This is a genomic window from Streptomyces sp. NPDC058284, assembly GCF_042881135.1.
GTDB lineage: Bacteria > Actinomycetota > Actinomycetes > Streptomycetales > Streptomycetaceae > Streptomyces.
The window spans coordinates 1-56,431 of record NZ_JBHVYE010000040.1; the positions used below are offsets into that span (position 1 = coordinate 1).

Here is a 56,431-nt window from a genome sequence, read left to right on the forward strand (position 1 = left end):
CCCTTCCCTCAGGTGTCCGGGCCGCGGCCGTTCCTCAGGAGCCGTCGGCCACCGGGACGCCGAAGTCCGGGGTGCCGTCCGGCTTCCAGCCGAGGCGCTGGATGCGCGTGTGGCGGTTCGGGTCGTTCAGCGGGTCGCCGACGATGTCCCTGTACGGGCGGGCGTGGTAGACGAGGACGTCGGTGCGGCCGTCCTCGGCGACGGTGAAGGAGTTGTGCCCCGGCCCGTACTGCTTGGTGGTGTCGTTGCTGGTGAAGACGGGGTGCGGAGACTTCCTCCAGGACGCGGGGTCGAGGAGGTCGCTGCCCGCGGTGGCGGTCAGCAGGCCCATGCAGTAGTTGGCGTCGGTGGCGCTCGCCGAGTACGTCATGAAGACGCGCCCGTTGCGCTGGAGGAACGAGGGCCCCTCGTTCACCTTGAAGCCGACGCACTCCCAGTCGTACTCGGGAGTGGTCAGCCGGACCTGCGGCCCCGTCAGCGTCCAGGGGTTGGCCATCCGGGACAGGAAGACGGCGCTGTTGTGGTTCTCGGCGGGGTCCTTCTGCGCCCAGGCGAGATAGCGCGATCCCCGGTACGTGAAGGTGGTGGCGTCGAGCGAGAACGTGTCCCAGGCCGTGGTGATCTGACCCTTCTCCGTCCAGGTGCCCTTGAACGGGTCGCGGTGCGCGTTCTCCAGAACCCATATGCGGATCTTCCACACGTCGTCGGCGGGCGCCGAGGCGAAGTAGACGTACCACTTGCCGTCGATGTGGTGGATCTCCGGCGCCCAGATGTGCGCGGCCATGTCGCCGCCGGTGTGCCGCCGCCAGATCGCCGCCTCCTGGGCCGTGGCGATGCCCCGCAGGGTGCGGGAGCGGCGCAGGATGATCCGGTCGTACTCGGGGGCGGTGGCCGTGAAGTAGTAGTGGCCGTCGGTGTGGCGGTGGATGTGCGGGTCGGCGCGGTGGGGCACGAGGGGGTTGGGGTAGCGGGCGGGCGCGGCGGCGTGGGCGCTGCCCTGGGCCGCGGTGACTAGGCCCGCCGTGGCGGCGCCCGCGGCGAGGGAGCCCTTCAGCAGCGTTCTGCGGCTGGGGCGGTGGTTGCCGGCGTTCATGTGTGCTGCCTTTCGTGGGGGTCAGAGCCTCCCGGCTCCCGCTCCCCGCGTCACCGAGTCGACGACGGCCGAGGCGGGCTCGGCCGTGTAGGCGTACGGCGGGGTGGTGAAGGAGCCCTGCTGGGAGATCTCGGTGGCGGCGCCCCCGAGGTCGTTGCCGCGCAGGACCGCGTAGCCGTCGACGTCACTGCTGCGGCTGGTCGTCACGGCGACCTTCGTGGAGCGGAAGACGTTGTTCTCGACGAGCAGCTGCGCGCCCATGCGGGAGTGCGCGGCGGTGTCGGCGCCCTGGACGTAGTTGTCGTAGAAGTGTCCGGTGCCGAAGCGGAGGCTGGGGAGGCGTGAGTGGACGTTGCTGAAGTGGTTGTGGTGGTACGTGACTTTCAGGTGGCCCTTGTCCTCGGAGCCGTTGCTGTCGCTGTGGCCGACGAGGGAGCCCTTGAAGTGGTCCTTGAAGGTGTTCCACGACACCGTGACGTCGTCCGAGCCGTGGGTGATGTCGAGGAGCCCGTCGTAGTAGTCCTTGTCGTGGTCGCGGTCGGCGGACAACGAGTTGTGGTCGATCCACACCTTCGTGGACTTCTGGACCGTGATGCCGTCGGAGGGTGCGAGCGGCTTGCTGATGTTCAGGTTGCGTACGACGACGTTGGCGGCCTCCTTGATGCGCAGTCCGCCGCCGGTGAGCCCGGAGGCGGAACCGGCGCCGATGACCGTGGTGTTGGAGCCGACGTCGACCTGGCCGCTCAGCTTGAGCAGTCCGTCGACGCGGACCACCTTGGCCGCGTCGCCGCTGACGGCGGACTTGAGGGCGGCGAGCGTGGTGACGGTGACCGGAGCTGCAGCGCCGCCGCCCGTGGTGCCTGCGCCGAAGCCGACGGGGGCGGTGTCGGCGGCCGGGGCGTGTGCCGCGGTGGCGGGGTGCGGCACGGCCGCGCCCAGTGCGAGGGCGGCGACCGCCGCGGCGGACAGGGTCGCGGTGCGGCGGGCGTGGACGCGGGTGTTGATCACGGCGTTCTCCTTCGTAGCGGGACCTCTGCACGCTCCGGTCGCCGCCCGGCGCACCGGAGTTGCCGGTCAGCCGGTCCTGATCCGCAAGAACGTCACGGAGTGCGCGGGGAAGGTGTACGAGAAGGAGTCGTCGACCCCGGAGAAGACCGAGTCGACGGGCTTCACCGGTGTCTTGTCCTTCGTGTTCTCGACGGCGGGATCGGCGGCCAGGGTGGTCACCCGCGCCGTGGCCGCGACCTTCACTCCCGAACCGAGCCCGACCCGCGTACGGGCCTCTTGATCCTGGGCGTTGACCACCTTCACGATGAGGTCACCGGTGGCCTTGTCCCGCGTGACGACCTGCCGGAAGGGCTCGGCCGGGGCCCCGGAGGCCCTGGACGGTACGACCTCGTCGCCGGTGTTGCGCATGAAGAGCTTCTGCGTCTCGTAGTTGGCGGAGCCCCAGGACCGGGCGTTGTCGAACCAGATCATGTTCGGCTTCCACTGCACGTAGTCCTCGTTGGCGAGCAGCGGCGCGTACGAGGCGAGCTTCACGACGTCGGCGTTGCGCTCCAGGCCGGTCATGTACGCGGCTTCGGAGAGGGCGTTACCGAAGGTGTTGCCCTGCGAGGCGTACTCGCCGAGGAAGACCTTCGGGCCGTTGCGGTCGTAGGAGTCGTAGCGGTCGTTGTTCTCAAGGAACCACCGCGGGCTGTTGTAATAGTGCTCGTCGACCATGGCGACCTTCGCGTCGCGGTTGAGCTGCCAGGCCTTGTCGAACGTCGGACCGCTGTCGTCGGGGCCGGAGTTGGAGATGACCGTGATCTCCGGGTGCCTGGCCTCGATGGCGGCGCGGAACTGCTTGAAGCGGGCGAAGAACGCGTCGGGGAGGTTCTCCTCGTTGCCGACTTCGAGGTGGGTGAGGCGGAAGGGGCGGGGGTGCCCCATGGCCGCGCGCTTCTTGCCCCATTCGGAGGTCGCGGGGCCATTGGCGAACTCGATGAGGTCGAGCGTGTCCTGGATGTGCCGCTTCAGGAGGGCCGGGTCGTCGGTGGCCTTGTTCTGGCCGCAGCCGGTGACCAGGGCGGGCACGACGGGCAGCGGCATGGCGCCGACGTCCTCGGCGAACCGGAAGTACTCGTAGTAGCCGAGACCGTAGCTCTGGTTGTAGCCCCAGAAGTTTGCGTTGGTGGCACGCCGCTCGACCGGGCCGATGGTGTCCTTCCACTGGTAGGAGCGCTTGCGCTGCCAGCCGGACTTCTCGTCGTACGCCTCGTGGCTGCCCGTGTTGACCAGGCAGCCGCCGGGGAAGCGCAGGAAGCCGGGGTTCAGGTCGGCGATCTTCTGGGCGAGGTCCTTGCGCAGGCCGTTCTCGCGGCCCTTGAAGGTGTCCCGGGGAAAGAGGGAGATCATGTCGAGCGCGACGGGGGCTCCGGTGGTGACGGTGAGCCTGCCGGTGGTGGAGGTGCGGGTGGCGGTGAAGGCCGCCTCGTACTTGGCCCAGCCGCCGCGTACGGTGACGCGCCGGGCCCGGGCCAGTTCGCCACCGGCGTCCCGGATGCCGACGGTGAGCGGCGCACTCCGTGTCCCGTCGGCGCGGGCCCAGAGCGAGAAGTCGTACCGTTCGCCCTCGGAGACGGCGATGCCCTTGTTGTATCCGGAGTTGGTGACGGACGCACCGCCGCCCAGGGAGAGGTAGTTGCGGTTCGTCGCGTTCAGGCGGCCGTCGTCGCCGAGGACGCGCGCGGCACCCGTGGTCTGCCACGACGTCAGCGGCGTAGCGGACGCGTTGTCGTCGGCGCTGTACTCGAAGGACCTGTTCTGCACGAGTTCCGCGTAGAGCCCGCCGTCGGCCGCGCGGTTGATGTCCTCGTAGAAGACGCCGTACATCGAGTCGTCGATCTTCGCGCCGGTGCGGGCGGTGTCGACGTCGACCGTGTAGTCGACGGGGGCGTCCGCCGCCACGGGCCCCGCCGTCGAGCCGGGGCTCGCGGCGAGCGTCCCCGCGAGCAGGGAGCCAAGCGCCCCCAGGGTGAGCCCGAGCCTGCGCCGTCTGCGCGCCATGTCCACCATCCGTCTCCACCCGTCTCCGTCGTGTTCGGCATTTCGGACACTGATCAGGATTACGAACGCAACTTAGGCAGCGCGCGGTGCGGCGTCAACGCATCGAGCAGAAAACGGAGTTGGGTTCGTGATGCCGAACGAGCTCTCAGGCGAAGTCGCCGCGCCAGGACGTCCGCTCGTCCGACGTGGCCGCATGGACCGCGTACGTGTCGTCACCCGCGTCGCGCGTGCCCGCCGGGTGGTTGTACTGCCCCGCGAAGACGTACTCGCCCACCGGCACGGTCCGCCCGGGCCGCAGCGTCCAGCGGTAGACCAGGAAGCCGTCCCGTTCCGCCACCGCGACCTCGAAGTCCTCAGCGGGCAGCGAGCGCCAGTTCCCGGTGTCGGCCACGCCGCCGCTCCCGGCGACGCGCACTTCCACGCTGAGCGAGGTCAGCGGCTTCTTCGCCCTGACGGTGACGTCGCTCTGCGACCAGTACGTACTGGAGCCCGGGTCGATCGAGCCGTCGGCCCGCAGGAGGCGGGCGGCGGGGACGTCCGAAGGCGCGGACCCGGAGCCCTCCGGGCCCTTCGTGTGCGGTGGCGTCCGCGGTGTGCCGCTCGCGCGTCCGGCCGGGGGCGGTCCCGCGCCGGTGGGGTCCGGCAGCGGCGCCGTGGGCCGGGGCGTGGTGCTCGTCGCCACCGAGCGCGGCGCCGGTTCCCCGTCCCGCAGCGCGGTCGCCACCCCGTACCCCACCACCGCGAAGACCCCGGCCACGGCGGCCGTCGCGCCCATCACGCGGAACCAGGACGCACCTGTCTCCCGCCTGGCCCCGGCTCGCCGCTCGGGCCGCTCCCCCGCCGCCATGCCGCGCTCGATGCGGGCCCGCATGCGCTCCCGGTCGGGCCGGTGGGCCTGGGCGGCGCGGCGCAGCTTCCGGCGCACCTCGCTGTCGTCGTCCCTCATGTGCTTCCCCCCGTGTCCGCCGTGACCGCCCGCACCCGTTCGACGGCGGGGCGCGGGCCGAGGCGTCGTTGCAGCTCAGCCACTCCCTTCGACGTCTGGCTCTTCACCGTACCCACCGAGACCCCGAGCGTGAGCGCGGTGTCCTTCTCCGAGAGGTCGAAGGCGTGCCGCAGGACCACGCAGGCCCGCTTGCGGAAGGGCAGCGCGCGCAGCGCTTCCCGCACGTCGACGACCGCCGGTATGTCGGGGTCCGCGACGTCCTCGTCGCGGCCCGACCAGAAGAGGGTGATGCGGCGCCTTTCGCGCACGGCGCTGCGGATGCGGCTGCGCGCCATGTTCGCGACGACTCCCCTGGCGTACGCGGCCGGATGGTCGGCGGCGCGCACCCGCTCCCAGCGGTGCCAGAGGGCGAGGAGCGCGTCGGCCGCCAGATCGTCGGCGCCGTCCGCCTCGCCGGTCAACAGGTGTGCGAGGCGCGCGAGTTCGGCGTAGTGCCGCTCGAAGAAGGCATGGAACTCGGCGGCGGCGGCGTCGCCGGCGGCCGGCGCCGGGGGCGTCCTCTCGGTGGACCTCATGCCGTGCTCTCGTCCTCTCCGGCAGAAGTGAGGAGCGCCCCCGGGCCGCCCGTACGCCGGGTCGACGCGCTGCGACCCGGCGTCGGGCAGGCGGGGGACGCTCCGCCACACGGTTACACCGCGGGGTGCGCGTTCTTCAGGAGCTCCTGGAACTGCGCCGAGAACCACTGTCCGGAGAGCGGCGCGCCGGGCAGTGCCCCCGACTTGTTGTAGTTGTTGCGCGCGTTCCCTCCGTACGCCGGATCGCACATCCGGTCGAAGCCCTTGCCCTCGTTGTTCGGGATCTCCTTGCTGGAGCCGTCGGACTCACCCGGCGGCTTCATCCACACGTAGGCGTCGATGCCGGGTTCCGGGGCGGCCTTCGGGCGTTCCCCGAGGCCCGCACCCGACTGGTTGCACCAGTTGCCGACGTGGATGCGCCGGTCGTAACGGCCGCCTTCGACATAGGAGTTCACGTCGGTCGTGGGGCCGGGCCGGGTGGGGCGTGCGGTGCCGCCCCAGCCGTTGCGGGAGGTGTCGATCAACATGCCGATGTCGGAGCGGAAGCCGGTGGATACCAGCTGATCGCGGAAGGCCTTGGCGAAGGAGAGCTCGTCGGTGTAGCGGTTCCAGTCGACCCACTTGGACTCACGGACCGACCGGCCCCCGACCGTGTCACCGATGGCGAAGTTCTCCTCCTTCAGGGCGCTGTAGTTGGCGGTGTTGGTGATGAAGCCGTGCACGTTGTCGACCGTGCTGCCCTCGGCGGTCGCCGCCTGGCGGAAGACCTGCGCGGATGCGGCGAAGTTGTCGTCCCAGCCGATCCAGCCGTGGTGGCCCGCGTCCACGTAGTTGTAGACGTTCGGGACGGCGCCCAGCTGCTTGAGGGCATATCCGACGCCGTTGATGTAGTTGCCGTTGGCCTTCATCACGTCGCACTCGGGGGTCGCGGTCGGCCGGCCCGAGGTGTTGGTGACGAGGTTGGGCAGCGAGTCGATCTCGACGGTGGTGACGATGCGGAGACTCGCGTACTTGGCGTCACCGAGGATCTTCGCGATCGGGTCGATGTACTCCTTCTTGTAGCGGTCGATCTCCGTCGGGCCGAGTTCGCCGTTGGAGGCGAGCGCGGCGCAGTCGCGGCCCGGCAGGTTGTAGATGACCAACTGGATGACACCCGCGCCCTGTTGGAGGGCGGCGTCGAGGTGGTCGCGTAAGCCCATGCCGTTGCCGACGCCCTCGATGGCGGCGATCCGGTCGAGCCAGACGCCGGTGGGCTGGTTCGCGACGGCGGCCCCGCCCCGTTCGGCCGCGGCCTTCGCCGACCACTCGGGGTTCACGTACGCCTTGGCTCCCGCGTACGGGTTGTCGACCCGGGCGGCAGCGGCCCGTGGGCCGGCCGCCCCCGTGTCCAGCGCGAGTGCGGTGCCGCCGCTGACGGCGAGCAGCGTGGTGAGGGCGAGCGTCAGGGTGCGTGATCTGTGCTGGGTGCGGCTCATGGGGTGTCCGGTGCCTCTCTGGTCGGGGGGTGGATCAGGTGTGGAGGGCGCGCAGATGGTCGCGCAGCCCCGCGCCGAAGGGGGTGGGGGTGCCGTCGTACGAGCTGATCAGGGCGGGGCCCGATGAGCAGTCCCAGGTGTTCCAGGTCCAGCCGAGGTAGGAGAGTCCGCGGTCGTCGAACCACTTCATGACGCGGTCGATGAACCCGTGGCCGCAGGTGTTCTCGCCGATCTCGCCCGCGACGAGCGGGACCTCGGCGGCGACGGGCGCGAGGGTGCGGGCCCAACATGACTCGTCGACACAGCTGTTGAAGTTGTACACGTGCCAGGCCGCGGCGAGATTGCCCGCCGGGTCGTGCGGCGCGTGCGCGGACCAGCCGCTCAGGTCGTTGGCGTACGCGATGCCCGCCGCGAGGACGAGGTTCTTCGCGCCGGTCGCGCGCACCGCGTCGAGCAGGTCCTGCATCCCGGCGACCTCGTACCCGATGCCGGGGCAGTCCCCGCCGTCGCGCCAGCAGGTCCAAGCCTCGGCGGTGGTGGGGGTCGCGCGGTCCGGATAGGGCTCGTTGAAGAGGTCGAGGACGACTTCGGGGTCGTTCTTGTAGGTGTGCGCGACCGAGGTCCAGAACGCGGGGGTGTACGCGGCGTTCGGCATCGGTTTCTGGCAGCTCGCGTGGACGTCGTGGCAGCCCGCGGAGTTGCCGGTGTACCGCCCCTGCGTCCAGTGCAGTTCGACGATCGGTGTCATGCCGTGGGCCCGCACGCGCTGGACGAACCCGTCGACGGCGGCCCGGTAGTTCGCGCCGCCGTAGCGCGGGTCGATGTTGCCCGTGCCGAGCCAGCACTCCTCGTTGAGCGGGATGCGTACGGTGTTGGCCCGCCAGTCCGCGATGGCCTGGACGGCGGCGTCGTCGACAGGGCCGTCGAAGATGCCCCGCCCCTGGACGCAGGCGAACTCGGCGCCGGAGCGGTTGACGCCGAGGAGGCGGTGGGCGGCGCCGTCCGCGCCGACGAGGCGGTCGCCCTCGGCGTGCAGGACGGGTGGGGGCGCGGGAGCGGTGGCCGGGCGGGCGGACGCGGGCGCGGTGAGGCCGAAGGCGAGGACCAGAGCGGTCGCGAGGGCGGCGGCCAGGGCTGCCGGGCGAGGGGAGAGACGTGGCGGATGACGCGACATGGGCGGCTCCTCGGCGGTCTGTCGGTCTGCTGGTCTGTCTGCCAAGGGGTCACCGCGGGGCACGAGAAAGGTTGCCGGGATTCCGGGAAATTTCCGCGCCTCCCCGTCAGACGCGTCGGTACGCCACCGTCGGCAGGTACCCGGCCGACCCGAGCCCTGCCCTCCGGCCCTGATCAGCCGAGCCTGCCCGCCCCCGCACGGTGGCCCACCACGTACGGCACCCGGCGCGCCGGGTCGACGTGCGGGCGCAGGTACGGGGTCCAGCCCGCGCCGGACCGGAGCCTGTCCTCGGGGAACTCCACGTTGTGGACGGCGATCAGGTCGACGCGCCTGCCGTTCACCTCGTTGTGGCCGGCCGTGACGGGAGCCTCCTTCCACTTCTTCAGGATCTTCGCCGCGCCGACCGGGCGGGGCAGTGTGAAGGCGTTGTGCTGGGCCACGAGTTGTGACTCCTGGCCGATGCCGAAGGAGTACTGGTAGCCCTGCGGCGGGGCCACGAAGTGGTTGTCGTAGGCGTCGACCTTGCCGAAGCGGACCCGTGGGGCGCGCTCGACGACGTCCCGGAAGAGGTTGTGGTGCAGGGTGACGCGGAGTCTGCCGCGGTCGGTGGCGGCCGCGCCGTCGCTGTTGCCGATCATGAGGGTCTTGTCGTGGTCGGCGAAGACGTTCCAGGAGACGGTGACGAGGTCGGCGCCGCGCACGACGTCGAGTTCGCCGTCGTGCCGCTGGTACAGCTCCCCGTAGTAGGAGGGGAGCGTGCTGTCGGGATGGGCGCCGTCGGTGAACGTGTTGTGGTCGAGCCACACATGCGTGGAGCCGTACACCACCGCGCTGTCGTACTCGGAGTTCCAGGCGCCCCGCGCGCCGTCCGTCGGGTCCCACTGCGGGAAGCAGTCCAGCGGGCTCTCCAGGGTGAGGTTTCGCAGGACGACGTTGTCGGCGCCCTTGATCTGGAGACTGCCACCGGTGATCCCGGCGTGCTTGCCGACGCCCACGACGGTGGTGTCCGAGGGGATGTACGCCTGGATCGCCGCACCCTGCCGGACTGCCGACGCGGCCCGCAGATCCTCCTGCGTACCGCTGACCGGCCGGTCCCTGCCCCACACGGCGGGGTCGTAGGCGGCGAGGTAGTCGTCGAAGTCGTAGCCCCCGGCCGCGAACGCGGCGCAGTCCGCCCCGCCGGAGGCGTCGAGCACGCCCTCGACCCGGATGATCCGTGGTCCTTCGCCGCCCGCGGAGAGCGCCGCCCTGAACTCCGCCCAGGTCGTGGCGGTGAAGGTGTGCGCGGCGTCCGCGCCCGCGCCGCCCCTGGTACCGCCGTCGAGGGACGCCCAGCCGTCGTGCGCGGGCAGGACGTCAGGGGCGGACGCCGGGAGCGCCGCCGCCACCGGGGCGGTGAGGGCGAGGGCCGTGCAGGCCGCGGCGAGTGCGAGGGGGACGCGCATGATCGGGCTCCTTGTGGCCGGGTGGGCGGTGCGTTCGTGGCGCGGGGTCTTCGTCCGGGGACCCGAAGCCGTCACCGGTTTCGCTGCTGCCACTCCGCCTGCGCCTTGTCGAGCTGCTCGGCGAGGTCGTCGAGGAAGTCCTTCGCGGACATCTTGCCGAGCAGCACCTTCTGGAAGTCCGGCTCGTTCTCCGCCTTGCTGATGGTGTTCCAGTCGGGCAGGTAGTAGGGCAGCTGGACGATCTTCGTGGAGCCGTCGCTCAGGGCGGCCGCCGCCAGCGCGGTGGTCTCGGCCTTCTTCACCCAGGGGTCCTTCGCGGCCTCGATGTTGGCGGGGATGGCGCCCGCCGACTCGTTCCACTTGCTGTTGGCGGCGTGCGAGGCCGCGAACTCGATGAACTTCCAGGCGGCCTTCTTCTTCTTGCTCGACTTGAAGAGGCCGAGGCCGTCGACGGGGTTGGAGACCTGGACGCGGACCCCGTCGCCGGTCGTCGGGTTGGGCAGGCCGCGGAACTTGTCCTTGCCGAGGGCCTTCACGTGGTCCGCGTAGGAGCCGAGGTTGTGGCTGAGCATCCCGATCCGCCCGTTGTCCCACTGGGCGTTCATCTTGGTGAAGTCGTTGTTGAGGTCGGCCGACGGTGTGGCCTTCTTGTAGAGGGCGGCGTACTTCTTCAACGCGGCCACGTTCTTCGGGTGGTTGACGGTGGTCTCGTCGCCGTCCCAGAACGAGCCGATGCCCGACTGTCCGTACATCGCGTCGAGTGCCTGCGCGATGGAGCCCTCGCCGCCGCGGATCGTGTAGCCGAAGCGGTTGGCGTCCCGGTCGGTGAGCTTCGCGGCCGCCGCGTAGAACCTGGTCCAGGTGGTGGGCGCGTCGAGGCCGACCGCCGCGAACAGGTCGGTGCGGTAGTACAGGACGCCGTTGCTGGCGGAGGTCGGCACCGTGTACAGCTGGGTGCCGCCGCCCGCCGAGCGCACGCTGTCCACCATGCCCGGGTTGAGTCTGCCGCTCAGCGCGCTGCCTTCGAGGCGCTTGTCCAGCGGCTCCAGGGCGTCCTGGGCGGCGATCCCGGCGAGCATGGCGGCGCCGACACCCCCGACGTCGGGCAGGCCGCCGCCCTGGATGGCGGTGTCGTACTTGGACTGGACGCTCTCCGCGGGCACGCCGACGTACTTGACGTCGATGTCGGGGTTGGCCTTCTCGAAGTCCTGGATGATCTCCTGCCAGACGTCGTGCCGGACGGCGGTGTTGTTGTCCCAGAAGGTGATCTCGCCCTTGCCGGAGCCCTCGCTCCCCTTGTCACCCGCCGCGCCACTGCCGTCGTCGCCGCAGGCGGTTGCGGCCAGGGCGAGGACGGCGGCGAGCGCGAGCGCGGCGCCGGCGCGGGGTCGTGGGCGGGTCTGCGTGCGGGGGCGTATGCGTGCGTTGATGGTCATCTTCGGCTCTCTTCTGCAGGAGTCGGTCGCTGGTGCTCGCAGGCGTTTTCAGAAGCGCTCAAGTACTGTCACGTGCTCTTCAGTGGGTGATGCGGAAGTGCGTGAACAGGGCCGTTCCTGCGCGGCCCGTACCGACGGGCGCGGCGGCGAACAGGCCGAACAGCGCGCCGACCCAGTTCCAGGGCGTCGCGGCGAAGACGGGGCCCGAGGCGCGGAATCCGTCGCCGGTGTCGGCGTGGAAGCGGCAGCGGGCGCCCTCGGTGACCTCCACGCGCAGCAGGGCCGTGCCGTCCGGCGCGGGGCGCGGGTACTCGGCGTCGCGTTCCGGGCCGTCAGGCTCGGCGAACCGGTGCACCAGGGCGGCCTTGCCGTCGGCGCCCCGCTCCAGGCCGATCCAGGCGTACGCGTCGCCGAGCACCGCGAACCCGGCGCGGGCGCCCGGCACCGGGGCGGCCAGGTCGATGCGGACCTCCGCCGTGCACGGCCGCAGCGGAAGGCGCTGGGTGAGGACGTGCGGCAGGGTGCGCAGGTCGTCCGCTGTCGCGGTGCGCATGCACGCCAGTTGGAGGCCGTCCCCGGAGTGCGCGGTGGCAAGGCCGTCCCTGGGGTTGGCCGCCCACTGCCACTGCCTCCCGTACCGGCCGCCGGGGAAGTCGTCGTCGGTGGCGGGCGCGGCGGCGGGCTGCCGCGGCAGGTCCGGCTTCGGGTGTACGTCGACGGGGGCGCCGTCGTCGCCGAGCACGGGCCATCCTTCGCCGTCCCAGCGCATCGGCTGGAGGTGGACGACCCGCCCGTACGGGCCGCGATGCTGGAAGTGCAGGAACCAGTCCTCGCCGCGCGCGGTGCGCACCCAGCCGCCCTGGTGCGGTCCGTTCACGTCGGTGCCGCCCTGCTGGAGCACGATCCGCTCTTCGTAGGGGCCGTCGAAGCCGCGCGAGCGGAAGGCGCCCTGCCAGCCGGTCTCCACTCCCCCGGCCGGGGCGAGGATCCAGAACCAGCCGTCGTGGCGGTAGAGCTTGGGGCCTTCGAGGGTGAACCAGCCGGGGAGCCGGTCGCCGTCGATCAACACGCTCCCCCCGTCGAGGAGTTCACGCCCGTCGGCGCTCATCCGATGCCCCGTGATCAGGTTCTTCACGCCGGACCGCGACTTGGCCCAGGCGTGCACGAGGTGGGCCGTGCCGGTCTCCTCGTCCCAGAGGGGGCAGGGGTCGATGAAGCCCTTGCCGGGCTTGAGGAGGTGGGGCCGGGTCCATGGGCCGCGTATCCCGCGGGCGTTGACCTGGAAGATTCCGTGGTCGGGGTCGCCCCAGAAGATCCAGAACCGCCCGCCGTGGTGCCGTAGAGAGGGCGCCCACACCCCGCCCTCGTGCCGGGGCACGGTGAACGCCCCGGCGGGTTCGAGCCGTTCCACGGCGTGGCCGATCAGCGTCCAGTTGACCAGGTCGCGCGAGTGCAGCAGCGGCAGGCCGGGGGCGCGGCCGAAGCTGGACGCGGTGAGGTAGAAGTCGTCGCCGACGCGCAGCACGTCGGGGTCGGACCAGTCGGCGGCGAGGACGGGGTTGCGGTAGGTGCCGTCACCGAGGTCACCCGTGGGCCGGGTGGAGCGGGCGTGCCCGGACAACGGCCCGCCGCTCACGCCGTCACCGCCTTGCGCACCAGCACCGCCGCCTCGTCGCGGTCCGGGCTGCCGTCGGCGACGACGGTCACCACCCGGCGTACGACGGTGTCGCCCGGCGCGATCGGCAGGCGGGCGTCGGCGGCGAGGCAGGAGCCGACGCCGGGGTAGTCGGCGGCGCGCACGAACCACGGGTCGCGCCGGGTCGCCGCGGTGGCCCCGGCGAAGACCAGGGTCCAGCCGTCGCCGGCCAGCGCCAGCCAGTCCGCGCGGGCGGCGTGCCCGGCCGTCTCTCCCTCGGTGTCGGCGGTGAACACGCGCGGGGGCGCGGACGCCTTCGGGGCGCGCCAGAAGAAGCCGCCGTACCCGGCGCCGGGGCGGCCGTTGGTGGCGGGGCTGCCGAGCGACACCTCCTCGCCGGTGGCGTTGGTGAGGGCGAACGTGAAGTCCAACGCCCAGGCGGTGGCCGTCAGTTCGGCGGCGGCTACGGTGCGGCGCTCGCGCAGCAGCACCTCTCCGCCGGCCGACCAGGTCAGGTCCTCCAGGAAGCCGTCCGGGTCGTGCAGCTTGAACCCCTGGTGCCGCTGGACGCCGTGGTTGTCGAGCGCGGTGGGCCCCTGCCCCCGTACGAAGGTGCGGCCTCCCCAGAAGTTGCGGCCCGCCACATCGGGTACGGCGACGCCCGCCCCGAGGTGGTGCGGGTGGTCCGCCGGGGCAAGCTCGGTGACGGCCCGGCCCGCGAGGGTGGTGACCGGGTGCAGGTGGGGGCGCGGGGACAGCGGCCGGTCGAGATCGGCCCGGTAGGCGTAGCGGCCGACGGGGCGTCCCGCGCAGCGCAGGACGAGGGAATGCTTCATGGCGTACTCACCTCGTGGTGATGGTCGTCGGGGCGGGCCCAGTCGGCGCCCAGCTCGGAGTAGAGGCGGAGGGTGTCGGCGGCGGCGGTGACCAGGCCGTCGACGCCGTGCACGATGCGGCGCCCGGCGCTCGTGCCCGGGGCGGCGCTCCAGGCCCGTGCGGGCAGCGCGGCCGGGTCGGGCGCCGTCCTGACGGCCTCGACGACCCGCATGAACGCGCCGGTCGCGGCGGGCGGGACGAGGAGCCGGGCGCGCCCCGCGAGGTGCTCGGCCAGGTTCTCCAGGAGGTCGGTCCTGCCGTGCGTGGAGGTGTGCGCCAAACCCGTGCCGCCGCGGCGCACCTCCACCCGGTCCTGCCGGTACCAGAAGGTGATGCGTCCCCGGGTGCCGTGGACGACGACGTACGGCTCACCGGGGTCCTGCGCGCAGAGCGTCGCCGCCACGGTGATCCGGCCGCCGCCCGCCGTGCGGACGCGTACGCACGAGGTGTCGTCGGACTCGATGGCGTGGGCCCGGAACAGTTCGCTCTCCACCGTGGTGACGTCCTCGGCGGCGGTGGCGTCCGCCAGGGCGAGGGCGGTGGCGACGGCGTGCGCGAGGGGGTTGGTGAGGACCCCGTCGACGACGTCCGCGCCGTCGAGGCGGCGGCGTCCGGCCCACGGCGCGCGCCGGAAGTACGCCTCGTCGCGCACCCAGGCGCCCGCACCGCCGACGCCGGTCACCTCGCCGACCGCCCCGTCGGCGATCATCCGGCGGATCGCGGGGACGGCGTGCGAGCCGAGCGACTGGAAGCCGATCTGGACGGCGGTGCCCGCGGCGGCTGCCCCGTCGGCCGTCCGCCGGAATTCGTCGTATGACGGAGCGGGCGGCTTCTCCAGGAGCAGATGGACGCCGCGCGCGGCGGCGGTGAGAGCCAGTTCGGTGTGCGTGGGGATGGGGGTGCAGATGACGGCGACGGTGGCGCCGGTGGCGTCGAGGAGCCCGGCGAAGTCGGCGGACTGCCGTACCGCGCCGAAGCCCGCGAGTTCCCCGCCGTCGAGCGGCCGCAGTTCGCAGACGCCCACGAGCCGTACGAGACCCGCGAGTTGGAGGCGGCGGATGTTCTCCAGGTGCCGGGTGCCGTGGCCGCGGGCGCCCGCGAGGACGAGGGGCAGCGGCCGCCGCCCGCCGCGCAGGTTCCTCACCCCTTCACCGCCCCGGCGCTGAACCCGGTGACCAGCCACTTCTGGATGAAGGCGAACACGATCACGACGGGCACGGCGGCGACGACGCCACCGGCGGCGAGCGCCCCCAAATCGACGCTGTCGGCGCCCATGAGGGTGGCGAGGCCCACCGGGATCGTCTGCTTGCCCTGGTCGCTGAGGAACATCAGGGCGAACAGGAAGTGGTTCCAGCTGTGCACGAAGGCGAAGGATCCGACGGCGACCAGGCCGGGGCGCAGCATCGGCAGGACGATGGCGCAGAAGGCCCGGAAGCGTCCGCAGCCGTCGACCCAGGCGGCCTCCTCCAGGGCGTACGGGACGTTCTTGATGAAGCCGCTGAGCAAGATCATGGAGAGCGGCAGCTGGAAGACGGTCTCCGCGACGATCACGCTTGCGAGCGAGTTGATCATCCGGAGTTCGGCGAAGATCTGGAAGAGCGGCACGAGCATGAGGGCGCCGGGGATGAACTGCGAGCAGAGCAGCGCCAGCAGGAAGCCGCGCTTGATCCGGAAGTCGAAGCGGGCCAGGGCGTAGCCGCCCGCGAGGGCGACGAGCGTGGTCATCGCCATGGAGGCGGCGCCGACCAGCAGGCTGTTCTGGAAGAAGGTGGCGAAGCCGCGCTCGTTCCACACCTTGTCGAAGTGCTCGAAGGTGAGGGGCCAGGGCAGGAGCGAGGTGGAGCCGCTGGGCCGCAGGGCGAAGAGCAGGATCCAGTAGAAGGGGATGAGGGTGAAGAGGAGGTAGAGGCCGAGGGGGAGGTAGATCTGCCGACGGGACGGTGCGCTGGCGGTGCTCACTTCTCCTGCCCTCCGAACTTGCTGAGCCGTAGGTGGAGCAAGGAGCAGAAGAGCAGGATCACGAAGGCGATGGCGGTGAGCGCGGAGGCGTAGCCGAAGTCGTGGGAGTCGACGGCGATGGAGGCGATGCGCAGCGGGAGTGTCGTGGTCTCGCCCGCGGGGCCGCCGCCGGTGAGGGTGTAGAGCAGGTCGACGTTGTTGAACTCCCAGACCGCCCTGAGCAGCGTGGACAGGATGATCGCGTCCTTCAGGTGCGGCAGCGTGATGTGGAGGAACTGCCGCAGGCGGCTCGCGCCGTCCACCTCGGCCGCCTCGTACAGGTCTGGGGAGACGGACTGGAGGTCGGCGAGGATGAGGATCGCGAAGAAGGGGACGCCGCGCCAGAGTTCGGCGACGACGACGGCGGGGAAGACGGTGCCGGTGTCGGAGAGCCAGGACGTGCCGTAGGAGCCGATGCCGAGGTCCGCGAGGTAACGGGTGATCCCTGTCTGGGAGTTGAGGATCAGCAGCCAGATCGTGGAGGTGAGCACGCCGGAGACGGCCCAGGGCGAGAAGACCAGGGCGCGGGCGAGTGCGCGGCCGGCGAAGGTCTGGTTGACCAGCAGGGCGAGCGCGAGTCCGAGCAGCAGTTGCAGGACGACCTCGACGGCGACCCACTGGAAGCTGAAGCCGAGGGTGTGCCAGAAGTCCGGGTCGTCGGTGAACGCCGTGACGAAGTTGTCGAGGCCCGCGTAGCCGTTGCGCCACGGCTTGGTGGGGTTGTAGTGGCGCAGGCTGTAGTAGAAGACGCTGAGCACCGGGTAGGCGATGAAGCCGAGCATCAGCAGGACGGCGGGGGCGATGAGCAGGTACGGCAGGCGGCGCGGGGTCGCGGCGGTCCTGCGCCGCTTCCCGGCCGGGAGCGGCGGCGCCTCGGTGGCGCCGGGCGGCGGCTTCGCCACGGCTGCGGCGTGGGCCATGACACTTCTCCGATCGTGGGGGTGCGGGGTGAAGTGGTCGCGGAGGTACGGGCGAAGCACTTCTCGTACGCTGTTCGACATATCGATCAAGAGGAGGCGAGGATCGAGGCGGGGCAAGGATCAGGAGCAGGGGGAGGCGAAGCCGTTCGGGCGGACGCCCCGGGGTTCAGCCCGCGTACGGGTCGGGCACGGCGCCGGGCCTGGCGAGGAACGCGAAGTCGCATCCCGTGTCGGCCTGCGTGACCTGCTCGGCGTAGAGGGCGCCGTACCCCCGCTCGTAGCGGACGGCCGGAGCGGTCCACGCTTTCCGACGCAGCTCCAACTCCTCTGCCGGTACAAGGAGTTGAAGGCGCCGCGCGGGCACGTCGAGCTCCACGGGATCACCGGTGCGCACCAGGGCCAGCGGCCCGCCCACATATGACTCGGGCGCGACATGCAGCACGCAGGTGCCGTACGAGGTGCCGCTCATCCGCGCGTCGGAGATCCGCACCATGTCGCGTACGCCCTGCTTGAGCAGGTAGTCGGGCAGGGGCAGCATTCCGTACTCGGGCATGCCGGGGCCGCCCTGGGGTCCGGCGCCGCGCAGGACGAGGACGTGGTCGGGTGTGATGCCGAGCGCCGGGTCGTGGATGGTCCGCTGCATCGTGCGGTAGTCGTCGAACACGACGGCGGGACCCGTGTGCCTGAGCAGCCGCGGGTCCGCGGCGATGTGCTTGATGACGGCGCCGTCCGGGCAGAGGTTGCCGCGCAGGACGGCGACGCCGCCCTCCTCGGCGACCGGGCGCTCGCGCGGGCGGATCACGTCGTCGTCGTGGACGCGGGCACCGGCCAGCTGCTCGCGCAGGGTGGCGTGCGCGACGGTGGGGCGGTCCAGGTGCAGGAGGTCCGTGATCCGGGACAGGAAACCGGGCAGCCCACCGGCGAAGTGGAAGTCCTCCATCAGGTACTTGTGGCCGCCGGGCCGGACGTTGGCGAGCACGGGCACGGTGCGGGCGATGCGGTCGAAGTCGTCCAGGGTGAGCCGCACACCGGCGCGGCCGGCCAGCGCGATCAGGTGGATGACGGCGTTGGTGGAGCCGCCGAGCCCGAGGACGGTGGTGACGGCGTCCGCGAAGGCGTCCGGGGTGAGGATGCGCGACAACCGCAGGTCCTGGCGGACGAGTTCGACGATGCGCAGCCCCGAGGCGGCGGCCATCCTGTCGTGCCCCGAGTCCACGGCGGGCACGGACGACGCACCCGGCACGGTCACGCCCAGCGCCTCCGCCGCGGCGGTGAGCGTGGAGGCGGTGCCCATCGTCATGCAGTGGCCGGGGGAACGGGCGAGGCCGCTCTCCAGCTCGGTCAGCTCGCAGTCGCCGATGAGGCCGGCGCGGTGGTCGTCCCAGTACTTCCACATGTCCGTGCCCGAACCGAGCGTCTCGCCCCGCCAGTGCCCCGGCAGCATGGGCCCCGCGGGCACGAAGACGGCCGGCAGGTCGACGCTCGCGGCGCCCATGAGCAGGGCGGGCGTCGTCTTGTCGCAGCCACCGAGGAGCACGGCGCCGTCGACCGGGTAGGAGCGAAGCAGCTCCTCCGTCTCCATGGCGAGGAGGTTCCGGTAGAGCATGGGGGTCGGCTTCTGGAAGGTCTCGCTGAGCGTGGCCACCGGGAATTCCAGCGGGAACCCGCCCGCCTGCCACACGCCCCGCTTGACGGCCTGGGCCCGGTCGCGCAGGTGGGAGTGGCAGGGGTTGATGTCGGACCAGGTGTTGAGTACCGCGATGACGGGCTTGCCGAGGTGCTCCTCGGGCAGGTAGCCGAGCTGCCGGGTCCTGGCCCGGTGGCTGAACGACCGCAGTCCCGCGGAAACGCTGTCCCCGAACCACTGAGCGCTGCGAAGTCCGGGCGACGCCTGCCGCGGGCGGGGGTCCTGCGCGCCGGGCCCGCGGCCCGGCCCGGTCGGCGCCGGGCCGCCGTCCGTCCCCCCGCTCACACGGACCACCCCGCCACGATTTCCGCCACCTCGGCCCGCTCCCCCTCCGGGAGGAGCCCGCTCGGGGCGCGCACGTCGCGGCGGCAGAGGCCGAGGGCGGCGAGGGCCTCCTTGACGACCGTGACGTTGTGGGCGGAGCCGTCCGCCGCTCGCAGTTCCTCGAAGCGGCGGATCCGCGTCCATACGTCCATGGCGGCCCGGTAGTCGCCGAGCCGGAGCGCTTCGATCATGCGCAGCGAGAGGTGCGGGGCGACGTTCACGAGGCCGGAGGTGAAGCCGGTGGCGCCCGCCGAGAAGTACGAGGGGGCGTAGGGCTCGGCGAGCCCGGCGACCCAGACGAACCGTTCGAGCCCCGCGTCCCGCGCGAACCCGGCGAAGCGCGCGGCGTCCGGCACGGCGTACTTGACGCCGATGACGTTGGGGCAGGCGTCGGCGAGTTCGGCGAGGCGGGCGCCGGGCAGCGCCGCGTCACGCAGGTAGGGGACGACGCCGAGCGCGGGGACGGCCTCGGCGACCGCGCGGTGGTAGTCGACCCAGCCGCCGTCGCAGACGTAGGGATGCACCGGCTGATGCACCATCACCATGTCCGCGCCGACCGCCTCCGCATGCCGCGCCGCCTCCACCGCGGTCGGCACGTCGTGGCCGACCCCGACGAGGATCGCGGCGCGACCCGCCGCCTCCTTCGCCGTCGACTCGACGACGGCACGGCGCTCGTCGGGGGTGAGGGCGTAGAACTCCCCGGTGTTGCCGTTCGGCGTGAGGGTCCGCACCCCGGCGTCCAGTTGCCTGCGCAGCAGTTCGCGCAGGACGCCGTGGTCGACGGAGCCGTCCTCGGCGAAGGGCGTCACCGGAATCGCCACCACGTCGGCGAGCGCGGCACGCCGGGCGGCGTACGCCGTCACGCGAGCCCCCCTTCCACGGCGGCGCCGAGAGCCGTGCACCCGGCCCCCGCGTCCTCTGCCCCGGGGAAGGCGCGCCGCACGAACGACGCGATGTGGCGGTGCAGCGCCTCGGCCGCACCGTCCGCGTCCCCGGCGAGGGCGAGCCGCAGGATCTCCTGGTGCTCGGTCGCCTCGCGGGCCCAGGACGGGTCGGCCGACCAGGCGACGGCGGAGACGAGCGCCGCCTGGTCCCGCACCTCGTCGAGAAGGCGGCCGAGGAGCGGGTTGCCGCAGGCGGAGTACAGCGTGCGGTGGAACTCCCGGTTGGCGAGGGAGCGTTCGGCCGCGTCCACGGCGGCGTCGGCCCGCGCCAGGGCGTCGCGCGCGGTGTCGAGCGCCGCGCCGCGCCGCACGGTGCGCCGCAGCGCCTCGGGTTCGAGGAGAAGCCGCACGTCGTACACCTCGCGCGCCATGGCCGCGTCCACGGTCCGTACCGCCGCGCCCTTGTACTGGCTCATCACGACGAGCCCGGTGCCCGCGAGGGTCTTGAGCGCCTCGCGCACGGGCGTCTTGGAGACCCCGAACTCACCGGCGAGTTCCGTCTCGACCAGTGGCTGCCCCGGGCTCAGCTCGCCGGTGAGGATGCGGTGTTTGATCGCTTCGAGCACGAACTGCGTGCGCGAGGGGATCGGGGTCGGCACGGACATCATGGGCACCCTCAGATCTCACGTATCGCGTATCACGTCTCATATATGACGTACGAAGTACGACGCGTAGAAGCTAGGAGGGCGCCCGGAGTTCGTCAACGCTTCGCACAGAAGAAGTCGGTCGCCTCGCAAAAGAAGTCGGTCGGCGGGCGGTTGGTCCGCGGCGACCTCACGCGTCCTGCGGATACCAGCGCAGCTCCACGGTGTTGCCGTCCGGGTCCCGCACGTAGAGCGAGAGTGCGGTGCCCCGCGCCCCGAAACGCTCGCCGGGCCCGTCCACCACATCGAAGTCGCCGGAGTCGATGACCTCCTGCCAGTCGAGCGGCTCGACCGCCAGGCAGATGTGGTCGACGTTGGAGCCGGACTCCTCCGGACGCGCGTCGGACGGCGTGACGAGGTCGATGATGGTGGTGGGGCTGACCCGCACGGACGGGAAGGGGACCTTGCCCGCCCGCCACTCCTCCACCCGCACCGGTTCGAGGCCCAGCGGCCCTGCGTAGAAGGCCAGCGAGCGCTCGATGTCGGCGACGTTCAGGACGAGGTGGTCAAAGGCGATCACACGCATGACGGACTCCGTGAATTCGGGGCGCCGGGGGCGCCGGGGGCGGTGTTTGACCGGTGGGTTCAGCATCGCCGAGCAGCCATCCATCGGTCCAACACATGCTTGTCATGCGATCCATCGTGTTTCACGATGGATCGATGGATCTCCAGCAGATGCGGTACGTCGTCGCGGTGGCCGAGACCGCGAGCTTCACCCGGGCCGCCGAGCGGTGCCACGTCGTCCAGTCCGCGCTCAGCCACCAAGTGGCCCGCCTGGAGAAGGAACTGGGCGCCCGGCTCTTCGAGCGGACCAGCCGCCGGGTGCGGCTGACCGTCGCCGGAGAGGCGTTCCTGCCCGCCGCCCGCCAGTCCCTGGAAGCGTCCGAGCGGGCCCGCGCCGAGGTGGCCGCCGCCACCGGTGAGATCCGGGGCAGGCTGACCGTCGGATCGATCCCCACGGTGACCGCCGTCGACCTCCCCGCGGTGCTGCGGGAGTACCGCACGCGCTACCCCCAGGTACGGATCAGCCTGCGCACCGGCGCCAGCGAGCACCTCGTCGAGCAGGTGCGCGACGGCGGCCTCGACGCGGCGTTCCTCGGCGTCCAGCCCGGATTCCGGCCGCAGGGCGTGCGGGACAGGGAGCTCGCCCACGGGCGGCACGTCGCCGTCGTCGCCCCGGACCACCCGCTCGCCACCCAAGCCGAGGTGGGCCTCCCCCGCCTCGCCGACGAGGTGTTCGTGGACTTCGCCGCGGGCACCGTCGCCCGCGCCCAGTCGGACGAGGCGTTCGCTGCGGCCGGCCTGCGGCGCGAGGTCGCCTTCGAGGCCGGCGTGGAGCTCATGGCCCGGCTGGTCCGCCACGGACTGGGCATCGCCCTGCTGCCCGCGTCCTTCGCCGCCGAACTGCACGGCCTGCTGAGCGTGCCGGTCCGCGACGGGCCCGTACGGGTGGAGCGCCTGGTCTGGAGCCGGTTCGCCCCGTCGCCCGCTGCCGCGGCCTTCCTGGCCCTGCTGGACCGGACCGACGGCGACAGCGGGCGAAGGCAGCCGTCAGTGGGCGAAGACCGTGCTGGCCAGCGCCACATGGACGGTCGTGCCCGCCAGGATGCTCAACAGGGCGTTGCGGCGCCACAGATGCACGCCGACGGTGACGGCCAGCGCGGCCAGCGGCGCGGCGGCGCGTGATTCGGTGACGGGGAGATCGCGCAGGCAGTAGACGACCAGGATCACCATGACGCCCGCGGGCATGCGCGTACTGAGGTACTGCACGGTGGCGCTGGCCCGCAGCGGGGCGAGGACGGCGAACGGCAGGGCGCGCAGCGTCCAGGTGACGGCGGCGGAGACGAGGACCGCGGTGACGGCGTAACCGGTGTCAGACATGGGCGGGCTTCCTGCCGGTGGCGAAGTGGCGGGCCAGGAGGGCGGCGGTGAACAGGGCGAAGGCGGCCAGGAGCAGCTGGCCGGGGAAGAACAGCCGGGCGGCGAGGGCGCTCAGGAGGGCGAGGACGGGGGTGGGCACGTCTCCCCGCAGGTCGCGGACGGCGTCGAGGGACAAGACGGTGAACAGCGCGGTCAGCGCGAAGTCCAGGCCGGTGACGCTCTGCGGGATGAGGGAGCCGAGCAGGGCGCCGACGGTGGCGCTGCCCGCCCAGTACAGGTGCATGTAGAGCTGCAGCCACGTGATGCGCCGGCCCGTCCAGGTGCGGGCCTGTTCGGTGGAGGTCAGCGCGTACGCCTCGTCGGTGAGCGCGAAGGTGCTGTACGTCTTGGCGAGGCGGCCCCGCACCTGTTGCAGGGGGAAGGACAGGGCGTAGAAGACGTGCCTGCCCTGCACCAGGAACGCCGCTCCGGCGATGGACGCCAGTGGCGCGGCGGCGGCGACCATGCCGATGAGCAGGAACTCGAACGAGCCGCCGTAGACCAGTGCGGCGGACAGCCCCGCCCACCACCAGTCGAGCCCGGACTGGATGACGAGGGCTCCGAAGGCGAGACCGAGCGGGAGCATCCCGAGGCCCACGGACGCGCAGTCCCCGAAGGCTTTCCGCGCCGCGGACCGCTCGGGGGGTGAGGGGGTGACGGAGAGCTGGGGCCGGTCGGCGACCGCGGAGGATATGTGCATGCGGACACTTTAGGCAAGTGCCCGCCTAATATGGTTGCTGTTTGTGGCCCTATGATCTTCGTATGAGCAATGAAGGTGGGCTGGATGCCCTTGACCGCGAAATTTTGTTTCACCTGCGCCAGGACGGTCGGCTGACCAACGTCGAACTGGCCAAGCTGGTGGGCCTGACACCGCCGCCGTGCCTGCGGCGGGTCAAGCGCCTGGAGGAGACCGGTGTCATCACCGGCTACCGGACCGTCATCGATCCGGCAGCCCTGGGCCGCGGGCTCGAAGTGCTCATCGACGTCGAGATCTACGCCAATGACCGCAAGACCACCGAGAAGTTCGAGACCACGGTGGCCTCGTACGAAGAGGTGATCGAGTTCCGGCGGATGTACGGGCGTCCGGACTATTTCATCCGGGCCGCCGTGGCCGACCACGGCGCGTACGAGGCCTTCCTCACCCAGAAGCTCAGCGGCCTGCCCGCCATCCTGCGCCTCACCTCCCACCTCACCATGAAGACGATCAAGGTGGACGGCTGAGCGCCTCCCGTCAGCCCGCGCGCCCCACCACCAGCCACCGCGACGGCAGCTCGATGCGCGTACCGTCCGGGGCGAACTCCGTCGTCGACAGCGGGAGTTCACCTCCGGCGACGATCGTGAGCCCGGCGGCGCCGACGCACGCGTCCACCGCCCCGTCGGCGACCTCGGCGGGGGTGAGGCCGTGCGCGAAGACCGGGGCCAGCTTCGGCGGCGGACCCGCGGGGTTCTGCGCCAGGCCCATCAGGATCGGGCGCGCCGCCTCCGAGAGTTCGAAGAGGAAGGCGCGGCCCCGCTCGCCGAGCAGCGTGGCGATGTTGTCGACCAGCGGCTGCCGGTCGGCGGGCTCGCACTGGTGCAGGACGCCCCGCATGTAGACGTTGACGTCCCCGAGCTCCGCGTGCAGCTGCTCCGCCTCGGCCCTCTCCACCAGGTCGAGCTGGCGGAAGTCGGCCTGCCCCGCCGGGTCGGCGCGCCGGGCGTGGTCGACGGCGGCCGCCGACAGATCGACGCCGAGGACGCGCGGGAAACGGTCGGCGAGGAACCGCGTCTGCGTGCCGTTGCCGCAGCCGAGGTCGACGACGGGCAGGCCGCCCGCGGTCATGTGCGGTTCGAAGAGCGCGAGGTGCAGACCCGCGGTGAGGGCGGGCTCGGCGTCCCAGAAGACAGCTCCCGGCTCTTCGGGGGCGTCCCGCCAGAACCCCTCCCACGCCTCCCTGTACCGACTCGTGACACTCATGTCCGTGCTCCCCAGGCCGCGACGAGAGCCGCCGAAGCCGGCGGCAAGATCGGTCTACCGCGCCGGGGGCACACGGACAAGGCACCCGCGCATTCCTTCACCGGTCATTCGATACGTACCCGCCGGGCGCACGAGCGCGCGCCCCGCCTTGCCCGGGAGCTGACACAGGCTCTCAGCGGCGCGGCAGGGACAGTTCGAACCAGACCGTCTTCCCCCGGCGCGTCCGGCTCGTGCCCCACTCCTTCGCCAGTGCGCTGACGATGTGCAGGCCGCGCCCGAACTCGTCGTCCGGGCCCGCGTTGAGGAGCGTCGGCAGTGTCTGGTCGCCGTCCTCGACCTCGCAGACCAGGGTCCCGGAGCGGACCAGGCGCAGGTGGACCCAGGCGCTGCCGGAGTGCCGTACGACGTTGGTGACGAGCTCGCTGACGAGCAGTTCGGCGGTGTCACCCAGGGATTGCAGCGACCACGCCCGCAGTTGGGAGCGGACCAGCTCGCGGGCCCTGCCCACCTCGCTGGGGTCGACGGCGAGCCGGTGGTCCGCGACGTCCTTCGCCGCGATGCCGTTGAGCCTGGCCATCAGGAGCGCCACGTCGTCCTTGCGGCCGCCCCGCGTGTTGAGCGCGCGGATGATCGTGTCGCAGGCGGCGTCCATGGAGGCGGCGGGGTGCGCGGCGGACTCGGTGAGCGTGGCGAGGCCGACGCCGATGTCCTCACCGCGGACCTCGACGAGTCCGTCGGTGCACATCAGGAGCCGGTCGCCGGGGGCGACCCGCACCACGACCGACTCGAAGGGCACGCCGCCGACGCCGATGGGCGCGCCCGTGGGCAGGTCGAGGAGTTCGCTGCGGCCGTCCGCGGCGCGGACCAGGACGGGCGGGATGTGGCCTGCGTTGCCCAGGTGCAGCTCGCCCGCGATCGGGTCGTAGACCGCGTACAGGCAGGTGGCGAGATAGTGCTCGCCGAGGCGCTGCGCCAGGTCGTCGAGGTTGCGCAGGAGCTGCTCGGGCGGCAGGTCGAGGGCGGCCATGGTCTGCACCGCCGTGCGCAACTGGCCCATCATGGCCGCGGAGTTGAGCCCGTGGCCCATCACGTCGCCGACGACGAGCGCGGTCCTTGAGCCGGGCAGTTTGACGGAGTCGAACCAGTCGCCGCCGACCCGGCCGAGGAGCGTGCCGGGCAGGTAGCGGGTGGCGATGTCACAGCCGGACATCCGGGGCTGGATGTGCGGCAGCATGCTGTCCTGGAGGGTGTCGGCGACGCTCTCCTGGTACGTGTACATGCGGGCGTTGTCGAGCACGAGGCCCGCGCGGGCAGCCAGTTCGGCACCGGTGACGCGGTCCATGTCGTTGAAGACCGGCCGCTCCCGGTGCCGCAGCAGGATCATGAAACCGAGCACCACATTGCGCGCCTTCAGGGGCACGACGAGCATGGAGCGGTTGGTGATCAGCGGGCGGATGTCGCGCTTCTCGAACTGGGAGGCGATGGCGTTGCCCATCTCCTCGGAGATGCGCGGCACGAGCACGGGGTCACCCGAGGTCATGCACTGGAAGAACGGCGTGTGCACGGGGAACGGCATGGACTCCCCCACCGGCACCACGTCGTCCCAGCGCCCCGGCTCGTCGGTGTGCTCCAGGGCGACCCGGTGCCACATGGTGGTCTCGTCCGGCACGCCCTCGGGGAAGCCCTCGCCCGCGACGACCTGCTCGCGCAGATAGGTGCCCGCGACGTCCGTGAAGCGTGGCACGACCGCCCTGCTGACCTCCAGGATCGTCTGCGACAGATCGAGCGAGGAGCCGATGCGCCCGCTGACCTCGTTGAGGAATTCGAGGTGCTCGCGCACCGCCGCGTACTCGAGGTCCTCGCCCTCCTCCTCCGCCGCGTCCGGGGCCGCGGGCAGCCCGCCCGCGGCGGCCTGTGCGGCGCGCTGCCTGCGTTCCTTGCGCTCCGCCCGGCGGGCGACGCCCCAGTCCGGGGTGACGGGCACCCGGTCGTGCCTGCTGAACTCCAGGACGGGATAGCCCAGTTCGAGCACCTGGGCGACGATACGGGCGCTTTCGTCCACACTCATGCTCGGCAGGATCTCGGGCAGCCTGGCCGCGAGCTCGTCCGCGCCAGGGAAGTCGGTGTGCAGCGCGAAGGCGGGCGCGATCCGCTCGACCTGCTCCTCGCCCTCGCCCCGCCCGCCGTCCGGCTCCTGCGCCGCGGTCAGCCGCGCGGCGTCGGCGGCGAGCACGAGGAGCCGCTCGGGTCCCGGGCCGATCAGCGGATACGCCCACCACAGCACGTCGATGCGCCCTTGGTCGCGCCCGTCACCCGGTCCGGCGAGACGCGCCCGGCCCGCGGCCGGGTAGGAGATGCGTCCGTCGAGGGAGGTCTCCAGGTCGGGGCCGAGCCCGTCGTACGCCTCGTAGGACTCTCGGTCCTCCTGGATCGCGCCGTGCACCGGGAGCAGATCACCCACCGGGCAGCCGACGGCCTCCTCCTTGCCGTACCCGAAGAGGCGGCGCGCTCCGACGCTCCAGTGCGAGACGAGGCCCGCTCCGTCGACGACGACCACGGCCAGGGGAATGCGTCCGGACGCGGCACTCTGCGTCACCGGCTCGCCTGGAGTGCCTCGTTCCATGGCTCATGCTCCTTCCCGCGGCAGCGCAAGATCTGGGCCGCCACCAACCACCGTACGGCTGACGCGGGTTGCCGTGCAGGTCAATACGGGAATTGCCCGCACAGCGGGGACACCGGCGCACGCCCCCCTTGGCTGCGGGCCCTAGTCCTCGTGCCCGAGCTGGAGGTCCCGCTCCGTGCGGCCGCCGCCCGCGACCTGGAGGACGGTGGCGACCGGCGGGTAGCCCGCCGCGATCACGGTGTACTCGCCGGAGGACAGGTCGACGAAGCGGAAGGTGCCGTCCGCCGCGGTGGTCAGGGTGTCGACGACGTTGCCCGCCGCGTCGAGCAGGGTCACGCGCGCGTCCTCGACGGGCCGCCCACCGCCGGCCCGCACGGTGCCGCGCAGCACGGCGCCGCCCGCGAGCTCCACGTCCTGGCGGGTCTCGCGCGAGGCCTGCACGGTGACGGGGAGCGCGGCGGGGCGGAAGGCGGGGGCACTGGCCGCGAGCGTGTACTCGCCGGCCACCAGCTCCGTGATGACGTAGCCGCCCTCACGGCCGCTGCGGGTGGTGGCGACGACCTCGCCGCGGACGTCGGTGAGGGTGACGGCGGCGTCCCTGACGGCCGTGCCGTCGGCGGTCACCACGGTCCCGGCGAGGCGGCCCGCCCCGCCGAGGACCACGTCGAGCTCGACGGGCCGCTCGCCGACGGTGACCGTGACGGCCTGCGGCTGGTGGCCGCCCGCCGCCGCGATCAGCACGAAGGAGCCCGTCCCCGGCGTGGACAGGGCGTACCGTCCGTCCTCTCCGCTGGCGCCGCGCCCGATCTGCTGCCCGCCCACGTCGATGAGGGTGAGGGCCGCGCGGGGCACGACGGTGCCGTCGGGGTGCTGCACGGTGCCGCAGACCGGGACCCCGGCGGCGTACGGCGCCTGGCGGGCGTGGGGGACGGTTCCCGGTTCGTCGGCCGGTGCGCTGGGGGAGGTGGTGCTGGACAACAGGGGTGTCTCCTTGAGGAAGAAGGCGAGCAGCATGCCGAGGACGAGCACCGGCACCAGGTAGAGGAAGATCCGCGGCATCGCGTCGGCGTACGCCTGGATGTAGCCGTCGCGCAGCGGCGCGGGCAGCGTGTGGACGAGCTGGGGGGTGATGGACTCGGCGTCGGGCAGGGCCTTGCCCGCGCCGGCGGGGATCCGGTCGCGCAGGGCGTCGGCGAGCCGGTCGGCGAAGAGCGTGCCGAAGATCGCGGCGCCCACACTGCCGCCGATCTGCCGGAAGTAGTTGTTGGCACTGGTGGCGGTGCCGAGGTCGGCGGGGCGCACCGCGTTCTGCACGGCGAGCACCAGGACCGGCATGACCAGGCCGATGCCCGCGCCGAGGACGGCCATCCAGACGCTGTACTGCGGCCGGGAGGTGTCGGCCTCGAGCCGCGAGAGCAGCCACATGCCGATGACGGACAGGACGCCGCCGAGGATCGGGTAGATCTTGTAGCGCCCGGTGTGGCTGATGAGCTGCCCGGAGACGATGGACGCGCCGACGATGCCGCCCATCATCGGCAGCATCAGGAGGCCGGACTCGGTGGCGCTCGCGCCGTCGACCATCTGCAGGAAGGTCGGCAGGTAGCTGGCCGCTCCGAAGAGGGCGACTCCGATGACCATGCCCACCAGAGAGGTGATGTTGAAGACCGGGTCACGGAAGAGGCGCAGCGGGATGATCGGTTCTGCGGCGAACCGCTCGGCGACCAGGAAGAGCACGCTCGCCACGACGGCCCCGACGCCGAGCCCGACGATCACGCGGTCGCCCCACGCGTACTCGGTACCGCCCCAGCTGGTGAGCAGGACGAGGCAGGTGGAGGCGGCGGCGAGCAGGAGCGCGCCGAGCACGTCGAGCCGGGCCCTGCCGGTGCGCTTGGGCAGCTTCAGTACGAGGGTGACGACGAGGAGGGTGACGAGGCCGAAGGGCACGTTGAAGTAGAAGCACCAGCGCCAGGAGACGTGGTCGGTGAAGAAGCCGCCGAGCAGGGGCCCCGCGACCGAGGCGAGGCCGAACGCGGCGCCGATCAGACCCATGTAGCGGCCGCGCTGCCGGGGCGACACGATGTCCGCGATGATCGCCTGTACGCCGATCATCAGGCCGCCCGCACCGGCGCCCTGGAGCGCCCGGAAGGCGATGAGCTGGTCCATCGTCCGCGACCAGCCGGCGAGCGCCGAGCCGATGACGAAGACGACGATGGCGAACTGGAAGACGCCCTTGCGCCCGAAGAGGTCACCGAGCTTGCCGTAGACGGGCAGGCCGATGGTGGAGGTGAGGAGGTAGGCGGTGATCGCCCAGGACATCTTGTCGAGGCCGTGCAGCTCGCCGACGATCTTCGGGAGCGCGGTGGCGACGATCATCTGCTCCAGGGCGGCGAGCAGCAGGGCGAGCATCAGCCCCACGAAGACCATCCGTACGCGGCTGGGGCTGAGCCCGTGGCCCGTGGGGTCCGGGGGCGGTGGCGGCGCCTGGCCCCGCCCCTGACCGCCCTGTACGGCGGGCGGGCCGGCCCCTTCACGGTGCCGCCCGTCCCCCGCGGCCCGCTCACTCCGCTCGTCCTGCCGGCTCTGCTGGTCCTGACCGGTGGTCTTCACCAGCGTCGTCCCGCCCACGTCCTGCTCCCCTCGTCGCGCCTGCGCCGCCCATTTCTCGCATTACGCGACAACAGCGAGCAAGCGCGACGAGTCACCCTCGCGCGGGGTTCCATGGGCGTAAGCGCCGGTGGGAGCCCTACGGCGTACAACGGGACCGAACAGAAAACCACTCGAAACGGTGAGCGTGAGAGCAACGCTGAGTGGCCGGGCGGGAGTTGGCCGGGCGGACGGACCGGCCCGGCCCGGATCGGACCGCCCGCCCGGCGCGGGGCCTACTTCTCGACGTGGGCGGCGAGGTTGCCGAGCACGGCGTCGTAGATGCGGGCCAGGCCCTTGGGCGCGAAGGCCTTCTCGAAGAAGCCGCCGATGCCGCCCGCGCCGTTCCAGACGGTGGTGACGACCACGCGGGATTTGCCCTCACCGGCCGGCGTCACCGTCCAGGTCGTGACCATGGAGGAGTTGCGGTCCTTCTCGACCAGCTCGCCGTCCGTGGGCTCGCTGACCTCCAGGAGGCAGTCGCGGATGCGCTTGCTGGTGGCCTGGAGCTTCCAGTGGACGAGGGTGCCCTCGCCGTCACCGCCCTCGCGCACCTCGTACTCGCTGAAGTGCTCGGAGAGGAGCTTCTCGCGCGTGCCGTTGTAGTCGGCCAGCGCGTCGAAGACGTCGTCCGGCTTTGCCGTGATGGTCCGCTCCGCGACCGCTTCGACCTGCGCCATTGCACTTCCTCCAGCATGTGTGTTCCTCGGGGACTTCGTGGAAAGCCAACCACCCGGCGTACCGGCCCCCCAAATCGGGTCCCCGGTCGGGGGCTTGGCGGGACAGGCTCTCAGCCCGGCAGGAGCCTGAGCGAGGTCCACAGCGCGAGGGTCGACAGGACGAGGGCGGCCGGAGTGGTGAGGAGTCCGAGGCGGGTGAAGCGGCCCAGATCGACGTCGTGGTCGTGCTGGTGGGCGATGCGGCGCCACAGGAGCGTGGCGAGGGATCCCGCGTAGGTGAGGTTGGGGCCGATGTTCACGCCGATGAGTACGGCGAGGACGGCGCCGGGACCGGACGGCGCGGCCAGCGGGACCAGGGCGAGGACGGCCGGCAGGTTGTTGATCAGGTTGGCGAGCAGGGCGGCGACGGCGGCGGTGCCGAGGAGCGCGGGCAGCGCGGTGCCGTCCGGCAGGAATCGCCCGAGGGCGTCGCCGAGGCCGTTGTCGACGACGGCCCTGACGACGACGCCGAGGGCGAGGACGAAGGCCAGGAACAGCCACGAGGCGGAGCGCAGGATCGCCGCCGGTGTCGTACGGCGGCGCAGCAGGGCCCGGACCGCGAGGACGGCCGCCCCTGCCGCGGCCGCCCAGGCGGGGTCGACCCCGACGGCTGAGGCCACCGCGAACCCGGCGAGCGTGGCCGCGACGGTCACCAGGGCGAACAGCGGCATGTCCGGCGGCTCCTCGGCCTCGGCGCCCTGCGTCGGGGCGTCGAGGTCGGCGGCGAAGAACCGCCGGAAGACCGCGTACTCGACCGCGACGGCGACCAGCCAGGGCAGCGTCATGAGCAGCGCGAAGCGCGTGAAGCTCAGGCCGGTCGCGGTGAAGGCGAGGAGGTTGGTCAGGTTCGAGACCGGCAGCAGGAGGGACGCGGTGTTGGACAGGTGGGCGCTCGCGTAGACGTGCGGCGCGGGGCGGGCGCCCATGCGCGCGGCCGTGGCGAAGACGACCGGGGTCAGCAGGACCACGGTGGCGTCCAGGCTCAGGGCGGCGGTGATCACCGAGGCGAAGGCGAAGACGGCGCCGAGCAGCCGGCGGGGGCGACCCGCGGCCCGGCGCGCCATCCAGCTGCCGCAGGCGTGGAAGAGCCCCTCGTCGGCGCAGAGCTTGGCGAGCACAAGGACGCCCGCGAGGAAGCCGATCACCGGGCCGAGCCGGGCGGCCTCGTCCCGCACGTCGTCGAGCGGGATCGCCCCGGACAGGATCACGACGCCGGCGGCCGGCACGGCGAAGGCGGCCTCGGGCCACCGGAACGGGCGGACGACGGCGCAGACGAGCACCACGACCAGGGCGGCGACGGACAGGGACTCGACGAGCATGCCTTCGATCATGCACGGCCCGACGGCCGGGTTTCGCCTTCGCACGATCAAGGGAACATGTGTTCTATTCTGTGGTCAGTGCTACCGAGGAGGTGTCATGCGCTGGGAGAACCTCTCCGAAGGGCCGGGCCCGAGGGCGGCCGCCGATGCCGCACTGTTCGGCGCGGACGCGGTGACCACGCGGACTTTCGACACCCCCGAGTTCCGCGGGATCACCTTTCACGAGGTCCGGGCCAGGTCGATCGTGAACCGGGTGCCGGGTGCGTCCCGCATGCCGTTCGAATGGACGGTCAACCCCTATCGGGGGTGCACGCACGCGTGCGTCTACTGTTTCGCCCGCAAGACCCACAGCTACCTGGACCTCGACACCGGTCTCGGCTTCGACAGCCAGATCGTCGTCAAGGTCAACGCCGCCGCGCTGCTGCGCCGACAGCTCGCCTCGCCACGCTGGCACGGCGACCACATCGCCATGGGCACGAACGTCGACTGCTATCAGCGCGCGGAGGGTAGTTGCACGCTAGCAATAGAAGCCCCTGACCAGGCAAAAAGCCCCCGCCATGCGCCACGGGGAGCAACGCACGGACGGGGCAGTCAGGGGCCTGGTGCTCAGTGCGGGACGTGCACAGGGGCGCTCTGTTCCCTCAGCTCAGACAGCCGCCGCTGAAACAGGGGGCCGATCGCGTGCGCTCCCCTTGCCTCACTCGGCGTGGACTGTTCGATCAGGTGATGGGAGACCGCCTTGAGGTGAGCGGCCCAGGCAATCACGTGCTGTTGAGCCGTCCGCCCGCATTCCTGCGGTTCGCCAGGGAGACACAGCGGGAGTTCCGGACCAAGCTTGTTGGCTGCGTGCCGGACGTACCGAGCGATGGTGAGCCATTCCTCCTCGGTCCGCCGAATGGCGTTGCCTTGGTCCTCCCACCCCCACGGGCCGAAGTCGTCCCCGTGATCGTCCATGTGTGCGCTCCCTCATGATCAGCGGATTAGGCCGGTGCAGCGATGGTATCGGCGCTGTCCGCCTCCCTGGGGTCACAATGCCCGACCGAGGGAACGCATGGACCGCAGGGGCCGCACATGGGAAGAAATTGCGGAGGAGTGCACGACTGGACGCCATCCCCGCGCACCGCCGCGATATCGGCCGCAACGTCGGTCATCTGCGCACCGCCCCAGATATCGGAGATCGGCTTTTCCAGCACATTGCCCATGGTCAGGAATCGACCAAGGACGCATGGCCACACATCGCCGGTCGGACCGATGGCACATTTCTCGTGGGCGCAGTGCCCGCACAGATCAGCGATGGTCGGCGCGGCCCCCTGACTCGCTCGCCCGAATGCGCGGGTCCGGTCTCCGCCGACCGTTCCGACACCGAGCCCCGTAAGGTCCTGTGCCGCTTCCTGTACGCGCTGCCCGTCCCGCACGGCAACGACTCCGCCCCGCAGCGGGATACCGAGTGTCAGCGCCTTTTGGATGTTGGCGCGTGTCTTCTTGTGTGACCCTCGGAGTTGCGTCACCTGGTCGTGTTCCTCGGCGCTGTCCGAGTAGTACGAGGTGGCAAGCTTGGCGCCGTATTCCGTGAACGCGTTCCACAACTCCGGGCGGATGTGGGTCATGTTCGAGAACACCTCGATACCGAGGCCCCGCCCGTGAGCGTGCTTGATCAGCGCGGGCAGGCTCGGGTAGAGCGTCGGTTCTCCCCCGATGAACTGAACATCCAGGGTCCCCATGTCGGCAAGCTGGTCAATCACGTTCAACCAGTCCTGCACGGCCATGGTTCCGTGTGCGCCCTTGGGTCCGCTGTCTGCGTAGCAGTGATCACAGAATTCGTTGCAGAGTCCCGTGACCTCAAGCCACGCGAATAAGAGACGGTTTCCGGCAGCGCTCATTGCAACTCCTTGCGACCGTTGGTGTTTGGTGCCCCGCCCCTGCCGAGATTTCGAATGCGTGGGGGAACGGGTTCGGATGCGTCTGGCAGGGGCGGGAGATCAGGGGCGGCCAGTAGCGGCCAGCGTGGGAATCGCCGTTGCCAGCGCGGCGACTATGAACACGAACACGGACCACCCGAAACGGCGTGCGTACTTCACGCTCGCTCCAGCGGAACGCAGTTGGGGCATTCGTGGTGCCGGAGGTTCGGGGGGTGAGTCGGGCCGGGCAGATGGACCACACCCGAGGTCACATCCAGCGCCCCGCCGTACTGCGTCCACCAACCGGCCGGAGAACCCGCGTAAGGGCCGTCAGAGCCGTCTATGAGGCTGATTAGCTCCGGGGCCGGGAGGGGCCGCGTACGACGCTCCTGTGACCTCACGGTGGGCGCGCTCATGAGTGGTCGGCCTCGGCGTGCCGACGCATCCTGACGTTGCAGTCGCTCACCCGGCTTGCGTCACCGTTCGCCTGCGCTCGGTCCCGGTCCATGGCCACGTTGTCGCAGTGCACGCACCCCGGTACTGGCTGCGGGTCGCGCTCCATGCTCAGTGGGAGGTCTACGGGCTTTTCCTGTGTCGTCTTCGTGGTGGTCATGTCGTCCCCTCGATTGGGCGATCCGGCGTCCACCCTCCGACCGAAATGGATCTCCGACTAGCGGCCTCGTGTAGGCCAACTGTCGGCCAGACTGGGCACATGGGGAGCAGCGTCGGGGCCAACATCAGGCAAGAGCGGGAACGGCTCGGGTGGAGCCAGGCACGGCTTGCGCGGGAGGTCTGCCAGGCAGCGCGAGTAACCGGCGAACCAGTCGGACGGCAAGAGATCAGCCGTTGGGAGACAGGCAAGCGCACACCCCGTGAATGGCTGCCGTTCATCGCTGCCGCTCTGGGCGTGACCGTGGATGCCCTCAGCGCCTCTCAGAATCCCGCTGAGCCACCTTTGCCGACCCTGGCTGACTTCCTGCCCGAAGAGGACCCGCTAAGCCCGCTGGAAGGCCGTACAGGGCGACGCGTCGGAATGGGCACCGTGGACGAACTACAGCAACGGGTGCATGGGCTCAGGCTGGCTGATGATGTGCTGGCAGGTGGGGACCTAGTCCGCCCGGCACTTCGGGACCTTCGGCGCGTTGTGAAGCTGTACCGAGAGAGCACGCACACCAGCGAAGTGGGGCGGCAACTGCTCAGGCAAATTGGAGAGTTGGCACAGATTGCCGGATGGATTGCCAGTGACGCCGGACAGCACGAAGAGGCAGAACGCATCTACCGGCTGGGGATCAGCGCCGCACGGCAGGCGGAAGACCACACCCTTGCCGGGAATCTCGCCGGATCACTCGCCTACCAGATGAGCAACACAGGGCGAGAAGCCGAAGGGCTAATCCTGGCTCAGGCAGCCTTCAATGACGCACGGGCTGAAGCGCCCCCGAAAGCCCGCGCGCTGTATCTGGACCGTGTGGCATGGGCTCGCACGAAAGCCGGGGGAACGGAGAACGGGCAACAGGCCATGCGTGCACTGGGGGAAGCGGGGCAAGCCCTGAGCGAAGATAGCGAAGGCACAGAATCACCCGCCTACCTGTATTGGGTGGATGCTGGTGAACTCCGGGTCATGGAATCCCGCGTCTACACGGAGTTGCATCGACCCTTGCGCGCTGTCCCGTTGCTGCGAAGCGTCCTCAGCGGATATGACGCCACGCACACCAGGGAAATGGCCCTCTACCTTTCGTGGCTGGCCGTGGCGCTGGCAGACGCCAACGAGCCGGAAGAGGCGGCAGCCGTAGCCGAACGCGTCATCACTCTGGGAGCTGACACACCGTCAAAAAGGCTCGGGGAGCGCGTCCGGGTAATCCTCAGCCGGTTGCAGGAATTCGCGGACGTTCCCGAAGTGGCGGCCATACTCGCTGAGCATCCGGCAGCCTGAAACACGAAGAGCCCCATACCGGCCACCAGTCAGGCAGCGGGCATGGGGCTCACGGTCATTCGGTCTCAGCCCAATCGGTCACGCGCTGGTGCGCCTCTGGCATCTGGAAGTCATCGGCATAAGAGCGCGCCGCGAACAGCCGCCGGGAACGGTCCGACATGAAAGCCTTGCGGTCAGCCGGGGCGATCTCCCAGAGCGGACGGGCTAGCTCTTCGTCGCTGAGCAATAGGAAGGCAGCAACGCGCGCCTTGTAGTCGGGGGTCATTGGTCACTCTCAGGGCATAGGAGAGCCCCGGCCAGTGAGTGACCAGGGCTGAATATGGGTTCAATCTCTCCGCGCAAACGCTCCAAGCTGCGGCGCTAGCTTTTTGCCTCCCTGCCGAGTGGCCTACAGGCCCGGAGGGGGTCCCTCCCCAGGGGGGCATCAGGAGACGCGCACTGCAACCAGGGTCAGCGACGCAGCGTCAACACCAATGCCCACATCAGCGCCGTAGTCACCAGGGGCGAACGGACCTAGGGCAAGCGTGGTGCTCACCGGCACTGGGATAACCCGTGGCGTGACCGGCTGCCCGTCCACCATGCGACTCAGATTGATGGTCACATTGCCGACAACACTGGCACTCGTATTCTTGACCATGAGACCAACGCGCCCATCATTGGGAAGCGTGTGGTCTGCCGTCGGGTCTCCCACTACTGCACTCGGCATAGCTGTGCCAGCACGCGTGAATGCAACAACGGGAATCTCTACTGCCATGGGCTAAGCCCACCTCTCATCTATCGGCAGCCCAACCACCAGGCTGATGCCTGGCAGTCTCACGGTTGTGACATGGGGTGCATAGGGGCCTCAGATGGGTGGGGGTTAGCACCAGCACAGAGGGCAGGAACGTCACTGACGGGCGGTAAGCCCAGGTCAGAAAAGGTGGACGTTTTTGTCGGCATCGGGTGCCCGGTCACAGCAGCAAACGACTACGCATACAGGAATAGCCCGGCAACTTCCCCTGATACGAACCCTGGTGCAGCGCACAGGGAAGGGAAGTTGCCGGGCTAGATCATGGGTTACGCAGAAGCGTTGGTGATACGGACGTGTGCGCCAGCCACAGGCATAGCGAATGCGACCCGCATGGTTCCACGGACGCCGATTCGGTCAGAGGAGAAATACGCCGAACGGTCAACGTCAAGGCGCGTGTCCTCACGAGTGACCACAAGGAAATCGTCCTTGCTGATGCCGTAAACCATGTCAGCCGGAACGTACGGGCTAACGACAATAGGACGGCCCAGAATGGTACGCCGACCATCAGCGGTTAGATCCTGGTTTAGCAGCGCACGGTTAGAGTCGGTCTGATCCTTGAGCTTCGCAATCTCAAGGGCAGTGGCAGCCCCGGTTACCCAAGAGGTAATGAGACCCCCGTTGGCCTCAGCCTTCGAAACAGCCTCTTCGAATGGGTCAAGGTTGCTGTACGCCACGGGCGCCGTGACCGTGGAGATACCGGCCAGTGCAGAGAAGCCAGCAGGGTTCGCCCCGCCCAGCGTGTTGAATAGGGCGTTGTCCACGCTGTTAGCAATCTGCCGAGCAATTGACTTGCCTAGCTGATCGGCCGCAGACGGGTTGGAGTCATCCACCAGCTCACGCGAAGCAATGGTGAGGCCAGCGAACTTCGCAGGAATGATCTCTAGCTCGTCAAAGTCGGCGTCAGAAGGAGTGATCTCCGCGCCCTCAGCAACTGCACCAACAGTGACATCTGAAACGAGGATCGGAATTCGGTAGCTGCGCGCGTTGGTCGTGACCTTTGTGCCGGTCAGGTAGGCCACAGAAAGCGCCTCAACAGGCTTCGTAACGATGTCGCCGTAATCGGCAGGAGTTAGACCACTGGCGTCAGCGGATAGGAGAGTCATGTTCAATTCCTTGTGTTTGGGCATGTGCGCGGCTAATGGCCAGCGCGTGAAAGGGAGCCCGCTGCACCTGGCAGCACGGGAAAGCGGGCACCTGGCCCAAACGTGAAAATCCGCCGCCCACCTGGGGCACTCGCGGATTTCCAGAGTCACCTACGAAAATCCGTAGGTGGGTGTGCAGTTATGAGGGTCCAGGACCGTGACCCCGGACCGTTGTTAGTTCTTCGCGCTCTTGAGTGCGTCAAGCATGGTGGGCTTTGCGCGCTCTGCACTACCGGCCGCACTACTGCCGCCGACCTCACCCCACGGGGCGGTATTACTGCGGAGACCAGGACGCGCCACAAGAAGTGCTTCAACGGAAGCGTCGATGGTTTCCGTGTCGACATTGCCTTGGGGGTCCAAGAGGTCAGCCACGGCCACTTCACCCAGCGTGAAAAGGTCAGCGCCAACGGCGAGCTGTTTACTGGCGTACGCCTCAATCTCCTTGCGCAGCAGCGCTGTGATTCGAGTCTCGGCGGCCTCTAGCTTGGTCTCTGCTTCGCGTAGCTTCGTGCGGTACTTTGCGGCTTCCCGATTAGTCGAATTGCCTTCACCTGGCTGTGTGCCAGATGCGGGGGACGTATCGGAATCGGCGGAAGTCTCGTCTGGTGCGTTCTCGGAAATCGGGGAAGTCATAGGGTGTGTCCTTCGATAAGACCCCTGCCGCTCAACCCATGGGAAGGACAACCCGGGGAGCGGCAGGGGGGATTGGGGCCCACCCCGGCAGGCAACAAGCCTGGAAGAGCCCGGGGTGGGCGTGCGGGTGACTAATCCCGCGATTTGAAAGGCGGGCCGTAGCCCATACCGCTGAGGCCATCAGCGGAGCACTGGAACCACCTACGGATTTTCGGAGGTGGTGAGTTGCGTCAGCGATGACAAGACCAGCGAATCCAGGCTTCGCGCTGATCTTCCATTGTCATCCTGGACGGGCCATTGGCGTAGGCGCGTACGAGTAGGTCACGTGTCTGGCGCTGAGCTTCTATCGGCACCCTGCCGTAGCGCTTGCCCCGCTTCGCGTCCTGAGCGATCAGGAAGGCGTGTGCGGCCTTCGCGCTGGCTTCCCTTGCCTGAGCCTCAGTGGCTCGGCGCTCAGGGTGCACAGCGGCGTAGGCAGCCCGCATGAGGGGGGCAATGGCCTCTGCCAGTCCCTCACGTCCGGCGACCCCGTACGCGTAGTCGAACTGCTTATGGCAACTACGGCACTGAGCCACGTAACAACGGCTGTCCTCAGCCCAGACCCGTAGAACTCCGTTCCGGCCATGCCCGCTTATCTCCGAATCAGAGTTGCGCTGGTAAGACCACTGGTCGGCGGTCAGTCCACACCATGAGCAGGCGTGGTATTTGGCGGGAAGCCGTAGATCATCTAGACAGCGGTGCCAGGCGTGGTACTTGGACTCAACGGAAGCCATAACAGGTCTTTCTATGTGGCGGATGAACGCAAAAAGCCCCAACCCGACAGAGACCCCCGCCTGATGCTCCGCCACAGAACATCAGAAGGGTTCAACCTGTCGGGTTGGGGCTTAGGTGCTTGGGCGGGAACTAACAGTGGCGGCCCCGCATCAGAAGGGGGATCTCTCGCCCTTCGTGGTGTATCTAGTGAGTCGAATGCCGCCCGTGTTGTTGCCCAACCTTTACGCAAGGCGTGTAGAAATGTAGTTTCGGGGGTTGGTCTCGGTAACGAGTAGAGAACTCTATTCGATTACCGGGAAGGTACTCAAAACTACACTTCTACATTTCCGCAGGTCAGACTAGGTATTATGACGGAGTGCCAGAAACGCTGCTACACGCACATTCGTTTCTTCGCCTTTTCCGCTGTCCCCTCTCGGAAGCCCTGAGCGCCCGCCTGAGCCCTTCCGGCGTCCGATCCGGCCCCGCGTGCCGGTATGCCCCTGCAAGGCCCCCAGTTGGCCTCTGGTGGCTTTGCAGGCCCCTGGTGTTTGGGGTTGGCCTCCGTCCTGGCTGGAGGGCGCTGTATGCCCCTGTGAGGGCATGAGAAAGCCCCACCCGACCACGGGGGCCGGATGGGGCTAACGGACGCTCAGGGCTCAGGTTGCCATAGCCGCCGGGAAGCCTTGCAGTGCGGCCAAGAGCGCTTCCGTGCGCCTGATGCGCTGGCGCGTGTACTGGCTGGTGTCTCCCGCTGCCATAGCGCGGTAGAGGCGGTCAAGGTTCCGGCTGATCTGCCGCACCTCTGCCTCAAGGCTGAACGTTGCCTCTTCGGCGTCGCACTGTGCCTGAAATTCCTCGCGTGTCATGATGGTGCCTTCCCCTTGGGGACACCGGTCCGGCTGTCACTCGCCAAAGTCCCGCCGGACCGGTGCCATTCTCTGTTGTGAGTCTTTACGAGGGCTCTTCTCTGCCCTAGGCCCCTTCGTCGTCATGCCAAATGATTTCCATGCGCGCGTCTCCGTTGAATGCCTGTCCCCGGTAGTCCGCCTTCTTGACCCGGATACGTCGAATGGCCAAGCGCAACAGGTCTCGCTTAAGCGCGTCGTCTGCGTCTTCCCATGCTTCATGCTGATACGAAGTGTCGAGAAGGAACGAGATATCAACGCCTTCCTGCCCGCGTGTTGCCTCAACAGCCCTCTGTGCGTCTAGGACTGCCTCATTCGCCTCAGCCAGTGCCGGGGCAAAGAAGCGCTCTGAGGGGCCGTCGTAGAGTCCGGCGCGCCGGTCTTTCCAAAGACGGCTGAGGGCCGCTTCCGCATCTCCCAGGGCCGCACGTGCCGCTGCTTCGTCCGCTGACGCTTGGGGGTCCTGCCGGGCTTGCCAGCGCTCCGCCACAATCGCCAACAGACGGTCATGGGGCTCAGTCGCTGCTAGTCGCGAAGACCAGCACAGGTAGACGTACTCTTCAGCGCTTTTCTGCGCCACGTAAGCCGGGGCCGGGCACACTCCCCCCGCGCCCGGACGCCAACAGCAATATCCTTTTCCGCGCCATGTGACCGAAGACCCACACCCGGCACATTCAAGGAGATCAGTGAGAACGTGCCGGGCTCGCCATGATTCCTTATCAGCGGCAGGGCCCGTTCCCCTGGATGCCGCTTGAGCTGCGTTGTACTCAGCTTCGGTCAGCACCGGCGGCCCCACCATGACGCTGACTCGCTCACCGGCAGAGTTCCGGTACAGCATCCGCTTGGACTTCCCGTCTTCGCGCCCCGTTACCTGCCAGCCTGCATAGGCAGGGTTATCAATCATGTTGGCAACCGTGCTGAACGCCCACATGCCACCGGTAGGCGACGGAACGCCGCGATCGTTGAGCATCCGGGAAATTTGTCTTTTGGCATGCCCTGCAATCGGGGCTTCGTACGTGACCCAGCGAGCAATGTCTAGCTTGGTCACAGTCGGCTCGCCAGGAATTCCGGCGGACGTTTCGGAGTCACGCTCCAACTTGCGTTCTTCGATCTGTTCTCCGTCTTCGTCCTCAGCGGTGACCATGACGATTCGGAGGCCGTAGGGGGCTACGCCGTTAAGCCATTCACCGTTGTCGCGCTGAAACGTCTTCGTATTCCGCACACGCTCACTCAGGACTTCCGTTTCCTCGCGGGCATCCTCGGCACGACGAATCAATTCCGAACGGTCGCGCGGGTTTGCAGAATCCAGGCCGATTCCGGGGGCCTCCGGGTCACCGTTGTCCACCAGCAATCGCCGGGGCCGTCCGTCTTGCGGCTCAACAATGCTGAGGATTGCTCCGGCCCCGCGCCGGGTCCACCGGTCAAGGCGGAATACCCACAGCGCGCCAATCTCGCCTTTCTCAAGGGCCTGCAAGGCTAGATCTTGCTGGGCCACCTTCTTGCTTCGGCGGAACCGGCTAGCGCTGCCGACTTCCCGCCAGACGTGACGCACGGTGAGACCTAGCTCAGCCGCTGTACGCCTCCCCCGCGCTTCCTGCGCACTGACTGAGATCTCCCTACGGCCAGTCTTCGACTTCACGGCTTGGCTCTTGCGGCACACCAGATCAATGAGGGTGCTGGTGTCTTCGGTTGGGGTGCTCATGGGCCAAGAGTCGCACGTCAGAGGCAAGGACTGCCAGTGTCCAACGGGCCGAGGGCCGCTACCGGCTGATGCCCGGCATCATCGAGGCGCTGCGCGACCGCGGAAACCCCTTCTCGATCCTGACCAAGGGCACACTGATCCTGCGCGATCTCCACCTGCTCCGGCAGGCCGCCGCGGTGACGGAGGTCGGCATCTCCGTCTCCGTGGGCTTCGTCGACCAGGAGCTGTGGCGGACCGTCGAGCCGGGCACCCCCGCCCCGGAGCGGCGCCTCGACGTCGTACGCGCCCTGACCGACCACGGCATCGGCTGCGGCGTCCTGATGGCGCCCGTCATCCCCTTCCTGGGCGACCACCCCGACCAGCTGCGCGCCACGGTGCGGGCCGTCGCCGCGGCCGGCGCGACCTCCGTGACACCGCTGGTACTGCATCTGCGCCCTGGCGCGCGCGAATGGTTCATGGCCTGGCTCGGGCAGCACCACCCGCATCTGGTCCGGCGCTACGAGCGGTTGTACGCGGAGGGGGCCTACGCCCCGAAGTGGTACCAGCGCCGCGTCACGCGTCATGTGCACGAGCTGGCCGAGGAGTTCGGCATAGGACCCACGCGCGCGGGGGCGTCGCGACGGATCCGCCTCCCCGAGGAACCCGCGCCCGCCGCCGGACCCACCCAGCTCACGCTGCTCTGAGAGCCTGTCTTCGACCGACGTGCCTCTTTCGGGTCATCTCCCGCCCGGAGCGGCCACTTCCCGGTGACGCTTCCGGGATCATGCGGCAGGGGCCACGGCCTGTTGCGCCCCGAACCCACCGCTCCGGGAGGCCGGATGAAGAAGCGCGCCGTCGTACTCTGCTCAGTCGCCGCTGTGGCAGCCGCAATGGTCACGGCGGTACCACCCGCCGCGGGCGCCCCCGGCGCCGCCCCTCCGCCACAGCTCCGCACGCAGGCCCCGCCTCTCCTCGCGCACCCCTCGCTCACGTGGAAGAAGTGCGCGACCAAGGACCGTCCGACGCTCCAGTGCGCGTCGTTGAAGGTCCCGCTCGACCACCAGGAGCCGGGCGGCAGACAGCTCACCCTCGCCCTGTCCCGCGTCCCGCACACCGCGAAGAGCTTCCAGGGACCGCTCCTGGTGAACCCCGGCGGGCCGGGCGGCAGCGGGCTCGCCATGGCCGGTTTCGTCGCCGGGGCGCTGCCGAAGAAGGTGGCGGCGCAGTACGACGTCGTCGGCTTCGACCCGCGGGGCGTGGGCAAGAGCAGGCCCGCGCTCAACTGCCGCCCCGGACACTTCTCCCCCGTGCGCCCCGCCACCGTCCCCACCACGGCCGCGCTGGAGCGCGCCAACCTCGACAGGGCACGGAAGTTCGCGCGGGCGTGCGAGTCGAAGTACGGGGACATCCTGCCCTTCATCGACTCGGTGAGCGTCGTCCAGGACATGGACGCGATCCGTGCCGCCCTGAAGGCCGAGCGCATCAACTACTACGGCTACTCCTACGGCACCTACCTGGGCGCGCTCTACGGAAAGCTCTACCCGCACCGGGTGCGCCGCATGGCGCTCGACTCCCTCGTCGACCCGACGGGCGTCTGGTACGACGACAACCTCCGCCAGGACTACGCGTTCGACGCCCGCCACAAGGCGTTCATGGCCTGGATCGCCCGGCACGACGCGACGTACCGGCTGGGCAAGGACCCCGGGAGGGTCGAGGCCAAGTGGTACGCGATGCGGAAGGCGGTCACCAGGAAGCCCGCGGGCAAGAAGGTGGGCGGCGCCGAGCTGGAGGACACCTTCATGCCCGGCGCCTACTTCAACGGCTACTGGCCCATCCTGGCGAAGGCGTTCGCCGCGTACGCGAACGGCAAGGAGACGGGCCCGCTGGTCAAGGCGTACGAGGGGATCGGCGCCGTGGACGCCGCGGGCGAGAACGGCTACAGCGTCTACACCGCCGTGCAGTGCCGGGACGTGCAGTGGCCGCGCGACTGGCGCACGTGGCGCGACGACAACGACGCGGCGCACGCCAAGGCGCCCTTCGCCACCTGGAACAACGCCTGGTACAACGCCCCGTGCGCGTTCTGGCCGACCCACCACCTGAGCCCGCCGGACACCGCCAACTCCGAGCTGCCCCCGGTCCTGCTCTTCCAGGCGACCGACGACCCCGCCACCCCGTACGACGGCGCCATCGCCCTGCACCGGAACCTGGGCGGCTCCCGGCTGGTCGTCGAGCAGGGCGGCGGCAACCACGGCATCACCCTGCGCGGAAACCGCTGCCTGGACCGGCACTTGGCCGCGTACCTGAGGAACGGCAAGGTGCCACAGAGCGACGGCGAGGTCGACGCGGTCTGCGAGGCGCTGCCCGACCCGAAGCCGCCGCAGGCCACGAAGGGCAGGTCGGACACCGTGCGCGGAGCGCTTGCGGCCTTCGGGCGCGGGGCGTTGTCACACCCGTGGTCCACCATGGGGTCATGAGCCGACTGACCCGCATCAGCGCCCCCGAGGGCGTCGCCCCCGCCACCGCGTACACCCACGTCGTCATGGGCACGGGCCGCCTCGTGGCCGTCTCCGGGCAACTGGCCCTGGACGAGGACGGAAAGCTCGTCGGCGAGGGCGACGCGGCGGCGCAGGCCCGGCAGGTGTTCGAGAACCTGCGGCGCTGTCTCGCGGCGGCGGGCGCGACCTTCGAGGACGTCGTGAAGCTGACGTACTTCGTGACGGACATGGCGCACATGCCGGCCGTGCGCGCCGCGCGGGACGCCTTCCTGGCCCCGGAGCGGCTCCCCGCGTCCTCGGCGGTGCAGGTTGCGGCGTTGGTCGCCCCCGAGTTCCTGATGGAGATAGAGGCGTTCGCTGTGGTGCCGGAGTAGGGGCACCCGCCCCCCTCACTCCGGCAGCCGCGCCAGTGCCGCCGAGGCCGCTGCCGCGAGGCGGGGGTGGCCGCGCGCGGCCATCAGCACGGGCCTCGCCCGGCCGTCGCCCAGCGCCCCGAGCCCCTCCACGCACGCGAGGGCGATCTTGCCGTACGGATCGTGCGGGGCGAGCCTGCGCTGGAGCGTGGTGATCAGCGCGGGCGCCGACTCGGGGGCGCGCAGCTCGGTCAGCAGGCGCACGGGGTAGAGCGCGTAGGCGATCCGGAGCTCGTTCGTCGCGAGGGCGGCAGCGGCGCGTGCCGTGCGCGGGTCGCCGAGCCGCGCGAGGGCGTGCGCCGCGGCGGCGCACCGCGGCGGGTCCCGGTGGTTGAGGAGGAGGACGAGCGACTCGAAGGCCCTGCGGTCACCGGCGACGCCGAGTCTGACCGCCGCCAACTCCCGGGCCCACAGGGGCTGCCCGGGCGAGACGAGCACCTCGGCGAGTGCGTCGAGGTCATCGGTGGCGACCATCCAGTCGTACTCCTTGGCCCCACCCGCCTCGGCCCGTAAGCGTTCCGTCACCGTCCGCAACTCCTCATCCATGGCCGCGAGCCTAGGGCCTGCCTTTCGGATCTGTCCGGGCACCAAAGGCAAAGCCACCCAAGTCCGGCCCGACCCGAAAGACAGACCCTAGAGCCTTACCCAGCAGTCGCGACGTAGATCACACAGATCGGGCCGCCGAGGGAACTCGCGAGGGCTGGCGCGCTCATTACTTGCCGGTTAACCTCATGTGAGCGGGGCACACTCCTCGCAGCAGTTCCTTTTCTCGCGGTGGCCTGGTGACGCAGCCGCCGCGAGTGTCCGGTCGGTTCGGTACTTCATGTACCTCAGTACGACGTGGCCCCGGGACAGGGCCGGTCGGCTTCTTCACCGGGCGTGCCCTGCGCGCCGCCCGGGACGCGACACGCACCACTCCCCGCCGCCGTGCGGCAGCCAGGCAGCCGCCGCACCCGCGCGCCCCTCAGTCGTCACTCTCTTCCTGGAGTCCACGCATGGACACTCCCTTGAACACCGTCGCCGTCATCGGTCTCGGCACGATGGGCACCGGCATCACCGAGGTCCTGGCCCGCGCGGGCCGCGAGGTCATCGGCATCGACATCAGCCAGGCGGCAGTGGCCCGCGCCGTCGAGTCCCTGGAGGCCTCGACCGCCCGTGCCGTGCGCCGGGAGCGCCTCACCGAGGAGGAGCGCCGCGGTGTCCTCGCCCGCTTCCGCACCTTCACCGACCTGCGGGCCGCGGCCGGCGCCGACCTGGTCATCGAGGTCGTCCCGGAGTCGTACGAGATCAAGCAGCAGGTCGTCCGCGAGCTCGACACCGTCGTCCGCCCCGAGACGATCATCGCGACCGGCACCAACGCGCTGTCCGTGACCCGCCTCGCCGCCGAATCCGCGCGCCCCGAGCGGGTGTTGGGCCTGCACTTCTTCAACCCGGCGCCCGCGATGAAGCTCGTCGAGGTCGTCTCGTCCGTGCTGACCGCGCCCGCCGCCGTCGCCGCCGTCACCGAGCTCGCGTACGCCCTGGGCAAGGAGCCCGTCGCCGTCGGCGACCGGCCCGGCTTCGTCGCCGACGGGCTGCTCTTCGGCTACCTCAACCAGGCCGCCGCGATGTACGAGGCGAAGTACGCCTCCCGGGAGGACATCGACGCCGCGATGAAGCTGGGCTGTGGGCTGCCGATGGGCCCGCTCGCGCTGCTCGACCTGATCGGCGTGGACACCGCCCGCACGGTGCTCGACGCGATGTACGCGGAGTCGCAGGACCGCCTGCACGCGCCCGCGCCGATCCTCAAGCAGCTCAGCGAGGCGGGTCTTACCGGCCGCAAGGCGGGCCGCGGCTTCTACACGTACGCCGAGCCGGGCGGCGCGGAGGTGGTGCGCGACGCGCAGACCCCGCCGGAGGGCGAGGTGCGCGGGCCGGGGCGCACGGTGCGGTCGGTGGGTGTCGCGGGCTCAGGGACGATGGCGTCCGGCATCGCGGAGGTCTTCGCCAAGGCCGGCTTCGACGTGGTCCTCGCCGCGCGCACGGAGGAGAAGGCCGAGACCGCCAGGTCGCGCATCGGGAAGTCCCTTTCCCGCTCCGTGGACAAGGGCAGGATGACGGCCGAGGCCGCGGCGCGGGCGCTGGAGCGGATCACCCCGGCCGGGTCGTACGAGGCGTTCGCCGACGTCGATCTGGCCCTGGAGGCCGTCGCCGAGGACCTGGAGATCAAGCGGCAGCTGTTCGGGACGCTCGACAAGGTCTGCAAGCCGGGCGCCATCCTCGCCACCACGACGTCCTCGCTGCCGGTCGTGGCCTGCGCCCGCGCCACCTCCCGGCCGCGCGACGTGATCGGCATGCACTTCTTCAACCCGGCCCCGGCGATGAAGCTGGTCGAGGTGGTCCGCACGGTGGTCACCGCGGACGACGTGCACGCCACGGTCCGCGAGGTCTGCGCGAAGATCCGCAAGCACCCGGTGGACTGCGGCGACCGCGCCGGCTTCATCGTGAACGCGCTGCTGTTCCCCTACCTCAACAACGCGATCAAGATGGTCCAGGAGCACTACGCGACGCTGGACGACATCGACGCCGCGATGAAGCTCGGCGGCGGCTACCCCATGGGCCCCTTCGAGCTCCTGGACGTCGTCGGCCTGGATGTCTCGCTGGCCATCGAGAAGGTCCTGCACCGCGAGTTCCGCGACCCGGGCCTGGCCCCGGCGCCGCTGCTCGAACACCTGGTGGCCGCGGGCTGCCTCGGCCGCAAGACGGGTCGTGGCTTCCGCGAATATGCCCGGCGCTGAGCCGGCCGGGGGGCACCTGGGCGATCGGACGGACTGGGGCGGGCTGCTCGGACCCTCGGGCGGCCCCGTCCCTCAGGAGCACCTCGCCGCGCACATGCAGTACGTTCGTGGCATGTCCAAGGCCGCCAAGTCCTCACGCAACGCAAGCCCCGACGCTCCGGAGAGTGCCGCGGGCAGCCGTGCCGCCGCCCAACGGCTCAAGATGCGCCGGGAACTGGCGGCGGCGGCCATGGAGCTCTTCGCGTCCAAGGGGTACGAGGCGACGACGGTCGACGAGATCGCCGCAGCGGCGGGCGTCGCCCGCCGGACCTTCTTCCGGCACTTCCGCTCCAAGGAAGAGGCGATCTTCCCCGACCACGACGACACCCTGATCCGCGCGGAGGCGGTGCTCAACGCGGCGCCGCCGCACGAGCACCCGCTGGACACGGTGTGCCGGGGCATCAAGGAAGTCATGAAGATGTACGCGGCGTCGCCTGCGGTCTCCGTGGAGCGCTACCGCCTCACCCGCGAGGTCCCGACGCTCCGCGAGCGCGAGATCGCCTCCGTGGCCCGTTACGAGCGGCTCTTCACCCGCTATCTGCTCGGCCACTTCGACGAGCACGCGCACCACGACGGCAACGACGACCCGCTGCTCGCGGAGGTCGCCGCCTCCGCCGTGGTCACCGCCCACAACCACGTCCTGCGGCGCTGGCTGCGGGCCGGCGGCCAGGGTGACGTGGAGACGCAGCTGGACCGCGCCTTCGCGATCGTCCGCCGCACCTTCGGCAGCGGCATCGGCGCGGGCCGCGACACCCTGCCCGCCCCGGCCTCGGCGACGGCCTCCGCGCAGGGCGAGGTCCTGGTCACGGTGGCCCGCACGGACGCGCCCCTCGACGAGGTCATGAGGACCATCGAGAAGGCGCTGCGCGAGCGCTCGTAGGCGTCGATAGTCACCCTTTCGCACCGTTTCGTCCTTGGCTTTTCAGGGGGCGCTACCCACCGGTAGCGCCCCCTTCGCCGTGGCGCCACCCCCTCTGACCTGCACTGATCGATCATCGGTCAAAAATTCATGGCACCCAGTGTCTTGCCCGTTGGCACGCGGTGCCATACGTTGAAGGTGTCCGGGCGGCCGGCGTACAGAGATCCCCCGTACGCCGACTGTCCCCGCAAGCCCCGGCTTGTGCGCCCGGACGCCTGCGTCACAGGCACCTCCCACGCCCCACCAAGGCGTCGCCGAGCACCACCTCCGCCGAACCGACGGCACACCTCCACCGCAACTTCAGCACCCGACGCAACCCTCAAGAGCGTTCCCTCAGACGCTTCTTCGCCGGAGGCAAAACCGTGAAGGAAATCCTGGACGCGATTCAGGCCCAGACCTCGACCGCGAGCGGCTCCGCCGCGGTCACGTCCGCCGACTTCGCCGCTCTCCCCCTGCCCGACTCGTACCGCGCGATCACCGTGCACAAGGACGAGACGGAGATGTTCGCGGGCCTGGACACCCGCGACAAGGACCCGCGCAAGTCGATCCACCTGGACGACGTGCCGATCCCCGAACTCGGCCCCGGAGAAGCCCTGGTGGCCGTCATGGCCTCCTCGGTCAACTACAACTCCGTGTGGACCTCGATCTTCGAGCCGGTGTCCACCTTCAGCTTCCTGGAGCGCTACGGGAGGCTGAGCGAGCTGACCAAGCGCCACGACCTGCCGTACCACATCATCGGTTCCGACCTGGCGGGCGTCGTGCTGCGCACCGGGCCCGGCGTGAACGCCTGGAACCCCGGCGACGAGGTCGTCGCGCACTGCCTCAGCGTCGAGCTGGAGTCCTCCGACGGGCACAACGACACGATGCTCGACCCCGAGCAGCGGATCTGGGGCTTCGAGACCAACTTCGGCGGACTCGCCGAGATCGCCCTGGTCAAGTCCAACCAGCTGATGCCGAAGCCGGACCACCTGAGCTGGGAGGAGGCCGCATCCCCCGGCCTGGTGAACTCCACCGCCTACCGCCAGCTGGTCTCCCGCAACGGCGCCGGCATGAAGCAGGGCGACAACGTCCTGATCTGGGGCGCGAGTGGCGGCCTCGGCAGCTACGCGACGCAGTTCGCGCTCGCCGGCGGCGCCAACCCCATCTGCGTCGTCTCCAGCCCCCAGAAGGCGGAGATCTGCCGCGCGATGGGCGCCGAGGCGATCATCGACCGCAACGCCGAGGACTACAAGTTCTGGAAGAACGAGCACGAGCAGGATCCGCGCGAGTGGAAGCGGTTCGGTAAGCGCATCCGTGAGCTCACCGGCGGCGAGGACATCGACATCGTCTTCGAGCACCCCGGCCGCGAGACGTTCGGCGCCTCCGTGTACGTCACCCGTAAGGGCGGCACCATCACCACCTGCGCCTCGACCTCGGGCTACATGCACGAGTACGACAACCGCTACCTGTGGATGTCCCTCAAGCGCATCATCGGCTCCCACTTCGCCAACTACCGCGAGGCGTGGGAGGCCAACCGCCTGATCGCCAAGGGCAAGATCCACCCCACGCTCTCCAGGACGTACCGCCTGGAGGACACCGGCCAGGCGGCCTACGACGTCCACCGCAACCTCCACCAGGGCAAGGTCGGCGTCCTCGCCCTGGCGCCCGGGGAGGGCCTCGGTGTGCGCGACCACGAGATGCGGGAGAAGCACATCGACGCGATCAACCGTTTCCGCAACGTCTGACCGCACTGAGCCGAACGCACTGAGGAGCAGCGGAACATGACAGAGCGTCAGAAGGACCGGCCGTGGCTCATGCGGACGTACGCCGGTCACTCCACGGCGGAAGCGTCCAACGAGCTGTACCGGCGCAACCTCGCCAAGGGGCAGACGGGCCTCTCGGTCGCCTTCGACCTGCCCACGCAGACCGGCTACGACCCGGACCACATCCTCGCCCGCGGCGAGGTCGGCCGGGTCGGTGTGCCCGTCTCGCACCTCGGCGACATGCGGCGGCTGTTCCAGGACATCCCCCTGGAGCAGATGAACACCTCGATGACGATCAACGCCACCGCCATGTGGCTCCTGGCGCTCTACCAGGTGGTCGCCGAGGAGCAGGGTGCGGACATCACCAAGCTCCAGGGGACGACGCAGAACGACATCGTCAAGGAGTACCTCTCGCGCGGGACGCACGTCTTCCCGCCGGGTCCTTCGCTGCGCCTGACCACCGACATGATCACGTACACGGTGGCCCACATCCCCAAGTGGAACCCCATCAACATCTGCAGCTACCACCTCCAGGAGGCGGGGGCCACACCGGTCCAGGAGATCGCGTACGCGATGTCCACCGCCGTCGCGGTTCTCGATGCCGTACGCGACTCGGGGCAGGTCCCCGAAGAGAAGTTCGGGGACGTCGTGGCCCGCATCTCCTTCTTTGTGAACGCGGGTGTCCGGTTCATCGAGGAGATGTGCAAGATGCGGGCGTTCGGGCGGATCTGGGATCAGGTCACGCGCGAGCGGTACGGCATCGAGAACCCGAAACACCGCCGGTTCCGCTACGGCGTGCAGGTCAACTCGCTCGGCCTGACCGAGGCCCAGCCGGAGAACAACGTCCAGCGCATCGTCCTGGAGATGCTGGCCGTCACGCTCTCCAAGGACGCACGCGCGCGTGCCGTGCAGCTGCCCGCCTGGAACGAGGCGCTCGGCCTGCCCCGGCCCTGGGACCAGCAGTGGTCGCTGCGCATCCAGCAGGTCCTCGCGCACGAGAGCGACCTCCTGGAGTACGAGGACATCTTCGCGGGCTCGCACGTCATCGAGGCCAAGGTGGCCTCGCTCGTCGAGGAGTCCCTCGCCGAGATGGACCGGATCGAGAAGATGGGCGGCGCGATGGCCGCCGTCGAGTCCGGCTACCTCAAGTCGCAGCTCGTCTCCTCGCACGCCGAGCGCCGGGCCCGCATCGAGTCGGGCGAGGAGAAGATCATCGGCGTGAACTCCTACGAGTCCACCGAGCCGAACCCGCTCACCGCCGACTTGGACGCGGCGATCATGACGGTCGACCCTGCGGTCGAGGCGCGCGTGGTCAACGCCCTGGCGCACTGGCGCGACAACCGCTACCAGCCGCCGTTCAACCACCCGCGCCCCTGCAAGGCCCTTGAGCGGCTCAAGGAGGTGGCCGCCGGGACGGGCAACCTCATGGAGGCCACCCTGGAGTGCGCACGCTCCGGTGTGACGACCGGGGAGTGGGCCGGGGCCCTGCGGGAGGTCTTCGGGGAGTTCCGGGCTCCCACGGGCGTCTCCAGCGCTCCTGTGGCGGTCGCCGCGGAGGAGGGCTCGCCGCTCGCCCTGGTCCGCGAGAAGGTGGCGCGGACCGCCGAGGACCTCGGCGGCGGCAGGCTCCGTTTCCTGGTCGGCAAGCCCGGCCTCGACGGGCACTCCAACGGCGCCGAGCAGATCGCCGTGCGCGCCAGGGACGCCGGCTTCGAGGTGGTCTACCAGGGCATCCGCCTCACGCCCGAGCAGATCGTCGACGCGGCGCTGGCCGAGGACGTGCACGCGGTGGGCCTTTCGATCCTCTCGGGATCGCACGCGGAACTCGTGCCCGACGTGCTCGTACGGCTGCGCGAGGCCGGCGCACCCGACATCCCCGTCATCGCCGGAGGCATCATCCCCAACAGCGACGCCGAGGAACTGAAGGCGGCGGGTGTGGCCGCCGTCTTCACCCCCAAGGACTTCGGCATCACCGAGATCATCGGCCGTATCGTCGACGAGATCCGGAAAGCGAACAAGCTCGACCCTCTGGAGGTCCCCGCATGACCGCGCCCATCAACCGACTCCGCCCCCGGCGCTCCTGTCTTGCCGTACCGGGCTCGAACCCCCGCTTCCTGGAGAAGGCCCAGGGCCTCCCCGCCGACCAGGTCTTCCTCGACCTGGAGGACGCCTGCGCGCCGCTCGCAAAGCCGGAGGCCCGGCACACCATCGTCAAGTTCCTCAACGAGGGCGACTGGACGGGCAAGACGCGGGTCGTGCGCGTCAACGACTGGACCACCGAGTGGACGTACCGCGACGTCGTCACGGTCGTCGAGGGCGCGGGCCAGAACCTCGACTGCATCATGCTGCCGAAGGTGCAGAGCGCCGAGCAGGTCGTCGCCCTCGACTACCTCCTCACCCAGATCGAGAAGACGATGGGCTTCGAGGTCGGCAAGATCGGCATCGAGGCGCAGATCGAGAACGCGCGGGGTCTCAACAACGTCAACGCCATCGCCGAGGCCTCCCCGCGCGTGGAGACCATCATCTTCGGCCCGGCCGACTTCATGGCCTCCATCAACATGAAGTCCCTGGTCGTCGGCGAGCAGCCGCCCGGCTACCCGGCGGACGCCTACCACTTCATCCTGATGAAGATCCTGATGGCCGCCCGCGCCAACAACCTCCAGGCGATCGACGGCCCCTACCTCCAGATCAAGAACGTCGACGGCTACCGCGAGGTCGCCAACCGCGCCGCCGCGCTCGGCTTCGACGGCAAGTGGGTGCTGCACCCCGGCCAGGTCGAGGCCGCCAACGAGGTCTTCTCGCCCTCGCAGGACGACTTCGATCACGCCGAACTGATCCTGGACGCGTACGAGTACTACACGTCCGAGGCGGGCGGCAAGAAGGGCTCGGCGATGCTCGGCGACGAGATGATCGACGAGGCGAGCCGGAAGATGGCGCTCGTCATCTCCGGGAAGGGCCGTGCGGCGGGCATGCAGCGCACGTCCAAGTTCGAGGCCCCGGAGGCGTAGGACATCATGCAGTTCGGCCGCACCTACGAAGAGTTCGAAGTCGGCGCCGTGTACAAGCACTGGCCCGGGAAGACGGTCACCGAGTACGACGACCACCTCTTCTGCCTGCTCACCATGAACCACCACCCCCTCCACATGGACGCCAACTATGCGGAGAGGACGACGGACTTCGGGAAGAACGTCGTCGTGGGCAACTACATCTACTCGCTGCTCCTCGGCATGTCCGTGCCGGACGTCTCCGGCAAGGCGATCGCCAACCTGGAGGTCGAGTCACTCAAGCACGTGGCGCCGACCTTCCACGGCGACACGCTCTACGGCGAGACGACGGTCCTCGACAAGACGCCGTCCAGGTCCAAGTCGGACCGCGGGATCGTCTACGTGGAGACCAAGGGCTACAAGCAGGACGGCACTCTCGTCTGCGTGTTCCGCCGCAAGGTGATGGTGCCCACCGAGACGTACATCAAGGAGCGCGGCGGCGAACAGCCCGGCCGCCCGGAGCTCAAGTCCCAGGAGAAGTGAACCCATGAGCCGACTCGCGCAGACCGCCGGTCTCACCGACGTCCAGCAGGAGATCCTGTCCACCGTCCGGGACTTCGTCGACAAGGAGATCATCCCGGTCGCGACGGATCTGGAGCACCGCGACGAGTACCCCCAGGCGATCGTCGACGGCCTCAAGGAGTTGGGCCTCTTCGGGCTCATGATTCCCGAGGAGTACGGCGGTCTGGGTGAGTCGCTTCTCACGTACGCGCTGTGCGTCGAGGAGATCGCGCGTGGCTGGATGTCGGTCTCCGGCATCATCAACACCCACTTCATCGTCGCCTACATGCTCAAGCAGCACGGCACGCAGGAGCAGAAGGAGACCTTCCTGCCGCGGATGGCGGCCGGCGAGGTGCGGGGCGCGTTCTCGATGTCGGAGCCGGGGCTCGGCTCCGATGTGTCGGCCATCACGTCCAAGGGCGTGAAGGAGGGCGACGAGTACGTCCTGAACGGTCAGAAGATGTGGCTGACCAACGGCGGCACGTCGACTCTGGTGGCCGTCCTGTGCCGGAGTGACGAAGGACACCCCGAGGGCACGGCGCCGCACAAGTCGATGACGACGTTCCTCGTCGAGAAGGAGCCAGGCTTCGGGGAGGTCCGGCCCGGCCTCACCATCCCCGGCAAGATCGACAAGATGGGTTACAAGGGCGTCGACACGACCGAACTCATCATGGACGGCCTGCGAATTCCGGCCAATCGTGTGCTCGGCGGGGTTAGCGGCCGAGGTTTTTACCAAATGATGGACGGCGTCGAGGTCGGCCGCGTCAATGTCGCGGCGCGTGGCTGCGGTGTCGCTCAGCGTGCGTTCGAGCTCGGTGTCTCATATGCCCAGCAACGCCACACTTTCGGCAAGCCGATCGCCCAACACCAGGCGATTCAGTTCAAGCTGGCCGAGATGGCTACCAAGGTTGAGGCCGCCCATGCGATGATGGTGAACGCAGCGCGCAAAAAGGACTCGGGGGAACGAAACGACCTTGAAGCAGGGATGGCGAAGTACCTCGCATCCGAGTACTGCAAGGAAGTAGTGGAGGACGCGTTCCGGATTCACGGTGGCTACGGCTTCTCGAAGGAGTACGAGATCGAGCGCCTCTACCGGGAGGCTCCGATGCTGCTGATCGGTGAAGGTACCGCCGAGATCCAGAAAATGATCATTGGCCGACGGCTACTCGAAGAGTATCGATTCCAGGGCTAGATGCCCGGTTTGGGCCATTTTCGCCGAGAAGAAGATCACACCCTGTCAACACTCTTCGGCCGCCGACTCGGCTTCCTCGCTTGCCCAGTTGTGGCTCGCAACCGATAGCATCCGGAAAAAGCCGCCGTCCCCCTGTTCACTGCGCGGCATCATCCGCTACGAAGGTCATCCATGCCCCACAGCCAAACCTCTGCACCACGCGACGGCATTCTCCAGGGACGCCTTGCTCGCGGAGCATCGCCGTGGCTCCTGCCGACCGTCGCAACCGCGGCACTCAGCCTCGCCCGCGCGCGCCGCTCCAAGGGCGCCGCGGCCGTAGCCGTACCCGCCACCGCGCTGGCGGCGGGCATGCTGTGGTTCTTCCGCGACCCCGAGCGTGAGATCGCTCAGGGCCGGGTCATCTCCCCCGCCGACGGCGTGGTGCAGAGCATCATGCCGTGGAAGGACGGGCGTACCCGCGTCGCCATCTTCATGAGCCCGCTGAACGTCCACGTCAACCGGGCGCCCCTGGCGGGCACCGTGACGTCCGTGGAGCACATCCCCGGCGGGTTCGTCCCGGCGTTCAACAAGGAGAGCGAGAACAACGAACGCGTTGTCTGGCACTTCGACACCGAGCTCGGTGACATCGAGATGATCCAGATCGCGGGCGCGGTCGCCCGGCGCATCGTGCCGTACGTGCCGCAGGGGTCGAAGGTGGAGCAGGGCGAGCGGATCGGCCTGATCCGCTTCGGCTCGCGCGTCGACATCTACCTCCCCGAGGGTGTCGAGGTGGACGTCGAGGTCGGTCAGAAGACCGTGGCTGGGGTGACTCGCATTGACCGTGGTTGATCCTGAGACACAGGCGGGCTGGGTGCCCGAGGCGGTGGAGGACGAGGCGGACGAGGAGATGCCTCTCTCACTCCGCCTGTCGATAGCAGACACCCTCACGCTCGGTAACGCCACCTGCGGGTTCATGGCGGTGTACTTCACCACCACGGGCATCCTCATCCCGCACCTGCAGGGCAGCAATGAGAGCGGCATGGCGCGGCACTCCGCCGCCACCGCCGTGATCCTCATGCTCTGCGCCGCCGTCTTCGACCTCTTCGACGGGCTCGTGGCGCGCAAGCTGCGGTCCTCGCCGATGGGCGCGGAGCTGGACAACCTCTCCGACCTGATCAGCTTCGGCCTGGCCCCGGCGTACTTCGTCCTGGTCTACGGCATGGTCGCCGACGACGCCCACCAGCGGGTGGCGGCGGTCGGCGCGATCGTGGTCCTGCTGGCGGTGGTGCTGCGGCTTGCGCGGTTCAGTTGCGTGACCGTGAAGGACGGCACCTTCCAGGGCATGCCGTCGCCCTTCGGAGCGCTCACGGTCGTCTCGATCGTGCTCCTGGAGCTGCCCTTCGTGGCGACGCTCCTCGCGATCATCGGCACGGCCTGGCTCATGGTCAGCCGCGTCGAGTACCCGAAGCCGCGCGGCCCCCTCGCGGTGGCCATGCTCTCGTGGATCGTCGCGGCCATGGGGCTGCTCGCGGCCTGGGCCTTCGAGGCGCCGGGCGGCCAGCTGCTCCTGCAGACCGGCTGCGCGCTCCAGCTCGTCCTCGGCGCGGTGATCCCCCTCTTCGCCACGGCTCGGCGGGTGAACAACTTCCGCGGCAACCGTCGCGAGGCGCGGGCGGCACAGTTGCCGTAGCGGCGCGGGTGCCGGCGGCGCTTGAACGGTGTGAGGGGGGCCTGAACCGAATGGTTCAGGCCCCCCTTCACGTGCCGCCGGTCGCCCTTCGGGCTCGTCCTCAATCGCCGGACGGGCTCACATGGCTCTGCGCCGCCTCCGCCGTGTCCATACCGTTGTCCGTCGGTTTGATCTTCTGCTCGACGGGGGAGGCCCGCCTTGGCCGCCATGTGCTTCGAGCCCTTGAGGGCGCTCTCGCCGTAGTCGCCCTCGAAGTAGACGTGGCCGAGCCTGTCGCCCTTCCTGAGGCCCTGCCGAGGACCGCCCGCGAGCCCGGCCAGGGTTACCGCCAGGGCCGCGGCGAGCCAGGTCGGCAGGCCGAGGCCGGTCAGAGCCTGTCTTTGAACCCCCGTCGTCCGCGCGAAGCGTGGGCGCAGCGGCGGATTGGGGCCTCCCCTGCTCGAGCGGAGCCGAGAGCTTGGGGAAGCATGCGATCGGAGTGCGGAGTTCGAGGTCATGTGGCG

46 protein-coding genes and 6 pseudogenes are annotated in these 56,431 nt (G+C 69.8%); 17 read left to right on the forward strand and 35 right to left on the reverse strand.

The window, feature by feature from the left end:
- Positions 1-34: 34 nt before the first annotated feature.
- From ACFVYR_RS34810 to ACFVYR_RS34895, 18 genes are all read right to left on the reverse strand, one after another.
- Positions 35-1,093, reverse strand: coding sequence for a family 43 glycosylhydrolase (locus tag ACFVYR_RS34810; protein ID WP_384258415.1), 1,059 nt, complete (start codon positions 1,091-1,093; stop codon positions 35-37).
- 21 nt (positions 1,094-1,114) lie between these two features.
- Positions 1,115-2,101, reverse strand: coding sequence for a polysaccharide lyase family 1 protein (locus tag ACFVYR_RS34815; RefSeq protein ID WP_384258417.1), 987 nt, complete (start codon positions 2,099-2,101; stop codon positions 1,115-1,117).
- Between the two features lie 66 nt (positions 2,102-2,167).
- Entirely contained in the window at positions 2,168-4,144 is a 1,977-nt protein-coding gene (locus tag ACFVYR_RS34820) for an alpha-L-arabinofuranosidase C-terminal domain-containing protein (protein ID WP_384258419.1), read from the reverse strand.
- A gap of 145 nt (positions 4,145-4,289) precedes the next feature.
- A complete protein-coding gene (locus ACFVYR_RS34825) occupies positions 4,290-5,090 on the reverse strand; it encodes a hypothetical protein (RefSeq protein ID WP_384258421.1) in 801 nt (266 codons plus the stop codon).
- Positions 5,087-5,665 (reverse strand): SigE family RNA polymerase sigma factor, encoded by a 579-nt coding sequence (locus tag ACFVYR_RS34830; RefSeq protein WP_384258423.1) that lies wholly within the window; start codon positions 5,663-5,665, stop codon positions 5,087-5,089. Before ACFVYR_RS34830 ends, ACFVYR_RS34825 begins: the two co-directional genes overlap by 4 nt.
- Positions 5,666-5,778: 113 nt before the next feature.
- Positions 5,779-7,140: a glycoside hydrolase family 6 protein gene (locus ACFVYR_RS34835; protein WP_384258425.1), complete on the reverse strand. Its 1,362-nt coding sequence runs from the start codon at positions 7,138-7,140 to the stop codon at positions 5,779-5,781.
- A gap of 34 nt (positions 7,141-7,174) precedes the next feature.
- A complete protein-coding gene (locus ACFVYR_RS34840) occupies positions 7,175-8,314 on the reverse strand; it encodes a glycoside hydrolase family 5 protein (protein ID WP_384258427.1) in 1,140 nt (379 codons plus the stop codon).
- Positions 8,315-8,487: 173 nt separating this feature from the next.
- Positions 8,488-9,759, reverse strand: coding sequence for a polysaccharide lyase family 1 protein (locus tag ACFVYR_RS34845; RefSeq protein ID WP_384258430.1), 1,272 nt, complete (start codon positions 9,757-9,759; stop codon positions 8,488-8,490).
- A 71-nt stretch (positions 9,760-9,830) separates the two neighbouring features.
- Positions 9,831-11,195 (reverse strand): ABC transporter substrate-binding protein, encoded by a 1,365-nt coding sequence (locus ACFVYR_RS34850; RefSeq protein WP_384258432.1) that lies wholly within the window; start codon positions 11,193-11,195, stop codon positions 9,831-9,833.
- 79 nt (positions 11,196-11,274) lie between these two features.
- A complete protein-coding gene (locus tag ACFVYR_RS34855; RefSeq protein WP_384258555.1) occupies positions 11,275-12,816 on the reverse strand; it encodes a family 43 glycosylhydrolase in 1,542 nt (513 codons plus the stop codon).
- 11 nt (positions 12,817-12,827) lie between these two features.
- Positions 12,828-13,667 (reverse strand): PmoA family protein, encoded by an 840-nt coding sequence (locus ACFVYR_RS34860; protein WP_384258434.1) that lies wholly within the window; start codon positions 13,665-13,667, stop codon positions 12,828-12,830.
- On the reverse strand, positions 13,664-14,851 hold the full coding sequence (locus ACFVYR_RS34865) for a Gfo/Idh/MocA family protein (protein ID WP_384258436.1): 1,188 nt from the start codon (positions 14,849-14,851) through the stop codon (positions 13,664-13,666). The genes ACFVYR_RS34860 and ACFVYR_RS34865 overlap by 4 nt, the downstream gene beginning before the upstream one ends.
- Positions 14,848-15,666, reverse strand: coding sequence for a carbohydrate ABC transporter permease (locus tag ACFVYR_RS34870; protein WP_384258438.1), 819 nt, complete (start codon positions 15,664-15,666; stop codon positions 14,848-14,850). The genes ACFVYR_RS34865 and ACFVYR_RS34870 overlap by 4 nt, the downstream gene beginning before the upstream one ends.
- Positions 15,663-16,625, reverse strand: a complete 963-nt coding sequence (locus ACFVYR_RS34875; RefSeq protein WP_384258440.1) for a carbohydrate ABC transporter permease — start codon at positions 16,623-16,625, stop codon at positions 15,663-15,665. Before ACFVYR_RS34875 ends, ACFVYR_RS34870 begins: the two co-directional genes overlap by 4 nt.
- A gap of 166 nt (positions 16,626-16,791) precedes the next feature.
- Positions 16,792-18,462: an L-arabinonate dehydratase gene (araD, locus tag ACFVYR_RS34880; protein ID WP_384258557.1), complete on the reverse strand. Its 1,671-nt coding sequence runs from the start codon at positions 18,460-18,462 to the stop codon at positions 16,792-16,794.
- A 131-nt stretch (positions 18,463-18,593) separates the two neighbouring features.
- Entirely contained in the window at positions 18,594-19,499 is a 906-nt protein-coding gene (locus tag ACFVYR_RS34885) for a dihydrodipicolinate synthase family protein (protein WP_384258443.1), read from the reverse strand.
- Entirely contained in the window at positions 19,496-20,188 is a 693-nt protein-coding gene (locus ACFVYR_RS34890) for a GntR family transcriptional regulator (RefSeq protein ID WP_384258445.1), read from the reverse strand. The genes ACFVYR_RS34885 and ACFVYR_RS34890 overlap by 4 nt, the downstream gene beginning before the upstream one ends.
- Before the next feature lie 166 nt (positions 20,189-20,354).
- Positions 20,355-20,750: a VOC family protein gene (locus ACFVYR_RS34895; protein ID WP_384258447.1), complete on the reverse strand. Its 396-nt coding sequence runs from the start codon at positions 20,748-20,750 to the stop codon at positions 20,355-20,357.
- Positions 20,751-20,884: 134 nt separating this feature from the next.
- Between ACFVYR_RS34895 and ACFVYR_RS34900 the strand changes: the two are divergent.
- Positions 20,885-21,763, forward strand: a pseudogene (locus ACFVYR_RS34900) (LysR substrate-binding domain-containing protein); the annotation flags it as partial.
- Between the two features lie 12 nt (positions 21,764-21,775).
- Here ACFVYR_RS34900 and ACFVYR_RS34905 read toward each other — a convergent pair.
- Together ACFVYR_RS34905 and ACFVYR_RS34910 are read right to left on the reverse strand one after the other, a co-directional pair.
- Positions 21,776-22,105 (reverse strand): branched-chain amino acid transporter permease, encoded by a 330-nt coding sequence (locus ACFVYR_RS34905; RefSeq protein ID WP_384258449.1) that lies wholly within the window; start codon positions 22,103-22,105, stop codon positions 21,776-21,778.
- A complete protein-coding gene (locus ACFVYR_RS34910) occupies positions 22,098-22,844 on the reverse strand; it encodes an AzlC family ABC transporter permease (protein ID WP_384258451.1) in 747 nt (248 codons plus the stop codon). Before ACFVYR_RS34910 ends, ACFVYR_RS34905 begins: the two co-directional genes overlap by 8 nt.
- Positions 22,845-22,906: 62 nt before the next feature.
- On the opposite strand from ACFVYR_RS34910, the gene ACFVYR_RS34915 reads away from it, so the two are divergent.
- A complete protein-coding gene (locus tag ACFVYR_RS34915; protein ID WP_384258453.1) occupies positions 22,907-23,365 on the forward strand; it encodes an Lrp/AsnC family transcriptional regulator in 459 nt (152 codons plus the stop codon).
- Positions 23,366-23,375: 10 nt separating this feature from the next.
- Here the strand turns inward: ACFVYR_RS34915 and ACFVYR_RS34920 are convergent, their stop codons facing one another.
- From ACFVYR_RS34920 to ACFVYR_RS34940, 5 genes are all read right to left on the reverse strand, one after another.
- Positions 23,376-24,101: a class I SAM-dependent methyltransferase gene (locus ACFVYR_RS34920; RefSeq protein ID WP_384258455.1), complete on the reverse strand. Its 726-nt coding sequence runs from the start codon at positions 24,099-24,101 to the stop codon at positions 23,376-23,378.
- Between the two features lie 172 nt (positions 24,102-24,273).
- The gene (locus tag ACFVYR_RS34925) at positions 24,274-26,724 is read right to left on the reverse strand and encodes a SpoIIE family protein phosphatase (protein ID WP_384258457.1); all 2,451 of its coding nucleotides are present in this window, start codon (positions 26,722-26,724) and stop codon (positions 24,274-24,276) included.
- 141 nt (positions 26,725-26,865) lie between these two features.
- Complete coding sequence (locus tag ACFVYR_RS34930) at positions 26,866-29,349, reverse strand: MFS transporter (protein ID WP_384258459.1); 2,484 nt, start codon at positions 29,347-29,349, stop codon at positions 26,866-26,868.
- A gap of 254 nt (positions 29,350-29,603) precedes the next feature.
- Positions 29,604-30,047 (reverse strand): SRPBCC family protein, encoded by a 444-nt coding sequence (locus ACFVYR_RS34935; RefSeq protein WP_384258461.1) that lies wholly within the window; start codon positions 30,045-30,047, stop codon positions 29,604-29,606.
- Between the two features lie 110 nt (positions 30,048-30,157).
- On the reverse strand, positions 30,158-31,405 hold the full coding sequence (locus tag ACFVYR_RS34940; RefSeq protein ID WP_384258464.1) for an SLC13 family permease: 1,248 nt from the start codon (positions 31,403-31,405) through the stop codon (positions 30,158-30,160).
- Between the two features lie 97 nt (positions 31,406-31,502).
- Between ACFVYR_RS34940 and ACFVYR_RS34945 the strand changes: the two are divergent.
- Positions 31,503-31,913: pseudogene (locus ACFVYR_RS34945) on the forward strand (radical SAM protein); the annotation flags it as partial.
- Positions 31,914-32,385: 472 nt separating this feature from the next.
- Here the strand turns inward: ACFVYR_RS34945 and ACFVYR_RS34950 are convergent.
- Both ACFVYR_RS34950 and ACFVYR_RS34955 read right to left on the reverse strand, forming a co-directional pair.
- Positions 32,386-33,285: a radical SAM protein gene (locus tag ACFVYR_RS34950; RefSeq protein ID WP_384258466.1), complete on the reverse strand. Its 900-nt coding sequence runs from the start codon at positions 33,283-33,285 to the stop codon at positions 32,386-32,388.
- Positions 33,286-33,715: 430 nt separating this feature from the next.
- The gene (locus ACFVYR_RS34955; protein WP_384258469.1) at positions 33,716-33,916 is read right to left on the reverse strand and encodes a hypothetical protein; all 201 of its coding nucleotides are present in this window, start codon (positions 33,914-33,916) and stop codon (positions 33,716-33,718) included.
- A gap of 99 nt (positions 33,917-34,015) precedes the next feature.
- Between ACFVYR_RS34955 and ACFVYR_RS34960 the strand changes: the two are divergent.
- Together ACFVYR_RS34960 and ACFVYR_RS34965 are read left to right on the forward strand one after the other, a co-directional pair.
- Positions 34,016-34,213 (forward strand): annotated as a pseudogene (locus ACFVYR_RS34960) (helix-turn-helix transcriptional regulator); the annotation flags it as partial.
- Between the two features lie 944 nt (positions 34,214-35,157).
- Positions 35,158-35,217: pseudogene (locus ACFVYR_RS34965) on the forward strand (hypothetical protein); the annotation flags it as partial.
- A gap of 71 nt (positions 35,218-35,288) precedes the next feature.
- On the opposite strand, the gene ACFVYR_RS34970 reads toward ACFVYR_RS34965, so the two are convergent.
- The 6 genes from ACFVYR_RS34970 to ACFVYR_RS34995 all read right to left on the reverse strand — a co-directional run bounded on the left by ACFVYR_RS34970 (position 35,289) and on the right by ACFVYR_RS34995 (position 41,158).
- Complete coding sequence (locus ACFVYR_RS34970) at positions 35,289-35,498, reverse strand: hypothetical protein (protein ID WP_384258471.1); 210 nt, start codon at positions 35,496-35,498, stop codon at positions 35,289-35,291.
- A 159-nt stretch (positions 35,499-35,657) separates the two neighbouring features.
- On the reverse strand, positions 35,658-35,987 hold the full coding sequence (locus ACFVYR_RS34975; RefSeq protein ID WP_384258473.1) for a hypothetical protein: 330 nt from the start codon (positions 35,985-35,987) through the stop codon (positions 35,658-35,660).
- Positions 35,988-36,289: 302 nt separating this feature from the next.
- Positions 36,290-37,126 (reverse strand): phage major capsid protein, encoded by an 837-nt coding sequence (locus tag ACFVYR_RS34980; protein ID WP_384258475.1) that lies wholly within the window; start codon positions 37,124-37,126, stop codon positions 36,290-36,292.
- A gap of 213 nt (positions 37,127-37,339) precedes the next feature.
- Positions 37,340-37,798, reverse strand: a complete 459-nt coding sequence (locus tag ACFVYR_RS34985; protein WP_384258478.1) for a hypothetical protein — start codon at positions 37,796-37,798, stop codon at positions 37,340-37,342.
- A 1,409-nt stretch (positions 37,799-39,207) separates the two neighbouring features.
- A complete protein-coding gene (locus ACFVYR_RS34990; protein WP_384258480.1) occupies positions 39,208-39,417 on the reverse strand; it encodes a hypothetical protein in 210 nt (69 codons plus the stop codon).
- Positions 39,418-39,523: 106 nt separating this feature from the next.
- A complete protein-coding gene (locus ACFVYR_RS34995; protein ID WP_384258482.1) occupies positions 39,524-41,158 on the reverse strand; it encodes a recombinase family protein in 1,635 nt (544 codons plus the stop codon).
- A 41-nt stretch (positions 41,159-41,199) separates the two neighbouring features.
- Here ACFVYR_RS34995 and ACFVYR_RS35000 point away from each other — a divergent pair.
- The 3 genes and pseudogenes from ACFVYR_RS35000 to ACFVYR_RS35010 all read left to right on the forward strand — a co-directional run.
- Positions 41,200-41,841: pseudogene (locus ACFVYR_RS35000) on the forward strand (radical SAM protein); the annotation flags it as partial.
- Positions 41,842-41,976: 135 nt separating this feature from the next.
- Positions 41,977-43,611: an alpha/beta hydrolase gene (locus ACFVYR_RS35005; RefSeq protein WP_384258485.1), complete on the forward strand. Its 1,635-nt coding sequence runs from the start codon at positions 41,977-41,979 to the stop codon at positions 43,609-43,611.
- Positions 43,608-44,006 carry a RidA family protein gene (locus tag ACFVYR_RS35010; protein ID WP_384258487.1) on the forward strand — a complete coding sequence of 133 codons (399 nt, stop codon included), beginning with the start codon at positions 43,608-43,610 and terminating at the stop codon, positions 44,004-44,006. The genes ACFVYR_RS35005 and ACFVYR_RS35010 overlap by 4 nt, the downstream gene beginning before the upstream one ends.
- A 15-nt stretch (positions 44,007-44,021) precedes the next feature.
- Here ACFVYR_RS35010 and ACFVYR_RS35015 read toward each other — a convergent pair whose 3' ends face one another.
- Positions 44,022-44,591, reverse strand: a complete 570-nt coding sequence (locus ACFVYR_RS35015) for an adenylosuccinate lyase (RefSeq protein WP_384258489.1) — start codon at positions 44,589-44,591, stop codon at positions 44,022-44,024.
- Between the two features lie 449 nt (positions 44,592-45,040).
- Here ACFVYR_RS35015 and ACFVYR_RS35020 point away from each other — a divergent pair, with 449 nt between their 5' ends.
- From ACFVYR_RS35020 to pssA, 9 genes are all read left to right on the forward strand, one after another.
- Positions 45,041-46,822, forward strand: a complete 1,782-nt coding sequence (locus tag ACFVYR_RS35020; protein WP_384258492.1) for a 3-hydroxyacyl-CoA dehydrogenase family protein — start codon at positions 45,041-45,043, stop codon at positions 46,820-46,822.
- Positions 46,823-46,934: 112 nt separating this feature from the next.
- Complete coding sequence (locus ACFVYR_RS35025) at positions 46,935-47,741, forward strand: TetR family transcriptional regulator (protein ID WP_384258494.1); 807 nt, start codon at positions 46,935-46,937, stop codon at positions 47,739-47,741.
- Between the two features lie 401 nt (positions 47,742-48,142).
- On the forward strand, positions 48,143-49,504 hold the full coding sequence (gene ccrA, locus ACFVYR_RS35030; RefSeq protein WP_384258496.1) for a crotonyl-CoA carboxylase/reductase: 1,362 nt from the start codon (positions 48,143-48,145) through the stop codon (positions 49,502-49,504).
- 36 nt (positions 49,505-49,540) lie between these two features.
- Entirely contained in the window at positions 49,541-51,568 is a 2,028-nt protein-coding gene (locus ACFVYR_RS35035; protein WP_384258498.1) for a protein meaA, read from the forward strand.
- Positions 51,565-52,530 (forward strand): HpcH/HpaI aldolase/citrate lyase family protein, encoded by a 966-nt coding sequence (locus ACFVYR_RS35040; RefSeq protein ID WP_384258500.1) that lies wholly within the window; start codon positions 51,565-51,567, stop codon positions 52,528-52,530. The genes ACFVYR_RS35035 and ACFVYR_RS35040 overlap by 4 nt, the downstream gene beginning before the upstream one ends.
- Before the next feature lie 6 nt (positions 52,531-52,536).
- A complete protein-coding gene (locus tag ACFVYR_RS35045; RefSeq protein WP_384258502.1) occupies positions 52,537-53,049 on the forward strand; it encodes a MaoC family dehydratase in 513 nt (170 codons plus the stop codon).
- 4 nt (positions 53,050-53,053) lie between these two features.
- Positions 53,054-54,259 carry an acyl-CoA dehydrogenase family protein gene (locus ACFVYR_RS35050; RefSeq protein ID WP_384258504.1) on the forward strand — a complete coding sequence of 402 codons (1,206 nt, stop codon included), beginning with the start codon at positions 53,054-53,056 and terminating at the stop codon, positions 54,257-54,259.
- Between the two features lie 171 nt (positions 54,260-54,430).
- On the forward strand, positions 54,431-55,087 hold the full coding sequence (locus tag ACFVYR_RS35055) for a phosphatidylserine decarboxylase (protein ID WP_055555195.1): 657 nt from the start codon (positions 54,431-54,433) through the stop codon (positions 55,085-55,087).
- Positions 55,074-55,928, forward strand: coding sequence for a CDP-diacylglycerol--serine O-phosphatidyltransferase (pssA, locus tag ACFVYR_RS35060; RefSeq protein WP_150174018.1), 855 nt, complete (start codon positions 55,074-55,076; stop codon positions 55,926-55,928). The genes ACFVYR_RS35055 and pssA overlap by 14 nt, the downstream gene beginning before the upstream one ends.
- Positions 55,929-56,191: 263 nt before the next feature.
- Here the strand turns inward: pssA and ACFVYR_RS35065 are convergent.
- A pseudogene (locus ACFVYR_RS35065) lies at positions 56,192-56,302 on the reverse strand (branched-chain amino acid ABC transporter permease); the annotation flags it as partial.
- Between the last annotated feature and the right edge of the window lie 129 nt (positions 56,303-56,431).

Excerpts from the sequence above, each read along its gene's own strand:
- ACFVYR_RS34990 (WP_384258480.1), bottom strand. The coding sequence starts at position 39,417 with ATGACACGCGAGGAATTTCAGGCACAGTGCGACGCCGAAGAGGCAACG.
- ACFVYR_RS34950 (WP_384258466.1), bottom strand. The coding sequence starts at position 33,285 with ATGAGCGCTGCCGGAAACCGTCTCTTATTCGCGTGGCTTGAGGTCACG.
- ACFVYR_RS35020 (WP_384258492.1), top strand. The coding sequence starts at position 45,041 with ATGGACACTCCCTTGAACACCGTCGCCGTCATCGGTCTCGGCACGATG.
- ACFVYR_RS34890 (WP_384258445.1), bottom strand. The coding sequence starts at position 20,188 with ATGATGTCCGTGCCGACCCCGATCCCCTCGCGCACGCAGTTCGTGCTC.
- ACFVYR_RS35035 (WP_384258498.1), top strand. The coding sequence starts at position 49,541 with ATGACAGAGCGTCAGAAGGACCGGCCGTGGCTCATGCGGACGTACGCC.
- ACFVYR_RS34835 (WP_384258425.1), bottom strand. The coding sequence starts at position 7,140 with ATGAGCCGCACCCAGCACAGATCACGCACCCTGACGCTCGCCCTCACC.
- ACFVYR_RS34980 (WP_384258475.1), bottom strand. The coding sequence starts at position 37,126 with ATGACTCTCCTATCCGCTGACGCCAGTGGTCTAACTCCTGCCGATTAC.
- ACFVYR_RS34860 (WP_384258434.1), bottom strand. The coding sequence starts at position 13,667 with ATGAAGCATTCCCTCGTCCTGCGCTGCGCGGGACGCCCCGTCGGCCGC.
- ACFVYR_RS34995 (WP_384258482.1), bottom strand. The coding sequence starts at position 41,158 with ATGAGCACCCCAACCGAAGACACCAGCACCCTCATTGATCTGGTGTGC.
- ACFVYR_RS35025 (WP_384258494.1), top strand. The coding sequence starts at position 46,935 with ATGTCCAAGGCCGCCAAGTCCTCACGCAACGCAAGCCCCGACGCTCCG.
- ACFVYR_RS34875 (WP_384258440.1), bottom strand. The coding sequence starts at position 16,625 with ATGGCCCACGCCGCAGCCGTGGCGAAGCCGCCGCCCGGCGCCACCGAG.
- ACFVYR_RS35055 (WP_055555195.1), top strand. The coding sequence starts at position 54,431 with ATGCCCCACAGCCAAACCTCTGCACCACGCGACGGCATTCTCCAGGGA.
- ACFVYR_RS34810 (WP_384258415.1), bottom strand. The coding sequence starts at position 1,093 with ATGAACGCCGGCAACCACCGCCCCAGCCGCAGAACGCTGCTGAAGGGC.
- ACFVYR_RS34920 (WP_384258455.1), bottom strand. The coding sequence starts at position 24,101 with ATGAGTGTCACGAGTCGGTACAGGGAGGCGTGGGAGGGGTTCTGGCGG.
- ACFVYR_RS35005 (WP_384258485.1), top strand. The coding sequence starts at position 41,977 with ATGAAGAAGCGCGCCGTCGTACTCTGCTCAGTCGCCGCTGTGGCAGCC.
- ACFVYR_RS35050 (WP_384258504.1), top strand. The coding sequence starts at position 53,054 with ATGAGCCGACTCGCGCAGACCGCCGGTCTCACCGACGTCCAGCAGGAG.
- ACFVYR_RS34830 (WP_384258423.1), bottom strand. The coding sequence starts at position 5,665 with ATGAGGTCCACCGAGAGGACGCCCCCGGCGCCGGCCGCCGGCGACGCC.
- ACFVYR_RS34840 (WP_384258427.1), bottom strand. The coding sequence starts at position 8,314 with ATGTCGCGTCATCCGCCACGTCTCTCCCCTCGCCCGGCAGCCCTGGCC.
- ACFVYR_RS34925 (WP_384258457.1), bottom strand. The coding sequence starts at position 26,724 with ATGGAACGAGGCACTCCAGGCGAGCCGGTGACGCAGAGTGCCGCGTCC.
- ACFVYR_RS34955 (WP_384258469.1), bottom strand. The coding sequence starts at position 33,916 with ATGACCACCACGAAGACGACACAGGAAAAGCCCGTAGACCTCCCACTG.
- ACFVYR_RS35010 (WP_384258487.1), top strand. The coding sequence starts at position 43,608 with ATGAGCCGACTGACCCGCATCAGCGCCCCCGAGGGCGTCGCCCCCGCC.
- ACFVYR_RS34910 (WP_384258451.1), bottom strand. The coding sequence starts at position 22,844 with ATGCACATATCCTCCGCGGTCGCCGACCGGCCCCAGCTCTCCGTCACC.
- ACFVYR_RS34845 (WP_384258430.1), bottom strand. The coding sequence starts at position 9,759 with ATGCGCGTCCCCCTCGCACTCGCCGCGGCCTGCACGGCCCTCGCCCTC.
- ACFVYR_RS34940 (WP_384258464.1), bottom strand. The coding sequence starts at position 31,405 with ATGCTCGTCGAGTCCCTGTCCGTCGCCGCCCTGGTCGTGGTGCTCGTC.
- ACFVYR_RS34895 (WP_384258447.1), bottom strand. The coding sequence starts at position 20,750 with ATGCGTGTGATCGCCTTTGACCACCTCGTCCTGAACGTCGCCGACATC.
- ACFVYR_RS34975 (WP_384258473.1), bottom strand. The coding sequence starts at position 35,987 with ATGGCAGTAGAGATTCCCGTTGTTGCATTCACGCGTGCTGGCACAGCT.
- ACFVYR_RS35045 (WP_384258502.1), top strand. The coding sequence starts at position 52,537 with ATGCAGTTCGGCCGCACCTACGAAGAGTTCGAAGTCGGCGCCGTGTAC.
- ACFVYR_RS34820 (WP_384258419.1), bottom strand. The coding sequence starts at position 4,144 with ATGGCGCGCAGACGGCGCAGGCTCGGGCTCACCCTGGGGGCGCTTGGC.
- ACFVYR_RS34985 (WP_384258478.1), bottom strand. The coding sequence starts at position 37,798 with ATGACTTCCCCGATTTCCGAGAACGCACCAGACGAGACTTCCGCCGAT.
- ACFVYR_RS34905 (WP_384258449.1), bottom strand. The coding sequence starts at position 22,105 with ATGTCTGACACCGGTTACGCCGTCACCGCGGTCCTCGTCTCCGCCGCC.
- ACFVYR_RS35040 (WP_384258500.1), top strand. The coding sequence starts at position 51,565 with ATGACCGCGCCCATCAACCGACTCCGCCCCCGGCGCTCCTGTCTTGCC.
- ACFVYR_RS34850 (WP_384258432.1), bottom strand. The coding sequence starts at position 11,195 with ATGACCATCAACGCACGCATACGCCCCCGCACGCAGACCCGCCCACGA.
- ACFVYR_RS34825 (WP_384258421.1), bottom strand. The coding sequence starts at position 5,090 with ATGAGGGACGACGACAGCGAGGTGCGCCGGAAGCTGCGCCGCGCCGCC.
- ACFVYR_RS35015 (WP_384258489.1), bottom strand. The coding sequence starts at position 44,591 with ATGGATGAGGAGTTGCGGACGGTGACGGAACGCTTACGGGCCGAGGCG.
- ACFVYR_RS34970 (WP_384258471.1), bottom strand. The coding sequence starts at position 35,498 with ATGACCCCCGACTACAAGGCGCGCGTTGCTGCCTTCCTATTGCTCAGC.
- ACFVYR_RS34915 (WP_384258453.1), top strand. The coding sequence starts at position 22,907 with ATGAGCAATGAAGGTGGGCTGGATGCCCTTGACCGCGAAATTTTGTTT.
- ACFVYR_RS34935 (WP_384258461.1), bottom strand. The coding sequence starts at position 30,047 with ATGGCGCAGGTCGAAGCGGTCGCGGAGCGGACCATCACGGCAAAGCCG.